Source organism: Acetonema longum DSM 6540, assembly GCF_000219125.1.
In the GTDB taxonomy this organism is placed as follows: Bacteria; Bacillota; Negativicutes; order Sporomusales; family Acetonemataceae; genus Acetonema; species Acetonema longum.
This window is the reverse complement of record NZ_AFGF01000074.1, coordinates 1-42,539: the sequence shown is the minus strand read 5'-3', so window position 1 is coordinate 42,539 and position 42,539 is coordinate 1. Positions and strand designations below refer to the sequence as shown.

Sequence of the window (42,539 nt, the reverse complement as noted above, 5' to 3'; positions counted from 1 at the left end):
CGTCGTCGNCTNTNTTTTTTTGCTGTAATGATTGAATCTAACGAATGATTTCCCGAATCGCCTGCACCGCCTCGTCCACATCCTCCGGTCCTACGCCGGCGTGGGCAATCATTCGGCAGGTAGTTTCGCCGATTAACTTGATTTTGATGCCTCGTGTGAGCAGAGCATCGGTGACAAATTGTGCCGTTTTGCCCACAGAAGCAAAGTCGATCTGCACAATGTTGGTCAATACCAGATCCATATCGGTCAGTCGCTCGTCAATGGCACACAGTCCGGCTGCCAGGCGTCGGGCATTATCATGGTCTTGCTGCAGGCGCTCTGTCATGGTCTCCAAGGCTACGAGGCCGGCAGCCGCCATATGACCGGCCTGGCGCATGCCGCCGCCGATCCGTTGTCTGATCCAGCGGGCCCTGGCGATAAACTCCCGGCTTCCCAGGAGCAAAGAGCCGAAAGGAGCAGCCAGCCCCTTGGTTAGGCAAAACTGCAGGGCATCGATATTTTGCGCCAAATCACTGACCTTGACCTGCAAAGCCAGGGCGGCATTAAAAATACGGGCGCCGTCCAGATAGACGAACATATCGTATTGCCGGGCAATCGCGGCCATTTCGGCCTGATAAGCAGGGGATAGGGGATAGCCCCGGTTTAGATCATAGGTATTTTCCAGGCACAGCATCCGGCTGACCGGAGCCTGGATGCCGGGTTTACGGATCAGCTTCCTTACATCCGCCGCCTCGAATTTGCCGCAGGAGCTTTTTAAGGCTCTGGCCTGGACGCCGGAGAGAGCCGCTATTCCGCCTACTTCCAAATTGTACATATGGGATTCTTCCCCCAGGAGGATCTCTTCCCCCGGCCGGGTAGCGGTCATGATGGCGATCTGATTGGCCATGGTCCCGGACACAGTCAGCAGAGCGGCTTCTTTTTGAAACAGGCTGGCAGCCATGTTCTCCAGCTTCTTGACTGTCGGGTCTTCTCCCAGGATGTCATCGCCGACCTCGGCCTCCATCATGGCCCGCCGCATTGCCGGTGTAGCTTGGGTCACCGTATCGCTGCGAAAATCTTTATACATGGATTCACCTCTTTAATTTTTTTCCGGGATTATTGCTAAACACAGCTTCCCTGCAGAACCATCAAGCATGGAAGCCGTGTTTTTATTGCATTAGGCTATAGATGGCGGGAAGCTATCATGGATTTGCATAATTCTACGGCAACGACGCCATTGGCGGCATAAGCGTCGGCGCCGGCCTGGGCGGCGTATTCTTTGGTTAGGACTGCGCCGCCTACGATGGTGAAGGTGTGTGCCGGGCTGCCGGCCGCTCTTAATTCCCGGATAGTATGGTCAATTTGCGGCAGGGTGGTAGTCATCAAGGCGCACAGACCGACGATATCGGGCTGATGCTCCCGGCAGGCGGCTACGATTGTATCAGCCGGTACATCTTTGCCGAGATCAATGACAGTGAATCCGTTATTTTCCAGAAGAGCGGCTACAATATTTTTTCCCAGATCGTGGATATCGCCTTTTACGGTAGCCAGTACAACTTTACCTAAACTGCGGACAGAGTGGGCCGGCAGATAGGTTTTAATGGCCTGAAAAGCGCTGCGCATAGTTTCAGCTGACAGCATGACATGAGGCAGGAACGAGCGGCCGGCGCTAAATGCCTGCCCGACTTCATTCATTGCCACAGTCAAAGCTTCATCGGTAATGGTCAAAGGCTGATAGCCTTCCTGGATCGCTTGCTCAATCAGAGGTGCCACAGCTTCTTTTTCTCCCTGGATAACGCAATGTTTAATCTTCCCCAGGATATGGGATGTATCTATTTCATGGGGAGCACCGGGAAATCCTGGGGGCGTGTAGGCATAGCGGGCGCTGAACTGTCGGGCGTGGGCATCATGGCCCAGGAGTACGGCTGATGTTGCCAGAATATCCTGCATGAGTGGGTCATAGGGATTGAGGATGGGGGCGTCGAGGCCGGCGTGAAGGGACATGGCGCAAAAGGCCGCGTTGATCATGTCCCGGCGGGGCAGTCCGTAGGAAATGTTGCTGAGACCCATGACAGTGGGATAGCCAAAGTGCTGTCGGTATAGCTGCAGGGTGGCTAGGGTTTGTCTGGCGGCTTCGCCGTCAGTGGCGATGGTCAGGGTCAGTGCATCCAGCATCAGGTCATTCTCGGAGAGACCGGCCGCCAAGGCGGCGGCTACAATGTTCTGGGCGATTGCCACCCGTTCCCGGGCTGTGGCCGGCAGACCGCCGGCTGCCAACGGCAGGCACAGGATGGCGGCACCGTATTTTTTGGCTAAGGGCAGGAAGTGTTCCAGCCTTTCTGGCTCGGCGCTGACCGAGTTGACCAGGGCCCGGCCGGGAAAGGCCGCCAATCCGGCTTCCAGGGCTTGAGGGTCAGTGGTGTCGATGGCCAGCGGCGCGTCCACCAGCATCGAGAGTTCCTGAACGGCTTTCTTCATGGCAGCCGCCTGGTCAATGCCCGGTACTCCCATATTGACGTCCAATACTCTGGCGCCGGCTTGGAGCTGACCCAAGGCATCCTTTTTTACCGTTGTGAAACTGCCTTCTTTAATTTCGGCGGCCAGCTTCCTGCGCCCGGTGGGGTTAATTCGTTCGCCGATTACTACCGTCGGGTATTGCTGTCCGATATAGACAGTTTTGCTGCGGCTGGCTAATGCCACGTAAGGAGAGGGCTGCGGCAATAGGGGGGATTGTCTGGTTGCGCCGGTGGCATCAATTGCCTCGCGGGCAGCTTTGATATGCTGCGGTGTAGTGCCGCAGCAGCCTCCCACATAATGAGCCCCGGCGGCAATAAGTTTGGGAATCCAGTGGGAAAATTCCTCCGGGCCCATGGGAAAATGGGTTTGGTCTCCCTCCAGGGTAGGAAGGCCGGCATTGGGTTGAATGCTGATTGGTTTATGGGTTGCCTTGACCAGGGTTTCCAGGACGAGAAGCAGCTGGGCCGGGCCCAGGGAACAATTGGCGCCGATCACATCGGCACCAAGGGGCGACAGGATCACTGCGGCGGTATGGGCGTCGGTGCCGGTGAAGGTGCGTCCGTCAGTTTCGAATGTCAGCTGGCAGATAACCGGTTTGCGGCAAACTGACTTGGCTGCCAGCAGAGCGGCGCGCATTTCCTGAATATCAATAATGGTTTCAATGATCATCATATCGGCTCCGGCCTGGTCCAGAGCGGTGATTTGCTCGGCAAAGGCGTTAAAGGCATCCTGGAAGGACAAGTCGCCTAATGGCTCGATGAACCGGCCGGTGGGTCCTACGGAGCCGGCCACTTTAGTATGAGGGCCGCATGCCTGCCGGGCTGCCTGCACCGCAGCCCGGTTAATAGCCGCTACCTGACCTTCAAGGCCGTAATGGGATAATTTTATGCGGCTTCCGCCAAAGGTATTGGTTTCGATGATATCGGCGCCGGCCTCAACATATTGCCGGTGAATGGCAGCAATCTGGTCAGGATATTCCAGATTCCAAAGCTCCGGGCAAGCTCCTGCCGGAAGGCCTGCCTGCTGCAGCATAGTGCCCATAGCGCCGTCAAATAAATAAATCATAATGATGCGTGCCCCTTTCGTTGTATCAGAATGAATGACTTTCGATTAAATAGCAGTAGAGGCTGATTTGCCTGAGCTGCTTTGTTTGTGAAGCAAAAAGTCAATAAAGGCTTCATTGGTCATTGGCCATTTTCATTGTCGGAAGATGCACGCATTTTTCTGGCGATGCAGTGGATCTGATGGCAGCTTTGACAGGAGGAGGTTGGTTTAACCGGTTCCGGTCCATGCTGCTGAGGAACCCAGCCAATAACGGCAGTGACAGATTTGCGCGGAATCAGCATATGACTTTCAGTGGTCCGTATGCCAATGGCACTGCCCTGACACAGGGTGAGGATTTTTGGCTGGACAGTGACGGACCAGTTTCCGTAGCCCGGACTAAACCGGGAGGTAAGCTGATAGCCTTTAACCCGACCCTGCTTGTCAATCAGTCGGTTCAGGCTGTCAACCGTTTGTTCCACAGCAGTAGTGGCAGCAGCATCCAGGAGGAGAGCCGCTGTATACTCTCCCCGCTGGAATCGGTGGCTAATTGCTTTTTCCACTTCTTCGCCAATGGTTGCCGCCAGGATCGCTGCCTGCACAGCCTGGCTGAGGTGATTCCGGATCCCTTCTCCTTCCAGTTTTAACGCTGGGTCGCCGCAAAGGAGGCCGCAGTCAGCCCGGTAGGGATATAAGCGCCATACGCCTTGGGGTTGAGCCAGGCACAGGACTTCCTGCACAGCGGTTTTGATCATGGCCGGAGAAAAGGAGTGATCTCTGACGCCAGCATAGCGCAGCAACTCATCTTCCCGAATATGGGTTAAAGGAGGGCGGATGATTTCCATTCTATAATCTCCTTATTTTTTCAACGGTAGAACTGGATGACCGCAGGTACAGCCTATAAGAAGGGAATTTTATAGTTGCATAAAAACTACCATACCATTCGGTCTCTGTCAAGTGATTCATTCCATACTATAATTTGTCCGGGTATCCATGATTTTGCTGTGGGTTTATATAAAATACTATCGAATTTTCTGCCCCTTATATTTATAGACGCTTTAGTTTGCGCCGCGATATCTCGATGATTTATTGTCGGCTAATTTATTACTTTCTTCTTAACGCACCTGCCTCTTGGATTTTTAGCAGGAAATCGTTTTATTATTGTGGAATAAAAAGTTGATTATGATGATTGAGGTGAATTTTTGTGGTGAAAGTGATCGCTGTCGCCAATCAAAAAGGCGGCGTTGGCAAAACGACTACAGCTGTGAATCTTGCCGCCTGTCTGGCGGAATTGGGAAAAAAGGTATTATTGATAGACTCTGACCCCCAAGGAAATTCAACCAGTGGCATGGGAGTCAGCAAAAATGACATTAAACGTTGTGTTTATGATGCCCTGGTGAATGATCAGCCGATTGATTCAATGACCATTACTACTCAAATCCCCAATTTGTCGCTGCTGCCTGCCACCATTCAACTGGCTGGAGCAGAGATCGAGATGGTTTCGGTCATTTCCCGGGAAGCCAAGTTAAAAAAGGCAGTAGATAAAGTAAAGTATCAATATGACTATGTGCTGATTGATTGTCCGCCTTCATTAGGCCTGTTAACGATCAATGCCCTGACTGCCGCCAATTCGGTGTTGGTTCCGATCCAATGTGAATTTTATGCTTTGGAAGGGTTAACCCAGTTGATGAATACCATCAGCTTGGTGCAGAAAAACCTGAATACATCCCTGAGCTTAGAAGGAGTGGTCCTGACCATGTTTGACGCGCGGACCAATTTGTCGATTCAGGTGGTTGATGAAGTAAAAAATCATTTTAAACATAAGGTATACACTACGATTATTCCGCGCAATGTACGTCTCAGTGAAGCCCCCAGCCACGGAATACCCATCACCCTGTACGACGGTAAGTCAAAAGGGGCTGAAGTGTACTTTGATTTGGCAAAGGAGGTTATAGGCGATGAGTAAGCAGCGTGGTTTGGGAAGAGGGCTTGATGCTTTGTTTCCCGGATCCCAGGGACCCCAGAGAGACCAATCGAATGAACAGGAACCGGTACAAGAAATTCCGATTGGAGAAATTGTTCCTAACCGGTTTCAGCCCCGGCGGGTTTTTGATCAAGAAGCACTGAATGAACTGGCCAATTCCATTCAGCAATACGGAGTTTTGCAGCCGGTGGTTGTGCGCCGTAATTTAAATGAATACGAATTGGTAGCGGGAGAACGCCGCTTGCGGGCTTCTAAAATTGCCGGATTAACTATGATCCCAGCCATTATCCGGGACTATACCGATTCCGAAATGACTGAAATTGCCCTTATTGAAAATCTGCAGAGGGAAGACCTGAACCCGATCGAAGAAGCAATGGCCTTTAAACGGCTCATCGAAGAGTTTGGCCTGACTCAGGAAGAAGTAGCCCGCAAAATTGGCCGCAGCCGCTCCATGATTGCCAACGTGATTCGGCTGTTAAATCTGCAGCCGGCAGTACAGGATTTTGTTTCACGTGGAACATTGTCTATGGGACATGCCCGGCCCCTGCTGGGGCTGGAAGATGCTGAAACTCAACTGGAGGCTGCCCAGACGATTATTGAGGAAGATTTGTCAGCCCGGGACGCAGAGGAATTGGTAAAACGTATGGCGGCTTCTCCCAGGCAGCCCAAGCAAAAGGTTCAGGAAAAGCGGGAATTTTTTTTGGTGGAAGCAGAGGACCGGTTGAAACTGATTCTAGGGACCCAAGTCCGAATCAAACCTGGTAAAATGAAAAGTAAAATTGAAATTGAATATTATTCAGGTGAAGAATTGGAACGCATCATTGAACGTCTGTCGGTTGAACAGGCGATAGCGCCGCTGAAGGTAAAGGGTCCCTTGGTGGTATAGGCCATCAAATGTTTCACGTGAAACATTTGCAAGGAGATAAATTTTAAAATGGAAACGATGCGACAGGAACGTGATTCGCTGGGGACCAGGGATGTGCCGGATCAGGCCTATTATGGCATTCATACCTTACGGGCCAGCGAAAATTTTCCGTTATCCGGCATGAAAACCCATGACAATTTGATACAAGCAATTGCCCTGATTAAGAAAGCTGCCGCCGAAGTGAATGGGGAACTTGGCTATTTACCTCCGACTACGGCCCAGGCTATTGTCAGGGCCGCAGATGAAGTGATGGCCGGGAAGTGGGGCGATCACTTTATTGTCGATGCCCTTCAGGGCGGCGCCGGTACTTCCAGTCATATGAATGTCAACGAGGTCCTGGCGAACCGTGCCTGTGAACTGTTGGGCGGAAAAAAAGGCGACTATCAGTTGGTTCATCCGCTGGACCATGTAAATTTGGGGCAATCCACCAATGATGTATACCCGACGGCATTGCGCCTGGCTGCCATCTGGCTGCTGCAGCCTTTAAGGAAGCCTGTGCTCAGCTTCAGGATGCATTGCAAGGCAAGGAAGCCGAATTTGCGTCGGTGATCAAAGTCGGCCGGACGCAGCTGCAGGATGCGGTGCCGGTGATGCTGGGGCAAGAGTTTAGCGCCTATGCCCAAGCCATCGCCCGGGATCGCTGGCGCCTCTATAAGGTGGAAGAACGATTGCGGCAGGTCAATCTGGGCGGCACGGCAGTGGGAACGGGACTGAATGCGGAGCTGCGGTTTATTCATCTGCTGAATGAACGGGTACGCCAGTATTCCGGAGTGGGTATGGCTAAAGCTGAAAACATGATGGATGTTACCCAAAATGCCGATGTCTTTGTAGAGGTCTCAGGCCTATTAAAGGCATTAGCCGTGAACCTGGCGAAAATCGCTAACGACTTGCGTCTGATGGCGTCAGGCCCCCGGGCCGGTCTGGGGGAAATTCTGCTGCCGGAACGCCAAGGCGGATCATCAATTATGCCGGGGAAAGTCAATCCGGTGATCCCGGAAGCAGTCAATCAAGTAGCTTTCCACGTAATGGCCTCAGATCTGGCCATTACCATGGCGGCTCAGGCCGGACAACTGGAACTGAATGCTTTCCTGCCTCTGATTGCTCACCATCTGTTGCAGAGCATGGAGATACTGACCAGGGGAATTTCCGTTTTTCGTGATGATTGCATTACAGGTATTCAGGCCAGAACAGAACATTGCCGCTATACACTGGAACAAAGCTTGATAACTGTTACCGCTCTGACGCCCCATATTGGCTATGACCAGGCGGCAAAGATCGCTCAGATCGCCAACCGGGATAATCGGACCATACAGGAAACAGCATTGGAATACAGTGGCTTGAGTGAAGAAAAATTACAGAACCTTTTGCGTCCCCAGGCTATGACCCGACCGTTACATCGTCATAAATAAATTGGGACAGAGGGATGATGTCTATGAATGAAACCCCTAAAGGCTCCCGACTGCATGTGGCTATCTTCGGCAGGCGCAATGCCGGAAAATCGAGTTTGATCAATGCTCTGACCAACCAGGACATTGCTTTGGTGTCCGATGTACCCGGCACTACGACCGATCCGGTGTATAAGGCGATGGAGATATTGCCGGTCGGACCGGTGATGATCATTGATACGGCCGGCATCGACGACAGCGGTGAATTGGGCAGTATGCGAGTGGAGAGAACCAGGCAGGTCCTGAATAAAACAGATCTGGCCATCCTGGTGATCGACCCGGCAGCCGGTGTGGCTCAGCCTGAGACAGAGTTAGCCGCCGCGATACGGGAGCGGTCTATATCTATGGTGGCAGTAGTCAGCAAGGCCGATCTTCACGCCCCGGAACCGATGGCTATTACACCATGGGAAGAAAAGCTGGGGGTGCCGGTATTGCCCGTCAGCTCCCACACCCGCCAAGGCATCGAAGACTTGAAACGCCGTATGATCCAAGCGGCGCCGGAACACTGGGAAGGCCAGCCGGTTATCGGTGACCTGCTGCGACCGGGCGACACGGTCGTCCTGGTGGTACCCATTGATCTGGCCGCGCCGAAAGGCCGGCTGATCCTGCCCCAGGTCCAGACCATCCGGGATGTTCTGGACTATGATGCTTATTGTGTGGTGACCAAGGAACGGGAATTGCGGGTGGCGCTGGCGAATCTGAAACAACTCCCGCGTATTGTGGTCACCGATTCCCAGGAATTTTCCAAAGTGGCAGCGGATACGCCGCCGGAAGTTTGGCTGACTTCCTTCTCGATTTTAATGGCCAGGCACAAAGGAGACTTGGATACCCTGGCAGCCGGCGCTAAAGCTATTGAATCCCTGCAGCCGGGGGATTCAGTCCTGATTGCCGAAGGCTGCACCCATCACCAGCAAGCCGATGATATCGGCAAAGTTAAGATACCTCGCTGGTTAAGGCAGGCGGTGGGAGGAGACTTGGATTTTCATTGGACCACCGGTGGCGATTTTCCGTCAGATTTGAGCCGCTATCGCCTGATCGTCCACTGCGGCGCCTGCATGTTAAACCGTCGGGAAATGCTATACCGCCTGTCCATAGCGCGAGAAAAAGGCGTGCCTATCGTGAACTACGGCGTACTGATTGCCTTCGTGCACGGCATCCTTCCCCGGGCCCTAAAGCCATTTCCCTCAGCCGGTATGGCTTTTGAAACCTAAGGCTGCAGGTCCTGTTTTGGGCCTCTGGGCCTAACCTTGCGGAGGAACCGATGTATGATTTATTTAGATAATGCGGCTACTACCTGGCCTAAACCGGAAGCGGTATATCAGGCTGTGGACCATTGCCTGCGTTATGTGGCAGGCAGCCCGGGCCGGGGCGGCCACAGCGGGGCATGGGAAGCCGGGCGGATTTTAATGGAAGCCAGAGAAGAACTGGCCGCTTTGTTTGGCATTGGGGAATCTACGCAGATCGGATTTTGCTATAATGCCACGGATGCTTTGAATACGGCTCTTTTAGGCTTTCTCCAGCCTGGAGACAGGGTACTGGCCACAGCCATGGAGCATAATGCCGTGGCCAGACCGCTGCGCTATCTGGCGGATAAAGGGGTTCAGGTAGAAGTCTTGTCCTGTGATCAGACAGGGCAATTATCCCTGGAAGGTTTGCGGCAGGCTTTACGCCGTAAAACTTCAGCAGTGGTGGTTTGTCACGGTTCCAATGTGACCGGTGCGGTCCAGCCCCTGGCTGAGATCGGCGGGCTGACCCGGCAGGCCGGTGCTGCTTTCATTGTTGACGCAGCCCAGACGGGCGGAGTGGAACCGATTCAGGTTCAGGCCATGGGGATTGATTTGCTGGCTTTTAGCGGACATAAAGGACTATTAGGCCCCCAAGGCATTGCCGGACTGTATGTCAGGCCCGGCACAAAACTGATTCCGCTGCGGTATGGCGGTACCGGCAGTTTATCAGAATCAGACCTGCAGCCGGATTTTATGCCGGACATGCTGGAAAGCGGCACATCCAATACCCCGGGCATAGCCGGCCTAAAAGCCGGCGTTGAGTTTATCCGCCGAACCGGTCTGGAGACCATTCGCGACTGGGAGATGAAGCTGACCGGACAGCTCATGGACGGACTCAGTCAGCTGCCGGGAGTCGTCATTCACGGACCCAGGGGGTTAACCGGCAGAACGGCCGTGGTATCCGTCACGGCCAGCGGCTGGGATTCCGCTGGATTGGCCCGCCGGCTAAGCTCTGACTATGGTATTGCCTGCCGGGGAGGACTGCACTGCGCCCACTGGGCTCATCGCCGTATGGGTACCCAGACAAGCGGCCTCGTCCGGTTCAGTCCGGGTTTTTTCAATACAGAACAAGATATACAGAAGACGATTGATGCCATGAAAAGTATACTGGGAGAGGAATAAACACATGACAGGAACGATCGTGAATGCCGCCGCCGTAGTGGTGGGATCAGGCCTGGGGATTATGCTGCGCCGGGGGATAGCGTTTCGATATCAGGAAATTGTAATGCAGGCGCTGGCCCTGTCGGTTGGTCTGATCGGTCTGCAAATGGCACTGCAGACACAAAATGCGCTGATTGTAATTGTAAGTATGGCTTTAGGCTCCATCGCCGGAGAATGGCTGCAGATTGACCACCGGTTAAATCAGGTTGGCGAAAAATTATCCCAGCGGATTGGCAATGATAATGCCTTATTTGCCAAAGGGTTCGTGGCCTCCACTCTGGTCTATTGTGTAGGCGCTATGGCTGTCGTTGGCTCCATTCAAGATGGTTTAACCGGCGATGCCGGCACTCTCTACGCCAAATCTATGATTGACGGCGTGGGAGCTGTGGTCTTTGCCTCCAGTATGGGCTGGGGAGTGATGTTTTCCTCGGTCAGCATCTTTTTATACCAGGGAAGTATTACTTTATTGGCCAGCCTATTGAGCACAGTGCTCTATGACGATATAATTAGAGAGATGACATCTGTGGGGGGAGTGATGATTGTCGGCCTTAGTCTGACTATGTTAGAAATCAAATCGATTCGGGTTGCTAATTTAGTGCCGGCAATTTTATTTGCTGCTGTTATTGCTTCTATATGGCATTAAGGGCCGTTGAAAGGCCTACCCTGCCGAGACGAAAAACTTAAAAGGATGAAAGGTGGATACTTCTATGGAGCTTTTGACGCAACTATCTCAGTTTGTTATGGACAACCCCACCCAAGCGGTAACCGGCCTGGCAATTATTCTGGCGATTTTTTTAATTATTTTATTGGGCGTATCCATTCAGCTGATTCGGATATCCTGGCGCTATAAAAAGCTGATGAAAGGCATGGATGGAGTCAGCATGGAAAAAATGCTCCAGGGGCATATCAAAGAAGTCTATACTCTTAAGGAAAAGGTGACAGCTCTAGTCACCGAGGCCCGCCGTCTGGATACTGTTCTCCAGACCTGCACCCAAAAGGTTGTGCTGACCCGGTTCAATGCTTTCGATAATACCGGCAGTGACCTTAGCTTCTCCCTGGCTATGCTGGATGATCATAAAAACGGTGTGGTTCTTTCCAGTATTTATGGGCGCAATGATTCCCGCGTATATGCCAAACCGGTCCTCAACGGTCAATCCACCTACTTTTTGACCGAGGAAGAAAAGGAAGTTCTGGCAAAAGCGCAAGAAAATAATTCAAAATAAGCAGCAGGATTTTTTTCCTGATCAGCGAAGTGTATAGTGTCTATTTATAAAGCTATATGTCAAAAGGTGGTGATTCAATGGAGGGCAAAACCCCAAAGTTTGGGAAGTTTTGCAAGCTTTGGGAGGGTGCAACTTCAAGGTTGTCTCGCGACAAGCAGGCGGGGAAATTCGCTAAGCCGGATAACCGGGAATACACTCTGATGCTGGTTCCGCATCAAGGTGAAGCAGTCGTAAAGATTCGCATTCCCGTTAAAGCGATCAAGTATTCTGTCGCAACCGTGTGTGTTGTCACCATTCTCATGACAGGCGCAATCATCAACTATCGGCATACTGTCAAGACGGCCAATGCCGATAAAAGTGAACTCAAACATTTGCGTGAAGTCAACAGCTCCCAGAACGAACAAATTGAACAGTTAGCGGGTAAGACGGCTAAACTTCAACAGGACATGACCCGGCTGAATGTGTTGGACAGCGAAATTCGCAAGATATTGAACTCGGATGAGCTAAAGGCATCGCGTTCCGGCGTGACTAGACCGAACCTCCCCGGGCATGATGGGCAGGGCGGGCCGGTCATACAGGCTCAGACAAGTGTGATCGGCTCGGCCTCGGATACTTTGCAAGATGTTGCTAATGTACGGGAGAAAATATTGAACTCGGATGAGCTAAAGGCATCGCGTTCCGGTGCGATTAGGCCGACCTCGTCCGGACATGATGGGCAGGGCGGGCCAGCTATACATGCTCAGGCAAGTGAGATCGGTTCGGCTTTGGACACTTTGCAAAATGTTGCTGAAATGCGGGAGAAAAGTTTAGCGGAATTAAAGTTAGCCTTGATCGAACTGAATGCCCAACTGGCCGTTACCCCTTCGATTTGGCCGAATGATGACGGAGTCGTTACCTCTCGTTTCGGTTGGAGACAATCGCCCTGGGGGATGGGCAGTGATTTTCATCCAGGCATTGATATCGCCAATGATTACGGGTCGCCGGTTGTGGCGGCCGCTGATGGCGAAGTCATCTACAGCGGCTGGATAGGCGGATACGGCAAAGCCGTTGAAATCCGGCACGGTCACGGTATCAATACCATCTACGGTCATAATTCCGAACTTGCAGTTTCAGTAGGACAGTATGTAAAAAAAGGACAGCTAATCGCTTATATGGGTAGTACGGGAAACAGTACAGGACCGCATGTTCACTATGAAGTCCGAGTTAATGACACTGCCGTGAATCCAGCTAATTTTCTGTAATACATAGTAAGTAGTAAGGGGAGAAAATAATGTTTGGTAGCAAAAAAGCCTCAGGTATTAACGGCGCCACTGTTGTCAATGATCAAATAGAAACTATTATCGGCAAGGATACTTTGTTTAAAGGCGTGATTACCTCCAACAGCGGCATTCGAATAGATGGACAATGTGAAGGTGAAATCACCACCACCAGCGATGTGATTATCGGCCAAACCGGTAATGCGAAAGTGCAGGTTACGGCTCGGAATGTAACCGTTGCTGGTATGATTACCGGCAATATGGATATTACCGAAAAATTGGAATTGACTGCGACCGCGAAAGTGGAAGGCGACATTCAAGTCGGCGTTTTAATCATCGGCGAAGGCGCCATCTTCAAAGGCAACTGCCAAATGCGGCGTGAAGATGAAAGCCGTGTAAAAGACATGAAATTCGATCAGACGCCTCTGGTCGAGGGATAGTTTTTAACCGGTATAATGAAAACACCTCTACACACACTAATTGTGCGGAGGTGTTTTTTTATGAGGTTGATCTCAGTTGAAACCGGCCTTAATGAGGTAAAGGCCCATCTGAAAAACTGCGGCTACGAAGTAGTGGACATGGGTCAATGTTTTCGGCCGGTAGAGGCGACCGTCTACACCGGAGAAAGATCCGGCGCGACTTATAGCGCCAGATCGGCGGAAAACACCGTCCTGGTAAACGCCGCCGGCCTTACCCCGGAACAGGTGGCGACTGAGCTGGCCGACAAAATATAACGGCCTGCTCCTACACGGTCCTATGCCGGCCAGAAGGCCGGCGCTTTTTATGTGTGTCGCTATTGTGTAGAATTTTTTTGACCTGCATACAGCGCAAAAGATAACCCATACGCGATGGTATCCGCCATTTTCATAACCAAACTGAGGCGGGTGCTCTGCAATACCAAATGCTCCATAAACCCGCCCACATTGACCACGCCGGTGATATAAGCGTCACCGACCGAGGGCAGCTCTTTTTTTACGGCGGCGCCGGGCTTGATTGATCCTTTGCCCAGGGACACGCATCCTACATTTTCTAACTTTCCCAGGCAGGCATCCACTGCGATCAGGAAAGAATGCGGGGATTTCGCTTTGATTTCGTCAATTTTGTCCACCAGATTAGTGGCATGCACCGGTTCATCCAGGGTGCCGTAGACATGCTGAAACATATTGATCGAGCGGAGTTTGGACCCGGCGAGAGGCCCCAGGGCATCGCCGGTGGAACGGTCAGTACCGATACAGACCACGATAATGTCCTGATTAAAGGACTTGGCATCCCTGATCAGGTAACGGGTGGCTGTCGCCACATCATACACCGTGCCGGGCTGATTGATATTGTATTTCATTTCCTTGGGCGCTTCTTCCGGGATTTCACGCAATAGATTCATTGGTTTCATCTTATACCCCTATCCGGTTCAGTCTATTATATTATAGGTACATGCCGGGTATTTTATACCTGACCGGACAAGCGAAAGGGCAAAAGAAAAAAAGGAGATTACGTCCGAGACCCGTAATATATAAGGGAAAGATTGCCATGGATTCGGCAGTTGCGGAGGGGCAGGTCATGAGCCAGACATTCCGAGTATTACCGTCTATCGACAAATTGCTGCATCATTTTCAGGAACAGCCGGAAGCAGCCGCATACCCGCGCAGTTTGCTGGCGGATGTCCTGAGGGAAACCCTGGAACATCTCCGGGAGCAAATCAGAACCGGCCGGGAGATCGACCCGACGCCGGCAGGGATTCTGGCGGCAGCCGTAAAGCGGCTGGACCAAATGGCTTCTCCCGGATTACGCAAAGTGATCAATGCCACAGGGACGATTCTGCATACGAATTTAGGCCGGGCGCCTTTGAGCCGGCAGGCCAGAACCAGAGTGGAAGAGGTAATGGACGGCTACAGCACTCTGGAATATAACGCCGCAGCCGGTAAACGGGGCAGCCGCTATGACCATGTGGCGCAGCGACTCTGCCGCCTGACCGGGGCGGAAGATGCTCTGGTTGTTAATAACAATGCCGCTGCGGTATTGTTGGTATTGTCTGCGATTGTTCCCGGCCGGGAGGTCATTGTCAGCCGGGGACAGCTGGTGGAGATCGGCGGGTCCTTTCGAATACCGGCGGTGCTGGCTCAAAGCGGCGCTAAGCTGGTAGAGGTGGGGACTACCAACAAGACCCGGCTGTCTGATTATCACAAGGCCATTACTCCCGATACCGGCGCCATTCTGAAAGTGCACACCAGCAACTTCCGGATCATCGGCTTTGTGGAACAGCCGGAAGACGAGGAATTATCCCGCTTGGCGAGAGCACACGACTTCCCCCTGATTGAGGATGCCGGCAGCGGCACTCTGCTGCCCCTCAAGCTGGGGGACTGGCAAGAGCCGTCTTTGCGTCAGCGGCTGGCAGCCGGCATGGACATTGTGACGGCCAGCGGCGATAAGCTGCTGGGAGGAGGCCAGGCCGGTATTATCCTGGGCCAAAAACGCTGGCTGGCTCCCATGAAAAGTCATCCCCTGCTGCGGGCTCTGCGGGTGGACAAACTGACGCTGGCGGCGTTAGAAGGCACGCTGCTGGATTATGAGATGGGAAATCCCCTGGAGCAGGTGCCGGTTCTGTCTATGCTGCATCAGTTTCCCCAGCAGCTGGAGGCAAAGGCTCACAGGCTGGCCGCCTTGTTTGATGATCTGCGGCAATACGGCTGGCATGTCCAGGTCCTGGCCCTGACTTCCCAGGTGGGGGGCGGCTCTTTTCCCGGCGTGGAAATAGCCGGCTGGGGGGTTCAGGTTCGTTGGACTCAGAGCGCTCAGAAGCTGGAAACCAGGCTGCGGTTAGGCTCTGTTCCGGTTATCGTCCGGATTGAGGATGACGCGGTTATTTTTGATGTCCGCTGCCTGGATGAGCCGGACCTGGTGACGCTTGCAGCGATCTGCGGCAAAATCGTGAAGGGAGAACAGGTATGAAATACCTGATTATCGGCACAGCAGGCCACGTAGATCATGGTAAAACCGCGCTGATCAAAGCTCTGACCGGCCAGGAAACAGACCGGCTGAAAGAGGAAAAAGAACGGGGCATTTCGATTGACTTGGGCTTTGCTTTCCTGCCTCTGGCGGAGGACTTAGCGGCCGGTATCGTAGACGTGCCCGGACATGAACGGTTTTTGAAAAATATGCTGGCCGGCACTGGCAGCATTGATCTGGCCATGCTGGTGGTGGCGGCGGACGAAGGGGTAATGCCCCAAACCCGGGAGCATTTGGCCATGCTGGAGCTGTATGGTATCCGTCACGGTCTGATCGCTTTAAATAAGATCGATAAAGTGGAACCTGACTGGCTGGAGTTGGTGGAAGCCGAGATCCGGACCGAAGTGCAGCATACTTTTCTCGCCCAGGCGCCCATATGCCGGGTTTCGGCTGCTACCGGCCAGGGCATCCAGGAATTGCTGGCGGCTTTGCGCCAGCTGTCTGAAACGGTTCCGGCCCGGGACCGGCGAGGGCCTTTCCGCATGTGGATTGACCGGGTGTTCAATGTGAAAGGCCACGGTCTGGTAGTTACGGGATCGGCTTTGACCGGTTCTGTATCCTCAGGCGACAGTCTTGCCTTGTATCCTCAGGGGCAGGAGGTACGGGTGCGGGGGTTGGAATGGCATGACCGGAAAGTGGCGCGTATCTATGCCGGTCAAAGGGCAGCGCTGAATCTGGCCGGAGCGGAACAGGAGGAAGTCGCCAGGGGTATGCTGTTAAGCCAGGCGGACTGTAGCCAGGTCAGCAATCGTTGGGATGCTTTCCTGATCTGGCGGGAAGAACCCGCTAACGGCATCAGGGTGCGCCTGCATCTGGGAACAGGTGAATATATCGGCCGTTTGTACCGGAACAAGGGGGAAACCTTTAACTTTATGCAGCTGGTGCTGGAGCAGGCCCTGTCGGCGACAGCCGGCGACAGGGGCATTTTGCGGCTGTATTCGCCGCAAAAACTGCTGGGGGGCGTTATGCTCCTTGCGCCCGGACGCCTTTCCCGCCGTATCAGTCCGGCCCGGCGGGATTTGGCAACAGCCCTGAAACGAGGCGATAGTCAGGGAATTTTACAGGCTGTGATTTTAGATGAGCTGCAGCCCCTTTCAACCGGGGAATTATTGCGCCGGACCGGTTATCTGAGCGCCGCTTCCTTCGACACTGCTCTGGAAGGCTTGCTTAAAGCGAATAAGGTGATGCGGTTGGATTCCTTTATCTTCAGTATCTCGCTGTATGATCGGTTATGGTCTGTTGCCCGGGAAATATTGCAGGATTTTCACCGGATCCAACCGGAAAAAGCCGGGATGGAACGGGAAGGATTACGGCAGAAACTGCAAATAGGCGAGAAAGAATATGCCAGTCTGCTGCACTCCTGGGAAACAGCCGGCCGGATCAAAACCGGCGGTGCAGTCGTTGCCCTGGAGAGTCACGCTTCCAGGCACGGCTGCTGGCAAAAAAATACCGCTGAGCAGCTGGCCCAAGCCATGGATGCTACCAAACTGGATCATATCGACGTCAGCCGGATTGAGGCGATTTTTGCTTTGCCGGGCCATAAGGCTGAAGTAATGTATGAACAGTTAATCAGACAGGGAGCTTTGATCCGGGTAGGCGACTTGTGTGTATACAGTAAAACAATTCAGTACATTGTTGATCTTATCCAGAGATGCATACAGGAAAAGGGAGGAATCACAGTGGCCGAATTCCGCGATATGCTGCAGACTTCCCGGAAAATGGCCGTGCCTGTTTTGGAGTATTGCGACATGCATAAATATACAATCCGTGATGGCGATATACGCCGCTTAGGCCCGAAAACACTTAAAGTTTCAGAATAAACTATATTTACATATGCATATTGACAGCATAACAATTCACTCCTATAATAAATTTAACATCTCAGTTTTTTTATGATGGACAAAAGTTTGTTAAAGGAGAGTGCCTAGGGTTCCGCGCCGTCTGGCGGTCTGGTCCGAGCGGCACAGGTGCAGTGCTGCACTACACCGTGGGTATAAAAGACCCTGGCGGAAGGTCCTGTTTCAGTACTTGACGCTAGGCTTTTTTATACCCATTTTGGCGTTTACGGTACTTATTCAGATTTTAATGATAGGGGTGACACAACGATGTGTAGAATCGGTGCGATTAAATCCAAAGTGCCGTTTCATCCCTCCCGGGCGTTGCGTTTGATGCTGCCGCAGCAGGAAGGGCACGACAATTCCGGGTTTGCCATGGTGATGCAGGACCTGGACGGGGTATTTGCCGGCTATAAGGAACAGCCGCTTTTGTCCCTGGCCTGTACCCAAAACGGCCTGAAACTGGTGAAGGATTTCATGGACGCCAGCGGCTTCATGCCGGTGAAGGAGTATATCCCCCGGGTGAACCGGGTGGCCGGACTGGATATCAAAGCTATGCCTCACTATGTATTCCGGGCCTATGATTATCCGGAATATTTTCGTGACCGGAGCCGGCCGGAGAAAGAAGAACTGCTGCTGGATACCCGGCTGGAGCTGCGGCGGTTATTATCGGAAAACGACAGCGGCTATGTTTTTTCCTTCTGGCCGGACGTCCTGACTTTAAAAGAAATCGGCGACCCCAAAGATATTGCCGTCTATTTTCGCCTCTGGGATGACAACGGTGCGTTAATGGCAAAAAATATCGTCACCCAGTGCAGGCAAAATACCAATTACGATATTGTCCGTTATGCCGCCCATCCGTTCTTTTTGCAGGGATACACCCTCTGCGCCAACGGGGAGAACACATTTTACACCCGGAATAAAGAGTTTCAGCTGTCTTTGCACCGGGGTTATACCGGCTTTGAGTCTGACTCCCAGAATTTTTTGTATACCCTGCACTATGTGCTGCATGAACTGAAATGGCCTATTTCCTACTATAAACATGTCATCACCCCTCTGCCTTTTGAGGAAATCCAGCAGCGCAGCGACCGGCGGGAATTGGACCTGATTCGTCAATCTCTGGGGCATCTGGAGATCAACGGACCCAATACCATCATTGCCATGCTGCCTGACAGCCGTATCATGACCTGCTGTGACTCGAAAAAACTGCGGCCGGTGGTCATAGGCGGTGATGAGACTACCATGGCCATTGCCTCTGAGGTCTGCGGCCTCCAGGCTATTTTGCCCCATCGGGATGAGTCCCGGGATATCTACCCCGGCGAACGGGAAGTTGTGGTCATTACCCCGGAATTGGAGGTAGAGCGATGGAAGCAGTAAAAACGCAAGACGTAACGGCCAATGATCTTTCCTGGCAAATACAATATCAGCATGACCGCTGTACCCTGTGCGGCCGCTGCCTGGCTGCCTGCAGCTTCCGGGCGATTGAAGCCGTCATGGAAAAGCGGCTGGTGGGGCTGCCCACAGAGAATCAGCCGGCTTACCGCATAATGCCGGCCATTCGTCAGAAAAACAGCCTGACCGAAGCCTGTGTGGGCTGCGGCATGTGTGAAAAGGTTTGTCCCAACCAGGCCATCCGGCCGGTGAAGAACCCCTATTCCCGCCAGAATCTTCTGGCCCGGGCCGGCGGCAGCCCGATTAAACGGGGCGGCCGGGATAACCTGCACCAGGATAGAACCCTGGATAAAATCGTGGTCGGAAGGATTTCGCAAATGACCGATCCATCCCTGGACGCCGAACGCCATACCTTCGATATCCTGGCGCCATTCGGCCGCATTTTGCCGCCGCATGAACTGCCGTTTAAAAATGACGGCCATTCTTTGCAGGCAGAGGGGCAGACGCCGCCGGTGAACTGGATTTACCCTGTCATATTCGGCGACATGTCCATCGGCGCTCTGTCAGCCAGAGCGTGGGAAGCTCTGGCCCTGGCCGTGGCCTATTTAAATGAAAAGCATCATATGCCGGTCCGGATGTCCTCGGGGGAAGGGGGCATGCCCCAGAAACTGCTGGGTTCGGAGCAGCTGAAGTACATGATCCTTCAAATCGCCTCCGGGCACTTTGGCTGGAACCGGATCATTCAGGCCATTCCCCGGATGAAAGCCGATCCGGCCGGAATCCTGATCAAAATCGGACAGGGGGCCAAGCCGGGGGACGGAGGGCTTTTGCCGGCGGCCAAGGTGGCCGAACACATTCAGGCCATCCGGGGCGTGCCCAAGGCAGACCTGCTGTCGCCCCCCAATCATCAGGGACTCTATTCTATCGAAGAATCCGTGCAAAAAATGTTCCTGTCCATGAATGCCGCCTTTAAATTCCGGGTGCCGGTAGCCATCAAATGCGCCGCGTCCGCCACATCGGTTTCGGTGTACAACAACCTGTTGCGGGACCCTTACCGGATCTGCGGCGGATTTCTCCTGGACGGAATCCATGGCGGAACCGGCGCGGCCAATGAGGTGTCCATGGACCACACCGGCCATCCGGTGATCTCCAAGACACGGGAGTGCTACCTGGCAGCGGTCAAACAGGGCCGTCAGGGCCAGATTCCTCTCTGGGCGGGGGGCGGCCTCGGCCTGACCGGCAATGCGGCGGCAGATGCCTTTAAAATGATCTGCCTGGGCGCCAATGGAGTCTTTATTTCCCGCATCCTGATTCAGCTGATGGGCTGTATCGGCAATGAACAAGGACGCTGCAACGCCTGTAACACCGGTAAGTGCCCCACCGGCATCTGCACCCAGGACCCCCGGCTGGTCAAACGGCTGGACGTGGACCGGGCCGCCGCCAATATCGTTGACTACATGCTGGCCCTGGATTATGAACTGCGCAAGCTGATGGCTCCTATCGGCAACAGTTCGCTGCCGGTAGGCCGTTCCGACGCGTTGATCAGCCTGGATAAGGATGTTGCCGACAAGCTGGCTATCCAATATGCTTGTTAGAGGAGGGCTGAAAGATGATCACCATTCAGACGATAGACGGCAATAACCGGATGTCCACCCAGGAACTGCTGCAGCGGATTGACGCGGCTGTCAGCCGGGGCGAGAGCGAGTTTTTTATTGAAGCGTCCGGGCAGCATGATATCGGGGGCCCCTTGTGGCATCCGGAGGGGAAACAGTTAACCTTCACGGTGAAGAACCCTGGCCAGCGGGTGGGGTCTATGTGTCTTCCCGGCACCGAGGTTATCGTGGAAGGGGCGGCGGCGGCTGATGTGGGCTGGCTGAATGCCGGCGGCAAAATTGTGGTCAGGGGGGATGGCGGCGACACAACCGCCCATTGCGCCGCCGGCGGCACAATTTATATCGGCGGCCGGGCCGGAGCCCGTTCCGGCTCTTTGATGAAACACGATCCGCTGGAAGCGCCGCCGGAATTTTGGGTTCTGAAAAGCGTCGGCAGCTTTTCCTATGAATTTATGTCCGGCGGTATTGCTGTGGTCTGCGGCTATGGCTGTCAGCCGGAGGAATCAGTGCTGGGCGACCGGTCCTGTGTCGGTATGGTGGGCGGCAAGCTTTATTTTCGCGGCCAGGCCGGCGGCATTTCTCCCAAAGATGTCAAGACCGCTTCCTTAGAGCCCGAGGATATTGCCTATCTGGCAAGCCGCATGGATGATTTCCTCCAGTCCATCGGCAGACCGGAACTAAGGGCGGCCTTAACTGACTGGGCGGAATGGCGGAAAGTGATCCCCTTAACGTACGAAGACCGCCCGAAAAAGGCCAATATCAACATTCCGGCGTTTCGCCGCGACCATTGGATCAGCGGCGGTCTGTTCAGTGATGTTTGCAGCGATGATGGGCAGGTGGCGGGACTGGTGGCCACCGGGACCTGCCGGCAGAGGGTGCCGGTTTGGCAGGACAGCCGGGACGGCAGTGCCGGGAAATCTGCCTGCAGTGACTGTAAGCTCTGCCTCAAGCTATGCCCGGAACACGCTGTCATCCGCTCAGAAGAAAACGGACAGCACCGCTATGAGGCTTCCGGGGGGCGTTGCATCGGCTGTGGCGTCTGCAGCGGGGTTTGTCCGCGAAAAGTATGGGAAATGCGTGTTAACAGTGAATAAGTTTCCCGGAATCAGGTATAAAGGCGAGATAGACAAATGTTAATACACAAAAGTGTATTCGAGAAAGACAGTGTATACAATAAATTGCGTTTTCCTCTTGACAGGCACAGTGGGATGATTCATAATGATATCCATAGTTCCTAAATCCTTACCGGTGTTTGATTTTTTGAAAGGCAGAGGAGGAATTTATTGTGTCAAAAAAATGGACTTTGACTCTGAGCGCACTGATGACCGGGATGATGCTTTTCGCCCTGACTGGCTGCGGCGGCTCCCAGGCGGATTCCAAGGAAATCAAAGTCGGCGCCAACTTCGAAATGACCGGCGGTATCGCTACCTTCGGTCAATCTTCCGTTAACGGTATCAAACTGGCCTTTAAAGAAATCAACGCTACCGGCGGGGTGATTGGCAAACAGCTGACATTAGTCGTGGCTGACAACAAATCCGAGCCTTCTGAGGCCACCAGCGCCATGACCAAATTGGTCGCTCAGGACAAAGTGGTCGCCGTATTAGGCGCGGTCGCCAGCTCCAACACCCTGGCCGGATCTCAAGTGGCCCATGACAACAAGGTTCCTTTTATCACCCCGACCTCTACCAACCCGAAGGTCACGGTGGATGACAGCGGCAAGGTAAAGGAATATGCCTTCCGCGCTTGTTTTATCGATCCGTTCCAAGGTACTGTAATGGCTAACTTTGCATTCAAGTCCCTGGGCGCGAAGACGGCTGCCGTCTATATCGACAACAGCTCGGACTATGCCAAGGGCCTGGCTCAGTTCTTTGAAGAAGCCTTTGTGCAAAATGGCGGCAAGATCGTAGCCAAAGAAGCCTACCTGCAAAAAGACCAGGACTTTAAAGCCACTCTGACCAAGATGAAAGCAAGCAATCCGGACGTAATCTTTGTGCCCGGCTACTATGAAGAAGCCGGCAAAATCGTAAAACAGGCCCGTGAACTGGGCTATACCAAACCGCTGCTGGGCGGCGACGGCTGGGATTCCCCGAAACTGGTGGAAATCGCTGGACCGGAAGCTCTGAATAACGGTTTCTTCAGCAATCACTATTCACCGGAAGACAAAGATCCCCGGGTCGTGAAATTCGTGGAATCCTATAAAAAAGAGTACAACCAAGTACCTGACGCTCTGGCGGCTCTGGGGTACGACGCGGCTCTCATGCTGGCTGATGCAATAAAACGCGCTAACAGCACCGAGTCCGGCAAAATTAAAGACGCTTTGGCCCAAATTCAGAACTTGCAGGTTGTTTCCGGTAACATCACCCTGAATGATTACCATGATCCGGTTAAAAGCGCTATTGTAATCGAAATGAAAGAAGGCAAGCAAACCTTTAAGGAAAAAGTCAATCCTTAATCCATATATTGCAGTAAGATACAAATTATCAGCACGGGATAAGGCGAAGGCTTTATCCCCTTTTTTAACCCAATATCGATTAAAAACAATTGTATTTTGCCCGAGGACAGCAATCGTGCATTCCATAGATTTGTATCTTGACACTTATATATAGCACGCTTATAATATACACATCGACAAGCAAAACATGTCGCATTCAGTGGACAAAGCTGTCCGGATGAGTACGTCTGTGTCAGAAAGTCTCCAGAATCTGCGGAGACTGGCGCCAGAAACAACCCGGCACAGTCTCTTTTTTTTCATTGCCGGCTGTGGCACGGGCTTCAGCCGCGCGTCAATATTTCCGCCTCTAAAGACGGTGTCGGTTCATTGCTTGTTTCAGAATTTAATTGCAGCAAAAAAAAGGAGGGGCAGCATGGATTTTTCTTCATTTGCCCAGCAGTTCGGTCAGCAGTTGATCAACGGCCTTTCCCTCGGCAGTATTTATGCTCTGATCGCCCTGGGCTACACAATGGTGTACGGTATCATCCGCTTAATTAATTTCGCCCATGGCGATATCTACATGGTCGGCGCTTATATTGCGTTTTTTGCGACCACCAGCTTAAATCTGTCATTTTTCCCGGCTCTCATTCTTTCTATGGCTGGCGCGGCTGTTTTGGGCATGGTGATTGAAAGGGCGGCTTACCGGCCTTTGCGAAGCGCCCCCAAAACCGCCGTGCTGATTACCGCTATCGGAGTTTCCCTGTTGCTGGAGTATGGCGGAATGCTGATCGTATCGCCGCAGCCGAAGACTTTTCCGCCTCTCATCCAAACTCAAGTCTATCATATCGGCGAACTGGTGGTTAACAGTCAGCAGATCGTCATTCTGACGGTTTCTCTTGCCTTGATGGTGCTTTTGACCTATGTGGTCCAGCATACCATGATCGGCAAAGCCATGCGCGCTGTGTCCTATGACACCGATGCCGCCCGGCTGATGGGCATTGATGTGGATAAGGTTATTTCCTTTACCTTTGCCGTTGGTTCCGGCCTGGCGGCGGCAGCCGGCGTACTGGTGGGAGTTTACTATAACTCCATTGATCCGCTGATGGGAATGATGCCTGGCCTGAAGGCGTTCGTCGCGGCCGTGCTGGGCGGTATCGGACTGATTCCGGGCGCTATGTTCGGCGGAATACTCATAGGAGTCATCGAGGCTATGGTCAGCGGCTTTATTTCATCAACCTTTCGTGATGCAGCGGCCTTTGCGATCCTTATCATTATCCTGCTGTTCAAACCGTCCGGTTTGCTTGGCAAGAACGTACGCGAGAAAGTGTAGGTGACAGCCATGAAAGAGATTACGAAAAAAGATTTATTGTTACTGGTTTTGGGGCTGGCGGTTTATGCCGTAGTGCAGAGTCTAATCAGCATTGAGGTGATCGGACCTTTTTGGACTCTGAATATTGTATTGATTTGTATCAATATCATTCTGGCCAGCAGTCTGAACCTGATTAATGGTTTTACCGGTCAGTTCTCTATCGGTCATGCCGGCTTTATGGCGGTAGGCGCATATGCGGGAGCGATTTTGACCGTGAAACTGCAGCTCCCCTTTTTGCTGGCTATTATTGTCGGGGCTCTGGTGGCTGGCGTTCTCGGCTTTCTAATCGGTTTGCCGACCCTGCGTCTGAGCGGCGACTATCTGGCCATCGCCACCTTAGGACTGGGAGAAATTATCCGGATTACCATTTTGAATATTCCTTATGTGGGCGGCGCTTCCGGCTTCATGGGCATCGACCGTTTCACTGATTTCACATGGGCATTCTTCCTGATGCTGTTTACTTTGTTTTTTATTAAAAACTTTATTAATTCCACTCATGGCCGGGCCTGTATTTCCATCCGGGAGAATGAAATCGCCGCCGAGGCTATGGGTGTGAATACCACCAAATATAAGGTGCTGGCATTTACCCTGGGAGCTTCCTTTGCCGGTATGGCCGGCGTGTTGTTTGCTCACTATTTCTATATCATCCATCCGACTTCGTTCACTTTTATGAAATCCTTTGATTACCTGACCATGGTGGTGCTGGGGGGCTTAGGCAGCCTGACAGGGTCCATCACCGGCGCGGTTCTCCTAACCTTTATTTCCGCCGCTTTGGCGGATTATCCCGAATGGCGGATGGTTATTTATTCTCTGATGCTGATCGCCCTCATGCTGTATCGTCCCCAGGGGCTGTTCGGCAGCAAGGAGCTCAGTTTTAAAATGTTTCATCTGAAGGGGAGGGAACGTCGTGACATTGCTTAAGGCGACTAAACTTTCCAAGGTGTTTGGCGGTCTGCGGGCGGTTTCGAATTTTAGCCTGGAAATCCAGCCGGGCGAACTGGTGGGGTTGATCGGTCCCAACGGGGCTGGCAAGACCACGGCGTTCAACCTGCTGACCGGCGTATATGAGCCAACTTCCGGCGAGATCGAATTTGACGGCAAAAGCGTTGTAGGGCTGAAACCCTATCAGATCACTCAGCGGGGCATAGCCCGGACATTCCAGAACATCCGGCTGTTTGCCAATCTTTCTGTTTTGGATAATGTAAAAATTGCCTACCATTTTCATGTGAAATACGGACTGGTGGAAAGCGTACTGCGTATGGGCCGTTATCACAAAGAAGAAGAAGAGATTAGGCAAAAAGCCATTCAATTTTTAAAGATCTTTCAACTGGAAGATAAAAAAGACGAGATTGCCAAAAACTTGCCTTACGGTGAGCAGCGGCGCCTGGAAATCGCCAGAGCCCTGGCGGCTCAGCCTAAACTCCTGCTTTTAGACGAGCCGGCGGCAGGCATGAATCCTCAGGAAACCCATCAGCTCATGGACATGATCCGCTGGATCCGGGAAAAGTTTGATTTAACCATCCTGCTGATCGAGCATGATATGAGTCTGGTCATGGGAGTATGCGAACGGATTTACGTGCTGGACTATGGCAGCATTATCGCTCACGGTACGCCGGCTGAAATTAAAAACAATCCGCGGGTGATTGAAGCCTACCTCGGAGAGGAGGTACACTGATGCTAACGATTGATAATATTAATGTATATTACGGCGCTATCCATGCTCTCAAGGGGATCAGCGTCGATGTGCAGGAAGGCGAGATTGTCACCTTAATTGGCGCCAACGGCGCCGGCAAAAGCACGACCCTGCGCACGATTTCCGGTTTATTGCGTCCCCGGACCGGCCAGCTTCTGTTTGAAGGCCAAAATATTGCCCAGGCAGCGGCTCAGAAGATTGTGGCTATGGGCATCTCTCAGGTGCCGGAAGGCCGTAAAATATTTGCTAATATGAGCGTACTTGAAAATTTGGAGCTGGGGGCTTATATTAGAAGTGATAAGCAAGAAATCAAAAAGGACATGGAAAACGTCTTCGGGCGATTCCCCCGTCTGGCTGAGCGCCGCGGCCAATTAGCCGGAACCCTGAGCGGCGGTGAACAGCAGATGCTGGCGATGGGGCGGGCCTTGATGAGCCGGCCGCGGCTCTTACTTCTGGATGAACCGTCCATGGGCCTGGCTCCGCTGCTGGTGAAAGAAATCTTCTCGATTATACGGGAAATCAACCAAACAGGCACCACGATTCTGCTGGTGGAACAAAACGCCAACATGGCTCTGTCTATCGCTCACAAAGCCTATGTATTGGAAACCGGACGCATCACTCTGTACGGCACAGCCAAAGAACTGTCCGAGAGCGAAGCAGTACGCAAGGCCTATCTCGGAGGCTAAGAGAGGCAATATTCCAGATGTATTACGATTATGAGTAAGGAGAGATGGATTATGTTTGTGGCTAAGCGGATGACCCCTGATCCTGTCACCATAACCCCTGCTACCTCTGTGTCTGATGCCATTCAACTCTTGCGGACGCATCAATTCCGGCGGCTGCCTGTAGTGGACAACGGCAAACTGGTAGGCATCGTAACGGACCGCGACCTGCGGGAAGTATCTCCTTCACCGGCAACCACATTATCGGTGTACGAATTGAACTATCTGTTAGCGAAAATGCAGATTAAAGACGTGATGAAGTCCCCGGTCCAAACCATCCGGGACGACGCCACCATCGAAGAAGCGGCCCTTGTTATGTACAATGATAAAATCGGCGGTTTAGTGGTTGTTGACGCCAATCAAAAAGTGGCGGGAATTATTACGGAAACGGACATTTTTAAAACCTTCGTTGACCTGATGGGCCTAACCGAAGGCAAGACCCGCATTACCATTAATGTGACCGACAAAGTGGGCCTGCTCCACGAAGTGACCGGTGTGTTCAAGGATTTGTCAGTCAATATCGGCAGCCTTGTGACCTATCCTCTGGACAATGGTCACTTCCAGCTGGTGGTCCGGGCTGACATTCAGGAGCAGGATATGCCGGCAATTGCGAAACGCCTGGAAGCGATTCAGTGCCCCGTTGTCCATGTGGCTTATATTCGTTGAATTCCCATAAATCATCAGATGATATTTTTGGTTTGATTTACAACTTTACCTGGGTATGATAATATAATACTATGGAACAGGCGGTCGGCATTTGCCGGCGTAGCCGGGCAACAGCAGTAGGTTATTAGCCTGCGGGACCCTTTGGGTCTTGCAGGCTAATTGTATTTGGGAGGGAAATTTTTGCAAAATCAGAATGCCCACAACGAATTAAAGAAACGCACAGCCTGGATATCGGTTCTGTCTAATACCCTGCTGGTGGTACTAAAATTAGTCGTTGGCATTTTTTCCGGTTCCATCAGTATCATTTCCGAGGCAGCCCATTCGGCCGTGGATCTCCTGGCGGCTTTGATCGCCTTCTTTGCGGTGCGCAAAGCCAGCGAGCCGCCGGATAAACAGCATGCCTACGGCCACGGAAAATTCGAGAATCTGTCGGCAGCGGCAGAGGCGTTTTTAATTGTATTAGTCGCTGTATGGATTGTCTTTGAAGCTGTTGACAAATTCCAAAGCAGTCAACAGCCGGAGTATCTGGGTTACGGCATTTTAATCATGTTGATTTCCGTCATCGTAAACTATCTGGTATCCCGCCGGCTATTAAGCGTTGCCCATCAGACCGGGTCCGACGCCCTGGAGGCTGATGCTCTTCACCTGCGGACCGACGTATGGACGTCTTTGGGAGTATTAACCGGATTGGCGGCGATCCAGATTACCGGTCTGACCTGGCTGGACCCGGCCATCGCGGTTGTGGTTTCGGTCATTATTTTTAAAGCAGGCTATGACATGACCTTGAAAAACCTATGGGAATTAACCGATATCAGTTTACCGCCGGAAGAAGAGGCCTTGATACAGGAGATCATCACCAGCCATCCGGAAGTGATCTCCTTTCATAAATTGCGAACCCGCCGTTCCGGCAGCTATCGCCAGATCGACATGCATATTGTCCTGGAAAATGACATGCACCTTGACAAAGCCCATGACATCTGCGATGAGATTGAGGCTCAAATCAAGGACGCGTTAGGGTTGTGCGTAGTGGTGATTCATTTGGAGCCCAATGAAAATGAAGTAGAATAAAGATCCTGAGAACAGCTGGCCGATCGGCCGGCTATTTTTTTTGCCTCTTTACACGAACATATATTCGGAGTACAATAGGGAATGCGAACAAGTGTTCTGCGACTTGAAACAAAAAGGAGTGATTCCCGTGCAAATCCATGATTTTTTTGTAGATATCAACCAGCAGAGATACAAAATCTCCATCGAAGGCGAATGCCGGGAAATCGAAAGAGAATTATATCGTTATTCACCGGAAGTCATCTTTGTAAGAACAAAAGCATTCAATGCAAAAATGCATAAAGGCAAAAGAAGAATCCAGTCCGGCATTATCCGGACCTGCCAGTGGAAAGGCGATAAAAGCCATCTGATCGGGACCTTCCGGCTGGAAACAGCAGATCACCGGCACTTGCCGCAATAAAGAAAGAGAGGAAAGCAAAAAAAATGAGCCATGACAACACGCAAAAACTACTATTCGAGCTGCAGGAATATATCCATCATCCCCAGATCCTGCAAAGGAAAATGGATTTCTATGAAAAACGGGAAGACTATTTGACCTGGCGCCATAATGCAGCCCTGGAAGACAAGTACACTACGAAACATATCGAGTACATATTAAAACAATATAGCGCCACGCCAGAGGAGATTTTGCTGGAAAAAGAACGGCAGCAGGAAATCATTGACCTGCTGCTGTATATAAGGGCCACCATTGGCGAAGAGAATTTTAAAATATTGTGGCTGTATGCGGTGGAAGGACTGACACAGCAGCAAATTGCCGAGAAATTTCACACTTACAAACAAAATATTTCTCGGATTCTAAAAAAAATTTTAGAAAAGATACAAAAAAAGTGTGACAAACACCCCGATTTTTGTGTTGTTATATGGAGGGAACGTTTGTTCTTGGATGCGACCAAAGACGCAGGCGGTCCCAAACACAAAATTGACTATCCCCATGAGTTCCTCCAGGCGGTAAACGCCGGCGGCCACTGGCAGCAGGGGAAATATACCTCCGGCAAAGAGTGCCATATTCCGGAATATTTGGCTGAGGCCTTTGGCGATGTGCAGACCAAATGCCCGATATGTATGGAGGATAACGGGGATTATCATTGTTCCCGGCAAGAGTGAACAGATACCAAATAAAATTATCGTTGATAATATGCCTAAGCGAATATGGCAGGACTGCAACAGTTCCTGCCATTTGTCATTGAAAGTATCTTTTTGAAAATAGTTTTGTAAACTACCAAAATCCGCCAAGACCGTGATATGATAGTATCATAGAAAAAGACTTTCTGGACAATGTAGTCGACAGGAATAAATAGGTACCAACTACAACCGGCCATAGCGCCGGTTGTAGTTTTTAACATAGAGATTATGACAACGGAGGGAGGTGAAACAATTGAATTTAGACGATTTACTACAGGCCATATACAAAGCCGGCCAAGGACTGGCTGACGCCTGGCTGTTCAAAACAGTGTTAGCCTCTATCATTACCGCCCTCAGTGGCGCCCATGCCAGTGCCCTGCTCTGGTTCGTTTTGCTGGTCTTCGTTGACTTGGTGACTCGCTGGCTTGCAATCAGCTATGCACAATTGACGGAAAGCCAATGCCGTAACGGGCTCTTATCCTGTCTGTTGAATATTCCGGCGGCAATTCAAGCCGGACGGATTAATTCAGACGCCATGAAGCACCGCTTTGCCGGCAAAATGATCTTGTATATTGCCCTGACAATCATGGCAATAGGCGTAGACAACATGCTGCGGCTTGCCGGCGAGACCCCGATGCTGGTCCGGGTAGTGTGGATGTACTTGGCAGCTACTGAGGCGCTGAGCATTTTGGAAAACTTCAGAGATGCAGGAATCGAGCAAGCTGGCGGCCTACTCGATTTTTTGCGCAGCCGATTGAGTACACTGTTCCTAAAACTAAAGTCGAAGTGAGGTTTGTATGGTTCATATCATAGAAACAAATTTGAATTTCGCATCCATGCTCGCCCGCGATTCCACCCGCCGCTTGATCATCCATCATACCGGCGGCAGTGCGGGGGATGATTTCAGTGCGAAGGAACTCCATATCATCCATGGCGGGCAGGGGTGGGCCGGTATCGGCTATCACTTGGTGATTCGCAAAGACGGCAGTGTGGAGCGGGGCCGGCCTATCTGGGCCAGAGGCGCCCATTCGGTTTCCGGCAATCACGACAGTATTGGCATCCACGTTTGCGGCAACTTCGAGTTGGAGGAGACGCCTATAGCACAGGTTGAGTCGCTATTCGGCGTATGCGCCGATCTGTGCCGACAGTATGGGCTAGCCCCAGCGGATATAATCGGCCATCGCGACCAGGATGCAACGGCATGCCCCGGGCAGGAGCTGTATGCTTTGCTGCCACAGATTCGTAAACAGGTTCAACAAAATTAGAGGGAGGAAATTAATATGGAAAATACCAGGGAGAAAGTCAATCAAGCCGGTCAGAAACTTAATCAGGCCGGCCACAAGCTGGACGCTTTTGTGAGAGAGAAAGCAGAAAAGCATAGCTTCACAAACTTTCAGGTATGGCTGGGTATCGCCATTGCTTTACTGGCCATAGTCGGCGTTTATCATTTACTGTAAGGGGTGATATCCATAAAGAATCTTTAAAACCCTCTGGTGGTAAGTAAAAAACATGTAATGGAGGAGTCCCGGAATGTGGTGGATGATTTTGAAAAATATGCTGGATTTCCTGGGACAGCATGAATCCATGACTGGGGTTATGGTGACAGCCGGTGCAGGCGTTGGAGAAAAAGCCTGTCCTGCTATCCTTCTGTCCTGGGAACAGGAAATTAACCAGTTGCACGGTCCGATAAAAGGGAAAAGTACCCTGCTGATAGATGAATGTGTGGAGAGCCAGGATGCCGCTGCTGGCTACGCGCAGCTTCATGACTTGCAGCAGCGCCGCCAGGCAGTTTTGGAGACCTGGCGGCGGGAAAACACCCTGCCGTTTGCGGTAAATATCATCAGCCGGAAAACCGTGCGTGATCCTAACTCAGTGCTGCCGGAGTACGGCAGCCGGACCACCCTCGAAGTCGAGTGGAAAATGTAAGGTGCCTTTTGGTTTAGAAATGAACAGGCGGGATCAACTATTCCGGTTTGGAGCAGGCTGTCGGCAGACAGCTTTTTTATTGACATCCCAGCCTGTTGATTTATATATAACACAACAAACAGGAGGAATGAATCAATGGCAAAACTGATCAACACACCAGACAGCGGCAATCTGCTGCTAGGAGCGGGGGAACTGTTCTTCAACCGCTTCGACGCCGCTGGCAATCCGACTTTTGAACGCTCCCTGGGAGATGCGTCTTCGGTGATGTACACTACCGAAACCGAAGCGTTGGAGCACTACAGTTCTATGTCAGCTGAAAGGGGCCTGTACGCTTCGGCCAACAAATCGACCAAACCGTCGATCAAGATTACCCTGCATGAATTTGATCCTTTAAACCTGGCCATCGCCTTTTTGGGTGAGAGTTCCATCGTTAAACAGGAGGCGGCAACCGGCAAGACCCAAAAAATTGCCAAAGCCGTAAAAGGCGGTTGGTTTGCCCTGGGATACCGGGAGGTGACGAATGTCGTTGTCAAAGATGAAATGGAGACTGGCCCGAAGACTTATCAAGCCGGCGTTGACTATACCGTAGATCCGGGAACCGGCCGCATTCAAATACTGGACGGCGGCAGCATCGCCGATGACGCTCCTCTGAGTGTCACCTTTGATTTGGAGGCCTATGAAAAAATCAAGATCAGCGGCGGTAAAGCCAACAAAATTAAAGGATATCTGCGCTTTGTCGGCGATCCGACCCAAGGACCCGCCTATGATGCGGAATTTTGGCGGGTGTCTATGACCCCGGACGGGGATATCGGCCTGATTAGCGAGGAATTTGCCAGCTTTGGGCTGACGGCAGCGATTGAAAACGACAAAGTCAAGCATCCCGATGACCCATACGGCTACTACATTAAAAAGAACTAATTCGTAAACGGAGGAAAAGAGCATGTCAGAACAAGAGACTGTCCAGGAACTGGCCGCACTTTTCCCGCCAACCTATGAACTGAAACTGGGCGGAGAGACAGTATCTCTTCGCCCGTTCAAGGCCGGCGCCCTGCCGAAGCTGATTCCGGCAATGGCCCGTCTGGCGGGAGTATTGGCAACCATGGACTGGGAAAAAATGGCGTTTGGTCTGAACGAAACCAGTGAGGAACGGGGAGTGGCGGCAGCGTTCCGCATCAGTCCGGAAACCTTTCAGGTCGTAACCGCGCTATGTGAACAAGGAGGCGAAACTTTCAAGGAAATCATTGCCTTGGCTGTTGGCAGGAGCCCACAATGGTTTGACGAGCTGGACCTTGCCGAAGGAATTGAACTGGCCGGCATGGTCCTGATGGTGAACAAGGATTTTTTTGCCAAGCGCCTGACAGAAGTCCTCAACAAGCTCATTGCAGTCAAGGGAGAACAAGGCGCGTCACCTGGGCCCAAGCCTTCCAGGAACTGATTGAGCACGGACATGACAAGCAGGCGATACCGGACTACACGATCAGCGAACTATTGCTCTATTTGACCGCCATTGGGGCTAACCGGGAGAGAAAACTGGCCGAACTGATCACGGCGGTCCATACCGGGGCCTGGGGGGATAAGAAAGCGCTGGAGGGGATTGTGAAAAGCCTGTTACCGGAATAAAACGGATGATATAGCAGGGCAACACAGATGAAGTCATCATAAAGGTGACTCAGTATTCTCAGAAAGGAGGAGTATTATGGAAGAAATTATGACGGTGAAAATAATCGCTGACAACAAGGACTTGCTGAAAGCCGTGCGTTCTAGCCTGACAGCGCTGAAAGCTTTGGGGTCCGGGATCAAGACGCTGAGTGCCTCTGTTGCCGGCAATCGGTTGGGGCAGTTGCCAGCCTCGACGGAGAAGGCAGGCGAGGCAGCTGCTGGCGCCGGAAAGGGAATACAGCTACTGGGACAGGACCTGTCAGGCATTGCGGCTATGGGCGATTCTGTGGCGTCCGCTCTCTTGGCGGTCGGCAACGTGGTTAACGCCGTGGTCGGCCCCATCCTCACGCTTAACGCCAAGGTGCAAGAATCTAAAACCGCCTTTGGCAACATGCTGGGCAGTGCGGATACAGTAGAAGCGCTGGCCGACGAGATGGCGGCGTTCACCGGTCAAACTGGCCAGGGGATTGAGCAGTTGTCGACGCTGGCACAGAAAATTCCGACCGCTGAGATCCTGCAACAAAAGTTGGGGTCGATTGCTGAACAGATCGTCAACATTACGGATGTTTCGGCGGATGTCGACCAGACTATACAGGCGCTGGTTGAAGGCGCGCATGAACGCTTTTCGAATATGCTGCAGCAACAAAGCAATAATTTAAACGGCGTGATCGATGAGGTTCGCAATAAGGCAGCCCTGATTGCCCAGGAGATCAGCAACCCATTGGTTGAGTTTGCCAATCATTGGTCTCAGGGCATACAGGATGCATCGGACAAGCTCCAGGACCTGATTAATGGAGGAATTAGCGGCGATCTAGCCAAACAAATCATTCCTGACGAGTGGGTAGAAAGGATCACAGATTTTACGACCGGCATTCAGACCTTAGAGGGGTATGTCAAAGAGTTTGACGCCAATGCCGGCAACCTGTTGGGCACGGTGTTCGCCAATTGGGCTGATGAGGCCAAAAGTCTGGCGCCGGTGCTAGAAGGAGTGATCAATGGAATAAGCAATTTGCTGCAAACTGCTGACCAGTTGTCTACCTCCATAGTGGACGTTGCAACAGTGATAGTAAAGGATTTTGGCGAAATTACCACGTTTGTCACGAATGCGATGGCCGGCATCGGCAGTACGGTCGCCCAATTTGGCGAGGAACTCTGGGATGCTGCCATATCCTTATTGACCCCGGTCAAGGATCTTCTGGGCGGGCTCGTCAACCAGATTATCGGAGGATTGTTTGGTTCTGGTGGACTTTTAGGCAATCTTTTTGGTTTTGCCAGCGGCGGCCGGGTGCACGGTCCGGGAACCGGGACCTCGGATTCGATTCTGGCCCGGCTGTCTAACGGCGAGTGGGTGATGCAGGCTGCCGCTGTGCAGCATTATGGCCCCCGGATGATGGATGCCCTGAATCGGATGATGATCCCGCGCACCGCCGTACCTGGCTTTGCTGCTGGCGGACTGGCGGGAGCTGACCGGTTGGTGGTGGCCAGCTTCGATCCGGTCAACATGGTCAACCTGGAATTGGTGAACCTGGTAGACCAGGGTGTGTTTGACCGTTACCTGGAAACCAGCAATGGCAAGCGTAAGGTGATTAATTTGCTATCCGACAAGCGGGATAGCGTAAGGAAGGTGTTGTTTTAATGGCTTATGAAATCGGTACAGCAAACAGTCACAGGGAGTTGCTGGACAAAATACGGAACTTTGTATCCAATGAAGAAATACACGGCTCTCAGGCATGGGCGATACAAAGGGACACGGCCACTGAGTTGATCTTGAAAGGACCGGGTGACACCGGACAGGATGAGATTTATGTAGGATTTGAGGTTTTTGAGGACGCGGTGCAAGGCTACTATAACCTGCGCCTGAACGGCTTTATAGGCTATGATGAAGGATTACCATTTTCAGACCAGCCCGGCGGCATTCCGTCTTATCAGCCGCAATTGCCGCTAATAAGCGGCAGTCAGATGAAATACTGGATTGTTGCCAACGGCAGGAGAATTATTGCTGTGGCTAAGATCGGGACGCAGTATGAGGCAGCCTATCTCGGTCTGCTTCACCCTTATGGAACAGAGGGGCAATATCCCTATCCTCTGGCCATCGGCGGAAGTATGACCGGACAAACCACTAAGTACACACCGACTTCAGGCAGCGGATATACGCAGAGTCCCAGCGAGGACTATAAGTACACCCAGAGGCAGACCGATCACCGCCATTTTGTCGATCCCGGAACAGCACGAGGGACACTTACAACCGGGGCGTTAAGGGTTCGCAGGATCGACGGCAAGTGGCCGGTATATCACAACTATCACCAGAGCTATTCTCAGACGTCTAGTGGCGGCGTATATTCAGATATCCTTAGTTCATCGCTAAATGGCTATTTTGTTTGGCCGGGGTTATGTGGGAGCCTCAGTAATCTGCTGCAAAACATGGATGGGATTTATCAGTTATTTCCGTTTGCACTGGCTGAAAAGCCTGATAACAACACCATCGGCCAGTTTGACGGATGCTATTGGATTACCGGGCGAGGACTAGCTGCGGAAGATGAGCTCATGATTGATGCGGATCGTTATATTGCAGTCCCGAATGTATGGAGAGCAGATCCGGGAGATTTTTGGGCGCTTAAATTATCGTAAGGGGGATTGTTTATGGCATATGTGACAGGAACAGCGACATCACCGGCAGATTTATTGGATAAAATAAGAATTTTTTCTCTGGCTAATGGCTGGACAGTGAATCTATGGGGCGATGAAGGAATCGGCAAACGGCTGCATTTGCAAAAGGGAACGCAATACGTTAATCTACGGGCGGCTATAGGGGAATCCATATTCCCGCAAATGCTGGCCGGATCTGCTACCACAGCCAAATTCGGCATCGGCATAAACGGAAGCACTGGATATGATCCTTCCTATGCCTGGCATTCGCAGCCGGGAGCCTGTGTTGACGTGTTGGATCGGCCTACTGGGGCCTCCATCCAACTGCATAATCTGGAACCCATTGAATACCATTTGTTTGGATTTACAGCTCCGGATTTTATTTTTTGTGCAGCCACTTATGGAGCAGTGCAAGCCAGCGCGAGCCAAAACACATACCAGCACTTGGCGTTCGGTGAATTACAAAAAGTAGGAATATGGACCGGCGGAGCCTTTGTAGCGGCAAGTAAACCCAGCTATTATATGGCGGACGGGCTGGAAGCGTCACAAACCAGGCTGTTCTCACAGGAAAAATACTCGTCTATGTTTGTCCGGGCCGATATTGACGCATTCTCCAGGATATGGCTGGGTAATGCGGAAACGCAGACCGGAGCAGAATATGGGAATACCGGGAAAAAGGTCTACAGCATGGTTAAAGGGCATGCGTCCGGGATCACCAATTACGCATTGCCGACGCTGGATTTTTTTCAGTCAAAGGGACCTACCCAGCAGGGACTTGCTTGCAATGTAATGAATGCCATATCCGTTATGTTTCCGATATACCTGTTTGCCCAGCGTGACCCTAATGCAGAAAATATGTTTTCTACTATAGGTACTGTTCCCAATGTATATTTTTGCAATATAAAGCACTTAACTCCCGGCGGGACGTATCGGCTGAATTATGTGGACGGCAATGAATACAAAGTGTTCCCGTTTGGTAAAAAAGGGTCTGCACTGGGATATGACGGAATCGCTGTGCGATATATCCCGTAATGTGAGGATGAAACGATGAGCGACGATTACTCAGTTTCTTTTTATATCGGCTCCTTGCCGGATTCCATCGGAATCACAGGCCATGAGAATATCAGCAAAGATCTTGCAGAAAACAAGGTTTTCGCTGCCGCACCGGATGTATATGGCAAAGCTGTTACCGCCTGGAGAAAGCATGTCAGTCAGGGCAGCGAAGGGTTCCGGCTCATTTCATTACAGAAATGCAATCCTAATCCATTAGGCCAATCTCCGTCGTTATCACGTTTACGGATCATGCCGTTAGGGGAGATACTGTCCGCGGTCCGGTCCTCCAATGGTATCGCCGTTGCCGGAGAACAAGTGGTTTTATTGTCGCCGGGTGTTTCCGAAACCCTTGCCGGCATACAACCACTCACCGGCATAGCAGTGGGAGAACAGCCGCCGATGGTGGAACGGATAAAACCGCTCCAGCCTGCCAGGCATTGCATCCCGGCAGGTTTTTACTTTGACCGGCCTAATGGTGTTGCCGATTTTTCGGTTCCTCTCTTCCTGGGTCTCTTTCTGAAATGGAAAAGACCACCGGAAACCATAAAAAGTAAGATATTTCCATTCGTGCCCAACTGGCGGGATGGCATTCTCGACGAGATCGAATACCTTACCGACATCATTACGGCGTATGATGAATCAGAGCAGCGAATTCGCGTGAGAGACACGGCCAGGAGATCCGTCGAATATGTATTTACCGCACTGGACTCCGCCGACATGGCCCTTCTGGAATCCTATGTGTGGAAGTATCAGGGACAAGAAATCTGGTTGCCGCTATGGATGGATGCGAGGGTCGCGACAGAGGCAATCCCGGAAGGTGATACCCAGGTCAGGATAACGCCAGGGAAGTGGCTGTATTTGGCGGAAGATGGCCGTGTGGTATTGTATCGGGACAAATACCAATGGGATGTAAAACAGATCACCGGTATCTATGATACCACTTTGACATTTGCTGCGCCGGTAGAACAGTCCTGGCCTCAAGGAACTCTTGTCGTTCCGGCCAGACTGGCGATTCCCGGTGCGACAATTTCCGGACAGAAGCCTACTGCCGGGCTCATGGAAATGCCTGTCCGGTTTGAATTGGCGGTGACAGACGATGGCTGATTATTTTAGCGGTTATGAGTTTTTCCTGGATGAGCCGAACCGGATCAATGATATCAAGGATGATATTGTCCGGGCAGTGCTCAGACGGGACAATCTGACCGGCGTTTTCTCCCACAAGCACCAGACCAACAAGCCACGTTATACCAAAGCCGTCTCGTATGCGCTGTTGTCGCGGGAAGCAATTATTGCTCACGACCAGTGGCTGGAGCGCCGGGCCGGCAGGCTGGTTCCGTTCTGGTTCCCCTCTTGGCAGACGGACCTGACTCTGGCGCGGGATATTGAGCCAGGCCAGACCTTCATCCGGATTGAAAATATCGGCTATACCAAACATTATCTGCCGACCGGAGGGCGGCGCAGGGTGATTCTGTTTTTGCGCGGCGGCGGCAATATCCGTAGTTACATTATGACATCCACCGATAACGGGGACGGGACGGAATCACTGTATTTTGATTTTCCCTTTACGTTTAAGATCCCTATGGAGGATGTCATCATGACGAGTTTTGTCTATCTGGTCAGGCTTGATGTTGACCGGGTTACGCGGCGATGGGAAACACAGGATCTGATGACTGTAAATTTTCCGGTCATTGAGGTCGTAGGGGAGGCGGCAGAAAGTGAATAGTTTTTTGGGCCTAGAACTTAGCCGGTTTTCCAGCCGGCCTATCGAATTGTACCATTTTAATCAAGGGACATTCCACTGGTATTACACCAGCGCTGGGACCAGCCAGGGGTATGCGGGAAAGGCGTATATCCCGGAGATCATTTCCAGTACGGCCCTGGAGCAAAAGACCGACGATGGAGAAGGGGCTGTAGATATCACTGTGCCGGATTCCAATCCCATTGCTGCTAAATTTGCCGCCGGCATGCCGGCGGCGCCAATATGGGTAGAGGTAATCCGGCTGCAGCGCGGTACCAATGAAACCGGCAGGTATTTCCGGGGGCAGATTACCCTGGCTACATTCAAGGCAGGCGGGGGAGAGGCCACGTTACAGTGTCATCCTCCCCTCACTGCCCTTGGTTTCAAAGTCCCGCGGAATCTATACCAAACCTTTTGCAACCGTGTTCTTTACCGGAAAGGCTGCGGCGTGAATCTGACGGACTATTCCCGGCAGGTGACGATAACGGATATTCAGGACGACCGGCTGATCTCTCCCGGCTTTGCCACGCTGCCGGAAGGGTGGCTGAATTTGGGGCATATCTGGTATCAGGACACCTACCGGATGATTACCGCTCACGCCGGGGACTGGGTGCGGGTGCTGGCCATGGCGCCGGAATTTAAAATTGGGGCGACGGTCACCGCCTGCGCCGGCTGCGATCACCGCAAGGATACCTGCAAGAATAAATTCAATAATCTGATCAACTTTTTCGGATGGTATACCATGCCGAAAAAAAATCCATTTGAGGACGGTATAGGATAATGGGGTTTTTACTAACATTGTTTGTGAATGTGGTTCTGAGCTCGCTGGCTGCCCTGCTCAAGCCGAAACCCGAATTCGATTCACCGAAGCCATCCGCGCTAAGTGACTTTCGGGCGCCGACAGCGGAAGAAGGGCTGATCATTCCGGTTGTCGTCGGCACGGCAAAAGTCGAAAATCCGAATGTAGTGTGGTATGGCGACCTGAAAAGCGTACCCATTATCGAAGAGGTCGTGGTTGGCCGGAAATATGGAGTGTTCGGACCGAAAAAGAAGAAAAAAGTTACGGTTGGCTATCAGTATTATATCGGTATGCAACTGGTGCTGGCTATGGGGACAATAGATTCCCTGCTGGAAATCTGGGTCGGTGACAAGCTGGCCTGGTCCGGCGATTTAACCTGTCCGGAAAGCGGCGATAAGGCCAGTATTTACATTGATAAGCCCCTGCTGTTTGGCAGCAAAGAGGAAGGCGGCATCAGGGGGTGGGTCGACTTTTATTTCGGCAATGCTACGCAAGGCCCTAACGCCTATTTAGCCGATAAGCTGGGGGAGTCTGTCCCAGCCTGGCGGGGGGTATGTTATGCGGTATTGCGCGGTGTATATGTCGGCAATTCTACCAGTCTGAGAGAATGGTCTTTTGTCATGCGACGCTTGCCGCATGCGCTGAGCAGTGGTTGTCATGACCTGCAGGGCGATGCCAATCCGGCGGAGATGCTTTACGAGTTGGCAACCAACCCGGCATGGTCCATCGGCATGCCGGGGGACTTCGCCGATGTTGAGAATATGCGGCAACTGGCGGCGGCCCTGGCCGACGAAAACTTCGGCTTATCGATGCAGTACAATCAAAAATCTACGGCTAAAGAATACATCTATGATATTCTGCGGCATATTGATGCGGTGATGTACCAGGATTATACCATTGGTAAGATGAGATTCAAGCTGATTCGCCATGAAAAAGTGACCCAGGATACAGTGGTGCTGGACCCAAGCAATACGGCTCAAGTGGAACTTGTCCAGGGCGGCTGGCCGGAAACCGCCAATGACATAAAGATCCGCTACATTGACCGGAGCAAGGGCTTCAAACAGCGGATTGCTTCCTACCAGGATATGGCCAATATTATCATCAGGAACGGCGAAATTGAGGAAGAGGTGATTGACTACCTTGGCATTTCCCGCCTGGATTTGGCGCAACAGATAGCCATGCGCTCCCTGCGGCTGATCTCACTGCCGCTGGCTAAAATCCGGCTGGAAACAAACCGGATTGGAACCCAGCTTTTGCCGGGGTCTATCTTTGTGTTGAACTGGCCGTCTCTGGGGATCTATAACCGGATTTTTCGCTGCACTGTGCCGAATTACGGCACGGTGGACTCGGGTGCGGTGGAGATTGAGGCGGTGGAAGACGCTTTCGGCCTACAAAGTGGGATTTATCTGCCGCCTGATGACGCCGGCGATTATTACAAACCGCCGGGACAGGCGCCTCTGCAGCGGCTGTTTGAAATGCCGTATCAGATGGCTGAGGGCCCCGATCGGTCTGTTGCCGCACTGGCGACAAATCCGGGGGATGCCTTTGGCTATGAAATTTGGACAAATGCCGGCGATGGCTTCGCCCAGTCGGCGGTGGCGGACGTGTTTACTCCGGCAGGGGTATTGACGGCTCACTATGGCCAGGATACCGCCTCTATTGATGAAGAGGGAATTGTCCTGGAGTCCGCCTATGGCATGGATTTTCTGGCTTCCGTCCGGAATGACGACCTGATGGCCGGCGTCAATCTCTTGCTGCTTGATGATGAAATCATGGCTTGGCGGACCATTGAGCACGAAGGAGATGAGCGTTATCGCATCCGCGGAATCATTCGCGGCGTGATGGATTCCGTACCGGCGAATCATCCTTCCGGCTCAATAGCTTGGTTTATTTCCATAGGAGCGGCGTTGGTGACGTCTGAGGCCCTGGCAACCGACATGACAGTCACAGCTAGATTGCTGCCATTTAATATGAACGGGATCGCTGCCGTTCAAGAAGCGCAAGCGATTGCCTGCATCACCAGGAGTCGGGCGCTTCGGCCATATCCGCCCGGTAGAATACGCATCAACGAATCGGCCTGCCCGGCTGTCGTAACTGACCGGGTGTTTGTAACCTGGGCTCATCGCTACCGGGATCAGGCGGAAATTGTTACCCAGGACCAGGACAGCACCGGGGAACCGGACGGAATGTATACTGTCAGGGTTTATTCGGGTCAGGAACTGAAGCGGGTGACTTCCGGGATTGCAGGCCAGGAATACATCTATGCCGCTAGGGATAGGCTTGATGATGAGATCAACGGACTGAACCCGGTCAAGTTAGAAATTGCTGTAGTCTCGGAGTATGGCGAGAGCTTGCAGCCCCAGTTCAGGGTATTTGACATGGCAGGCTACGGCTTGATTTACGGCCAATATTACGGAGGTGTTTAAACATGGCGCAACAAACCGATTGTCTCAAGCTGGCCTTTGGCTGGGCGCTGGGCGAAAACGGCTGGAATGCCGGAATGGACAGCAACCTGCAAAAGCTGGATGCCGCAGTCAATGCCTTAAGGGCGGAAACACTGCGGTTTTATTTTTCGAATCCTGGGACGGACGCGGAGAGTAACCGGGCGGTCATAGAGGAGCCAGCTGCGCTTGCGGGGCTGCGAGTCTACAGTTCGGTGACGCCGACCGCCCAAACAACCATTAAACTTTTAGCAGGCGCAGCAGAAGTTGGTTCGGTCTCCTTATCTGTCGGCGAGCAGACCAAGGCGGTTGCAATCGTCGATACTCCCTTATCCGAAGGTGAGGTGCTGTGGGCAAGAATTGACGGGCCGGCGAACGGAATTGTAAACGTGGCAGTGCAGGCGCGAATCCTTCGTGCTATGTAACGCATATTATATGCGCTTAGAGTTTTCGAGGTTTGTATGGTTCATATACAACCGGCCATAGCGCCGGTTGTAGTTTTTAATATAGAAACGATAACAACAAGAAAGGAGGTGCCCCATGCAAAGC

General features: G+C 52.2%; 42 protein-coding genes, 1 pseudogene and 1 riboswitch. Of the genes and pseudogenes, 39 read left to right on the top strand and 4 right to left on the bottom strand.

Annotated features, from left to right (window positions below):
- Positions 1-37 precede the first annotated feature (37 nt).
- The 3 genes from ALO_RS08885 to ALO_RS08875 all read right to left on the bottom strand — a co-directional run bounded on the left by ALO_RS08885 (position 38) and on the right by ALO_RS08875 (position 4,382).
- Entirely contained in the window at positions 38-1,066 is a 1,029-nt protein-coding gene (locus ALO_RS08885; protein ID WP_004095000.1) for a threonine aldolase family protein, read from the bottom strand.
- Between the two features lie 95 nt (positions 1,067-1,161).
- Entirely contained in the window at positions 1,162-3,561 is a 2,400-nt protein-coding gene (locus ALO_RS08880; RefSeq protein ID WP_004094995.1) for a homocysteine S-methyltransferase family protein, read from the bottom strand.
- Positions 3,562-3,680: 119 nt separating this feature from the next.
- Positions 3,681-4,382: a hypothetical protein gene (locus ALO_RS08875; RefSeq protein ID WP_004094993.1), complete on the bottom strand. Its 702-nt coding sequence runs from the start codon at positions 4,380-4,382 to the stop codon at positions 3,681-3,683.
- Between the two features lie 359 nt (positions 4,383-4,741).
- Between ALO_RS08875 and ALO_RS08870 the strand changes: the two genes are divergently transcribed.
- From ALO_RS08870 to ALO_RS08825, 10 genes and pseudogenes are all read left to right on the top strand, one after another.
- A complete protein-coding gene (locus ALO_RS08870) occupies positions 4,742-5,503 on the top strand; it encodes a ParA family protein (protein ID WP_139025357.1) in 762 nt (253 codons plus the stop codon).
- Positions 5,496-6,407 carry a ParB/RepB/Spo0J family partition protein gene (locus ALO_RS08865; protein ID WP_004094991.1) on the top strand — a complete coding sequence of 304 codons (912 nt, stop codon included), beginning with the start codon at positions 5,496-5,498 and terminating at the stop codon, positions 6,405-6,407. The genes ALO_RS08870 and ALO_RS08865 overlap by 8 nt, the downstream gene beginning before the upstream one ends.
- Before the next feature lie 57 nt (positions 6,408-6,464).
- A pseudogene (locus ALO_RS23910) lies at positions 6,465-7,855 on the top strand (aspartate ammonia-lyase).
- A 23-nt stretch (positions 7,856-7,878) separates the two neighbouring features.
- On the top strand, positions 7,879-9,102 hold the full coding sequence (hydF, locus tag ALO_RS08855; protein ID WP_004094984.1) for a [FeFe] hydrogenase H-cluster maturation GTPase HydF: 1,224 nt from the start codon (positions 7,879-7,881) through the stop codon (positions 9,100-9,102).
- A gap of 54 nt (positions 9,103-9,156) precedes the next feature.
- Positions 9,157-10,299: an aminotransferase class V-fold PLP-dependent enzyme gene (locus ALO_RS08850; protein WP_004094982.1), complete on the top strand. Its 1,143-nt coding sequence runs from the start codon at positions 9,157-9,159 to the stop codon at positions 10,297-10,299.
- Positions 10,300-10,303: 4 nt separating this feature from the next.
- Positions 10,304-10,981 carry a DUF554 domain-containing protein gene (locus ALO_RS08845; protein ID WP_004094981.1) on the top strand — a complete coding sequence of 226 codons (678 nt, stop codon included), beginning with the start codon at positions 10,304-10,306 and terminating at the stop codon, positions 10,979-10,981.
- Positions 10,982-11,045: 64 nt separating this feature from the next.
- On the top strand, positions 11,046-11,561 hold the full coding sequence (locus ALO_RS08840) for a DUF4446 family protein (RefSeq protein ID WP_004094980.1): 516 nt from the start codon (positions 11,046-11,048) through the stop codon (positions 11,559-11,561).
- A 140-nt stretch (positions 11,562-11,701) separates the two neighbouring features.
- Positions 11,702-12,802, top strand: a complete 1,101-nt coding sequence (locus tag ALO_RS08835; RefSeq protein ID WP_004094979.1) for a M23 family metallopeptidase — start codon at positions 11,702-11,704, stop codon at positions 12,800-12,802.
- Between the two features lie 29 nt (positions 12,803-12,831).
- On the top strand, positions 12,832-13,257 hold the full coding sequence (locus ALO_RS08830; RefSeq protein WP_004094978.1) for a bactofilin family protein: 426 nt from the start codon (positions 12,832-12,834) through the stop codon (positions 13,255-13,257).
- A gap of 60 nt (positions 13,258-13,317) precedes the next feature.
- Positions 13,318-13,551 (top strand): YkuS family protein, encoded by a 234-nt coding sequence (locus ALO_RS08825; RefSeq protein ID WP_004094976.1) that lies wholly within the window; start codon positions 13,318-13,320, stop codon positions 13,549-13,551.
- 59 nt (positions 13,552-13,610) lie between these two features.
- Here the strand turns inward: ALO_RS08825 and yyaC are convergent, their stop codons facing one another.
- Positions 13,611-14,198 (bottom strand): spore protease YyaC, encoded by a 588-nt coding sequence (yyaC, locus tag ALO_RS08820; RefSeq protein ID WP_004094974.1) that lies wholly within the window; start codon positions 14,196-14,198, stop codon positions 13,611-13,613.
- A gap of 176 nt (positions 14,199-14,374) precedes the next feature.
- Between yyaC and selA the strand changes: the two genes are divergently transcribed.
- The 29 genes from selA (at position 14,375) to ALO_RS08685 (ending at position 42,415) form a co-directional block, all read left to right on the top strand.
- The gene (gene selA / locus ALO_RS08815) at positions 14,375-15,763 is read left to right on the top strand and encodes an L-seryl-tRNA(Sec) selenium transferase (RefSeq protein ID WP_004094972.1); all 1,389 of its coding nucleotides are present in this window, start codon (positions 14,375-14,377) and stop codon (positions 15,761-15,763) included.
- Positions 15,760-17,640 (top strand): selenocysteine-specific translation elongation factor, encoded by a 1,881-nt coding sequence (gene selB / locus ALO_RS08810; RefSeq protein ID WP_004094970.1) that lies wholly within the window; start codon positions 15,760-15,762, stop codon positions 17,638-17,640. Before selA ends, selB begins: the two co-directional genes overlap by 4 nt.
- Before the next feature lie 285 nt (positions 17,641-17,925).
- Positions 17,926-19,032, top strand: coding sequence for a class II glutamine amidotransferase domain-containing protein (locus tag ALO_RS08805; RefSeq protein ID WP_004094967.1), 1,107 nt, complete (start codon positions 17,926-17,928; stop codon positions 19,030-19,032).
- Entirely contained in the window at positions 19,020-20,642 is a 1,623-nt protein-coding gene (locus ALO_RS08800; RefSeq protein WP_004094965.1) for a glutamate synthase-related protein, read from the top strand. The genes ALO_RS08805 and ALO_RS08800 overlap by 13 nt, the downstream gene beginning before the upstream one ends.
- A gap of 14 nt (positions 20,643-20,656) precedes the next feature.
- Entirely contained in the window at positions 20,657-21,754 is a 1,098-nt protein-coding gene (locus tag ALO_RS08795; protein WP_004094964.1) for a GltB/FmdC/FwdC-like GXGXG domain-containing protein, read from the top strand.
- 227 nt (positions 21,755-21,981) lie between these two features.
- Positions 21,982-23,112, top strand: coding sequence for an ABC transporter substrate-binding protein (locus ALO_RS08790; RefSeq protein ID WP_085944937.1), 1,131 nt, complete (start codon positions 21,982-21,984; stop codon positions 23,110-23,112).
- Between the two features lie 412 nt (positions 23,113-23,524).
- Positions 23,525-24,421, top strand: coding sequence for a branched-chain amino acid ABC transporter permease (locus tag ALO_RS08785; RefSeq protein ID WP_004094962.1), 897 nt, complete (start codon positions 23,525-23,527; stop codon positions 24,419-24,421).
- A 9-nt stretch (positions 24,422-24,430) separates the two neighbouring features.
- Positions 24,431-25,381, top strand: coding sequence for a branched-chain amino acid ABC transporter permease (locus tag ALO_RS08780; protein WP_004094961.1), 951 nt, complete (start codon positions 24,431-24,433; stop codon positions 25,379-25,381).
- Positions 25,368-26,135: an ABC transporter ATP-binding protein gene (locus ALO_RS08775; protein ID WP_004094960.1), complete on the top strand. Its 768-nt coding sequence runs from the start codon at positions 25,368-25,370 to the stop codon at positions 26,133-26,135. The genes ALO_RS08780 and ALO_RS08775 overlap by 14 nt, the downstream gene beginning before the upstream one ends.
- A complete protein-coding gene (locus ALO_RS08770) occupies positions 26,135-26,839 on the top strand; it encodes an ABC transporter ATP-binding protein (protein WP_004094956.1) in 705 nt (234 codons plus the stop codon). The genes ALO_RS08775 and ALO_RS08770 overlap by 1 nt, the downstream gene beginning before the upstream one ends.
- Positions 26,840-26,890: 51 nt before the next feature.
- The gene (locus ALO_RS08765; RefSeq protein WP_004094952.1) at positions 26,891-27,541 is read left to right on the top strand and encodes a CBS and ACT domain-containing protein; all 651 of its coding nucleotides are present in this window, start codon (positions 26,891-26,893) and stop codon (positions 27,539-27,541) included.
- Positions 27,542-27,604: 63 nt separating this feature from the next.
- Positions 27,605-27,683: riboswitch (NiCo riboswitch) on the top strand.
- 38 nt (positions 27,684-27,721) lie between these two features.
- The gene (locus ALO_RS08760; protein WP_004094950.1) at positions 27,722-28,609 is read left to right on the top strand and encodes a cation diffusion facilitator family transporter; all 888 of its coding nucleotides are present in this window, start codon (positions 27,722-27,724) and stop codon (positions 28,607-28,609) included.
- A 127-nt stretch (positions 28,610-28,736) separates the two neighbouring features.
- On the top strand, positions 28,737-29,006 hold the full coding sequence (locus tag ALO_RS08755) for a hypothetical protein (protein WP_004094949.1): 270 nt from the start codon (positions 28,737-28,739) through the stop codon (positions 29,004-29,006).
- Positions 29,007-29,029: 23 nt separating this feature from the next.
- The gene (locus ALO_RS08750) at positions 29,030-29,710 is read left to right on the top strand and encodes a sigma-70 RNA polymerase sigma factor region 4 domain-containing protein (RefSeq protein ID WP_004094947.1); all 681 of its coding nucleotides are present in this window, start codon (positions 29,030-29,032) and stop codon (positions 29,708-29,710) included.
- Positions 29,711-29,981: 271 nt separating this feature from the next.
- Complete coding sequence (locus ALO_RS08745) at positions 29,982-30,518, top strand: phage holin family protein (protein WP_004094944.1); 537 nt, start codon at positions 29,982-29,984, stop codon at positions 30,516-30,518.
- Positions 30,519-30,525: 7 nt separating this feature from the next.
- A complete protein-coding gene (locus ALO_RS08740; protein ID WP_004094941.1) occupies positions 30,526-30,993 on the top strand; it encodes an N-acetylmuramoyl-L-alanine amidase in 468 nt (155 codons plus the stop codon).
- Positions 30,994-31,008: 15 nt separating this feature from the next.
- Positions 31,009-31,185, top strand: coding sequence for a hypothetical protein (locus ALO_RS22405; protein ID WP_004094939.1), 177 nt, complete (start codon positions 31,009-31,011; stop codon positions 31,183-31,185).
- Positions 31,186-31,258: 73 nt separating this feature from the next.
- Positions 31,259-31,654 (top strand): hypothetical protein, encoded by a 396-nt coding sequence (locus ALO_RS08735; protein ID WP_004094938.1) that lies wholly within the window; start codon positions 31,259-31,261, stop codon positions 31,652-31,654.
- Between the two features lie 135 nt (positions 31,655-31,789).
- Positions 31,790-32,572 carry a phage tail tube protein gene (locus ALO_RS08730; protein WP_004094937.1) on the top strand — a complete coding sequence of 261 codons (783 nt, stop codon included), beginning with the start codon at positions 31,790-31,792 and terminating at the stop codon, positions 32,570-32,572.
- 22 nt (positions 32,573-32,594) lie between these two features.
- Positions 32,595-33,089: a hypothetical protein gene (locus tag ALO_RS08725; RefSeq protein ID WP_004094935.1), complete on the top strand. Its 495-nt coding sequence runs from the start codon at positions 32,595-32,597 to the stop codon at positions 33,087-33,089.
- Between the two features lie 53 nt (positions 33,090-33,142).
- The gene (locus tag ALO_RS23470) at positions 33,143-33,274 is read left to right on the top strand and encodes a hypothetical protein (protein WP_004094928.1); all 132 of its coding nucleotides are present in this window, start codon (positions 33,143-33,145) and stop codon (positions 33,272-33,274) included.
- A gap of 76 nt (positions 33,275-33,350) precedes the next feature.
- Positions 33,351-34,949, top strand: coding sequence for a hypothetical protein (locus ALO_RS08720; protein ID WP_004094925.1), 1,599 nt, complete (start codon positions 33,351-33,353; stop codon positions 34,947-34,949).
- Positions 34,949-35,941, top strand: a complete 993-nt coding sequence (locus tag ALO_RS20790) for a hypothetical protein (RefSeq protein WP_004094924.1) — start codon at positions 34,949-34,951, stop codon at positions 35,939-35,941. The genes ALO_RS08720 and ALO_RS20790 overlap by 1 nt, the downstream gene beginning before the upstream one ends.
- Positions 35,942-35,953: 12 nt before the next feature.
- A complete protein-coding gene (locus tag ALO_RS08710; protein WP_004094923.1) occupies positions 35,954-36,991 on the top strand; it encodes a hypothetical protein in 1,038 nt (345 codons plus the stop codon).
- A gap of 15 nt (positions 36,992-37,006) precedes the next feature.
- Entirely contained in the window at positions 37,007-38,116 is a 1,110-nt protein-coding gene (locus ALO_RS08705; RefSeq protein ID WP_040293028.1) for a hypothetical protein, read from the top strand.
- Positions 38,109-38,735 (top strand): hypothetical protein, encoded by a 627-nt coding sequence (locus ALO_RS08700; RefSeq protein WP_040293026.1) that lies wholly within the window; start codon positions 38,109-38,111, stop codon positions 38,733-38,735. Before ALO_RS08705 ends, ALO_RS08700 begins: the two co-directional genes overlap by 8 nt.
- On the top strand, positions 38,728-39,531 hold the full coding sequence (locus ALO_RS08695; protein WP_004094922.1) for a phage BR0599 family protein: 804 nt from the start codon (positions 38,728-38,730) through the stop codon (positions 39,529-39,531). Before ALO_RS08700 ends, ALO_RS08695 begins: the two co-directional genes overlap by 8 nt.
- A complete protein-coding gene (locus ALO_RS08690) occupies positions 39,531-41,975 on the top strand; it encodes a phage tail protein (protein ID WP_004094921.1) in 2,445 nt (814 codons plus the stop codon). Before ALO_RS08695 ends, ALO_RS08690 begins: the two co-directional genes overlap by 1 nt.
- 2 nt (positions 41,976-41,977) lie before the next feature.
- Positions 41,978-42,415, top strand: a complete 438-nt coding sequence (locus ALO_RS08685; protein WP_004094920.1) for a hypothetical protein — start codon at positions 41,978-41,980, stop codon at positions 42,413-42,415.
- The last annotated feature ends 124 nt before the right edge of the window (positions 42,416-42,539 follow it).

Coding starts and splice junctions, on each gene's coding strand:
- ALO_RS08885 (WP_004095000.1), bottom strand. CDS start 1,066: ATGTATAAAGATTTTCGCAGCGATACGGTGACCCAAGCTACACCGGCA.
- ALO_RS08880 (WP_004094995.1), bottom strand. CDS start 3,561: ATGATTTATTTATTTGACGGCGCTATGGGCACTATGCTGCAGCAGGCA.
- ALO_RS08875 (WP_004094993.1), bottom strand. CDS start 4,382: ATGGAAATCATCCGCCCTCCTTTAACCCATATTCGGGAAGATGAGTTG.
- ALO_RS08865 (WP_004094991.1), top strand. CDS start 5,496: ATGAGTAAGCAGCGTGGTTTGGGAAGAGGGCTTGATGCTTTGTTTCCC.
- hydF (WP_004094984.1), top strand. CDS start 7,879: ATGAATGAAACCCCTAAAGGCTCCCGACTGCATGTGGCTATCTTCGGC.
- ALO_RS08850 (WP_004094982.1), top strand. CDS start 9,157: ATGATTTATTTAGATAATGCGGCTACTACCTGGCCTAAACCGGAAGCG.
- ALO_RS08845 (WP_004094981.1), top strand. CDS start 10,304: ATGACAGGAACGATCGTGAATGCCGCCGCCGTAGTGGTGGGATCAGGC.
- ALO_RS08840 (WP_004094980.1), top strand. CDS start 11,046: ATGGAGCTTTTGACGCAACTATCTCAGTTTGTTATGGACAACCCCACC.
- ALO_RS08830 (WP_004094978.1), top strand. CDS start 12,832: ATGTTTGGTAGCAAAAAAGCCTCAGGTATTAACGGCGCCACTGTTGTC.
- ALO_RS08825 (WP_004094976.1), top strand. CDS start 13,318: ATGAGGTTGATCTCAGTTGAAACCGGCCTTAATGAGGTAAAGGCCCAT.
- yyaC (WP_004094974.1), bottom strand. CDS start 14,198: ATGAATCTATTGCGTGAAATCCCGGAAGAAGCGCCCAAGGAAATGAAA.
- selA (WP_004094972.1), top strand. CDS start 14,375: ATGAGCCAGACATTCCGAGTATTACCGTCTATCGACAAATTGCTGCAT.
- selB (WP_004094970.1), top strand. CDS start 15,760: ATGAAATACCTGATTATCGGCACAGCAGGCCACGTAGATCATGGTAAA.
- ALO_RS08805 (WP_004094967.1), top strand. CDS start 17,926: ATGTGTAGAATCGGTGCGATTAAATCCAAAGTGCCGTTTCATCCCTCC.
- ALO_RS08800 (WP_004094965.1), top strand. CDS start 19,020: ATGGAAGCAGTAAAAACGCAAGACGTAACGGCCAATGATCTTTCCTGG.
- ALO_RS08795 (WP_004094964.1), top strand. CDS start 20,657: ATGATCACCATTCAGACGATAGACGGCAATAACCGGATGTCCACCCAG.
- ALO_RS08790 (WP_085944937.1), top strand. CDS start 21,982: ATGACCGGGATGATGCTTTTCGCCCTGACTGGCTGCGGCGGCTCCCAG.
- ALO_RS08785 (WP_004094962.1), top strand. CDS start 23,525: ATGGATTTTTCTTCATTTGCCCAGCAGTTCGGTCAGCAGTTGATCAAC.
- ALO_RS08780 (WP_004094961.1), top strand. CDS start 24,431: ATGAAAGAGATTACGAAAAAAGATTTATTGTTACTGGTTTTGGGGCTG.
- ALO_RS08770 (WP_004094956.1), top strand. CDS start 26,135: ATGCTAACGATTGATAATATTAATGTATATTACGGCGCTATCCATGCT.
- ALO_RS08765 (WP_004094952.1), top strand. CDS start 26,891: ATGTTTGTGGCTAAGCGGATGACCCCTGATCCTGTCACCATAACCCCT.
- ALO_RS08750 (WP_004094947.1), top strand. CDS start 29,030: ATGAGCCATGACAACACGCAAAAACTACTATTCGAGCTGCAGGAATAT.
- ALO_RS08740 (WP_004094941.1), top strand. CDS start 30,526: ATGGTTCATATCATAGAAACAAATTTGAATTTCGCATCCATGCTCGCC.
- ALO_RS22405 (WP_004094939.1), top strand. CDS start 31,009: ATGGAAAATACCAGGGAGAAAGTCAATCAAGCCGGTCAGAAACTTAAT.
- ALO_RS08735 (WP_004094938.1), top strand. CDS start 31,259: ATGTGGTGGATGATTTTGAAAAATATGCTGGATTTCCTGGGACAGCAT.
- ALO_RS08730 (WP_004094937.1), top strand. CDS start 31,790: ATGGCAAAACTGATCAACACACCAGACAGCGGCAATCTGCTGCTAGGA.
- ALO_RS08725 (WP_004094935.1), top strand. CDS start 32,595: ATGTCAGAACAAGAGACTGTCCAGGAACTGGCCGCACTTTTCCCGCCA.
- ALO_RS08720 (WP_004094925.1), top strand. CDS start 33,351: ATGGAAGAAATTATGACGGTGAAAATAATCGCTGACAACAAGGACTTG.
- ALO_RS20790 (WP_004094924.1), top strand. CDS start 34,949: ATGGCTTATGAAATCGGTACAGCAAACAGTCACAGGGAGTTGCTGGAC.
- ALO_RS08710 (WP_004094923.1), top strand. CDS start 35,954: ATGGCATATGTGACAGGAACAGCGACATCACCGGCAGATTTATTGGAT.
- ALO_RS08705 (WP_040293028.1), top strand. CDS start 37,007: ATGAGCGACGATTACTCAGTTTCTTTTTATATCGGCTCCTTGCCGGAT.
- ALO_RS08700 (WP_040293026.1), top strand. CDS start 38,109: ATGGCTGATTATTTTAGCGGTTATGAGTTTTTCCTGGATGAGCCGAAC.
- ALO_RS08690 (WP_004094921.1), top strand. CDS start 39,531: ATGGGGTTTTTACTAACATTGTTTGTGAATGTGGTTCTGAGCTCGCTG.
- ALO_RS08685 (WP_004094920.1), top strand. CDS start 41,978: ATGGCGCAACAAACCGATTGTCTCAAGCTGGCCTTTGGCTGGGCGCTG.